This is a genomic window from Deinococcus arboris (assembly GCF_009755355.1).
Taxonomy (GTDB): domain Bacteria; phylum Deinococcota; class Deinococci; order Deinococcales; family Deinococcaceae; genus Deinococcus; species Deinococcus betulae.
In genome coordinates this window covers 55,812-111,751 of the sequence record NZ_WQLB01000013.1, presented here as the reverse complement: position 1 = coordinate 111,751, position 55,940 = coordinate 55,812, and the positions used below count along the sequence as shown (strand labels likewise).

At 66.7% G+C, this 55,940-nt stretch carries 53 protein-coding genes and 2 tRNA genes (1 of these 55 only partly in view); 29 read left to right on the top strand and 26 right to left on the bottom strand.

Going from position 1 to position 55,940, the window contains the following annotated elements:
• Positions 1-90 precede the first annotated feature (90 nt).
• The 4 genes from rplK (at position 91) to rplL (ending at position 2,349) form a co-directional block, all read left to right on the top strand.
• Positions 91-525, top strand: a complete 435-nt coding sequence (gene rplK, locus GO986_RS11400; protein ID WP_088248415.1) for a 50S ribosomal protein L11 — start codon at positions 91-93, stop codon at positions 523-525.
• Positions 518-1,216: a 50S ribosomal protein L1 gene (gene rplA, locus GO986_RS11395; protein ID WP_157459421.1), complete on the top strand. Its 699-nt coding sequence runs from the start codon at positions 518-520 to the stop codon at positions 1,214-1,216. Before rplK ends, rplA begins: the two co-directional genes overlap by 8 nt.
• A gap of 212 nt (positions 1,217-1,428) precedes the next feature.
• Positions 1,429-1,926, top strand: a complete 498-nt coding sequence (gene rplJ, locus GO986_RS11390) for a 50S ribosomal protein L10 (protein WP_369409323.1) — start codon at positions 1,429-1,431, stop codon at positions 1,924-1,926.
• Between the two features lie 60 nt (positions 1,927-1,986).
• On the top strand, positions 1,987-2,349 hold the full coding sequence (gene rplL / locus GO986_RS11385) for a 50S ribosomal protein L7/L12 (RefSeq protein WP_157459420.1): 363 nt from the start codon (positions 1,987-1,989) through the stop codon (positions 2,347-2,349).
• 149 nt (positions 2,350-2,498) lie between these two features.
• Here rplL and GO986_RS11380 read toward each other — a convergent pair whose 3' ends face one another.
• From GO986_RS11380 to GO986_RS11365, 4 genes are all read right to left on the bottom strand, one after another.
• Entirely contained in the window at positions 2,499-3,146 is a 648-nt protein-coding gene (locus GO986_RS11380) for a hypothetical protein (protein ID WP_157459419.1), read from the bottom strand.
• Positions 3,104-3,436, bottom strand: coding sequence for a GIY-YIG nuclease family protein (locus GO986_RS11375; RefSeq protein ID WP_157459418.1), 333 nt, complete (start codon positions 3,434-3,436; stop codon positions 3,104-3,106). The genes GO986_RS11380 and GO986_RS11375 overlap by 43 nt, the downstream gene beginning before the upstream one ends.
• Complete coding sequence (locus tag GO986_RS11370) at positions 3,433-4,008, bottom strand: DUF2239 family protein (RefSeq protein WP_157459417.1); 576 nt, start codon at positions 4,006-4,008, stop codon at positions 3,433-3,435. Before GO986_RS11370 ends, GO986_RS11375 begins: the two co-directional genes overlap by 4 nt.
• 646 nt (positions 4,009-4,654) lie before the next feature.
• Positions 4,655-5,446: a hypothetical protein gene (locus GO986_RS11365; RefSeq protein ID WP_369409322.1), complete on the bottom strand. Its 792-nt coding sequence runs from the start codon at positions 5,444-5,446 to the stop codon at positions 4,655-4,657.
• Between the two features lie 337 nt (positions 5,447-5,783).
• On the opposite strand from GO986_RS11365, the gene rpoB reads away from it, so the two are divergent.
• On the top strand, positions 5,784-9,239 hold the full coding sequence (gene rpoB, locus GO986_RS11360) for a DNA-directed RNA polymerase subunit beta (protein WP_157459416.1): 3,456 nt from the start codon (positions 5,784-5,786) through the stop codon (positions 9,237-9,239).
• 76 nt (positions 9,240-9,315) lie between these two features.
• Positions 9,316-13,935, top strand: a complete 4,620-nt coding sequence (gene rpoC / locus GO986_RS11355; protein WP_369409321.1) for a DNA-directed RNA polymerase subunit beta' — start codon at positions 9,316-9,318, stop codon at positions 13,933-13,935.
• 83 nt (positions 13,936-14,018) lie between these two features.
• On the opposite strand, the gene GO986_RS11350 is transcribed toward rpoC, so the two are convergent.
• On the bottom strand, positions 14,019-15,668 hold the full coding sequence (locus tag GO986_RS11350) for a hypothetical protein (protein WP_157459414.1): 1,650 nt from the start codon (positions 15,666-15,668) through the stop codon (positions 14,019-14,021).
• A gap of 107 nt (positions 15,669-15,775) precedes the next feature.
• Entirely contained in the window at positions 15,776-16,324 is a 549-nt protein-coding gene (locus GO986_RS11345) for a DUF2721 domain-containing protein (protein WP_157459413.1), read from the bottom strand.
• A gap of 272 nt (positions 16,325-16,596) precedes the next feature.
• Between GO986_RS11345 and GO986_RS11340 the strand changes: the two genes are divergently transcribed.
• Both GO986_RS11340 and GO986_RS11335 read left to right on the top strand, forming a co-directional pair.
• The gene (locus tag GO986_RS11340; RefSeq protein WP_157459412.1) at positions 16,597-16,992 is read left to right on the top strand and encodes a hypothetical protein; all 396 of its coding nucleotides are present in this window, start codon (positions 16,597-16,599) and stop codon (positions 16,990-16,992) included.
• A gap of 79 nt (positions 16,993-17,071) precedes the next feature.
• Positions 17,072-18,229 (top strand): aminotransferase class I/II-fold pyridoxal phosphate-dependent enzyme, encoded by a 1,158-nt coding sequence (locus GO986_RS11335; RefSeq protein ID WP_157459411.1) that lies wholly within the window; start codon positions 17,072-17,074, stop codon positions 18,227-18,229.
• A gap of 46 nt (positions 18,230-18,275) precedes the next feature.
• Here the strand turns inward: GO986_RS11335 and GO986_RS11330 are convergent, their stop codons facing one another.
• The gene (locus GO986_RS11330; protein WP_157459410.1) at positions 18,276-18,584 is read right to left on the bottom strand and encodes a hypothetical protein; all 309 of its coding nucleotides are present in this window, start codon (positions 18,582-18,584) and stop codon (positions 18,276-18,278) included.
• A 111-nt stretch (positions 18,585-18,695) separates the two neighbouring features.
• On the opposite strand from GO986_RS11330, the gene GO986_RS11325 reads away from it, so the two are divergent.
• The 5 genes from GO986_RS11325 to GO986_RS11305 all read left to right on the top strand — a co-directional run bounded on the left by GO986_RS11325 (position 18,696) and on the right by GO986_RS11305 (position 29,560).
• Positions 18,696-19,469 carry an exodeoxyribonuclease III gene (locus GO986_RS11325; protein WP_157459409.1) on the top strand — a complete coding sequence of 258 codons (774 nt, stop codon included), beginning with the start codon at positions 18,696-18,698 and terminating at the stop codon, positions 19,467-19,469.
• 239 nt (positions 19,470-19,708) lie between these two features.
• Positions 19,709-23,653, top strand: coding sequence for a ribonuclease R (gene rnr, locus GO986_RS11320; protein WP_198170609.1), 3,945 nt, complete (start codon positions 19,709-19,711; stop codon positions 23,651-23,653).
• 489 nt (positions 23,654-24,142) lie between these two features.
• Positions 24,143-25,963 (top strand): malto-oligosyltrehalose trehalohydrolase, encoded by a 1,821-nt coding sequence (gene treZ / locus GO986_RS11315; RefSeq protein ID WP_157459408.1) that lies wholly within the window; start codon positions 24,143-24,145, stop codon positions 25,961-25,963.
• Positions 25,960-28,773, top strand: a complete 2,814-nt coding sequence (gene treY / locus GO986_RS11310) for a malto-oligosyltrehalose synthase (protein WP_157459407.1) — start codon at positions 25,960-25,962, stop codon at positions 28,771-28,773. Before treZ ends, treY begins: the two co-directional genes overlap by 4 nt.
• A 97-nt stretch (positions 28,774-28,870) precedes the next feature.
• On the top strand, positions 28,871-29,560 hold the full coding sequence (locus GO986_RS11305; protein WP_157459406.1) for a Bax inhibitor-1/YccA family protein: 690 nt from the start codon (positions 28,871-28,873) through the stop codon (positions 29,558-29,560).
• A gap of 191 nt (positions 29,561-29,751) precedes the next feature.
• Here GO986_RS11305 and GO986_RS11300 read toward each other — a convergent pair whose 3' ends face one another.
• Together GO986_RS11300 and GO986_RS11295 are read right to left on the bottom strand one after the other, a co-directional pair.
• Positions 29,752-30,828, bottom strand: a complete 1,077-nt coding sequence (locus GO986_RS11300; RefSeq protein ID WP_232337751.1) for a hypothetical protein — start codon at positions 30,826-30,828, stop codon at positions 29,752-29,754.
• An 18-nt stretch (positions 30,829-30,846) separates the two neighbouring features.
• A complete protein-coding gene (locus GO986_RS11295; RefSeq protein WP_157459405.1) occupies positions 30,847-31,599 on the bottom strand; it encodes a metallophosphoesterase family protein in 753 nt (250 codons plus the stop codon).
• 170 nt (positions 31,600-31,769) lie between these two features.
• On the opposite strand from GO986_RS11295, the gene GO986_RS11290 reads away from it, so the two are divergent.
• The 6 genes from GO986_RS11290 to GO986_RS11265 all read left to right on the top strand — a co-directional run bounded on the left by GO986_RS11290 (position 31,770) and on the right by GO986_RS11265 (position 35,734).
• A complete protein-coding gene (locus GO986_RS11290) occupies positions 31,770-32,276 on the top strand; it encodes a GNAT family N-acetyltransferase (RefSeq protein ID WP_369409320.1) in 507 nt (168 codons plus the stop codon).
• A gap of 74 nt (positions 32,277-32,350) precedes the next feature.
• Positions 32,351-32,575 (top strand): hypothetical protein, encoded by a 225-nt coding sequence (locus tag GO986_RS22585; protein WP_198170607.1) that lies wholly within the window; start codon positions 32,351-32,353, stop codon positions 32,573-32,575.
• Positions 32,576-32,830: 255 nt separating this feature from the next.
• The gene (locus GO986_RS11280) at positions 32,831-33,238 is read left to right on the top strand and encodes a DoxX family protein (RefSeq protein ID WP_157459404.1); all 408 of its coding nucleotides are present in this window, start codon (positions 32,831-32,833) and stop codon (positions 33,236-33,238) included.
• Between the two features lie 9 nt (positions 33,239-33,247).
• On the top strand, positions 33,248-34,417 hold the full coding sequence (locus GO986_RS11275) for an acetyl-CoA C-acetyltransferase (RefSeq protein WP_157459403.1): 1,170 nt from the start codon (positions 33,248-33,250) through the stop codon (positions 34,415-34,417).
• Positions 34,418-34,477: 60 nt separating this feature from the next.
• Complete coding sequence (locus GO986_RS11270; RefSeq protein WP_157459402.1) at positions 34,478-35,152, top strand: ankyrin repeat domain-containing protein; 675 nt, start codon at positions 34,478-34,480, stop codon at positions 35,150-35,152.
• Positions 35,153-35,221: 69 nt separating this feature from the next.
• Positions 35,222-35,734 (top strand): hypothetical protein, encoded by a 513-nt coding sequence (locus GO986_RS11265; protein WP_157459401.1) that lies wholly within the window; start codon positions 35,222-35,224, stop codon positions 35,732-35,734.
• 56 nt (positions 35,735-35,790) lie between these two features.
• Here GO986_RS11265 and fabF read toward each other — a convergent pair whose 3' ends face one another.
• From fabF to GO986_RS11220, 9 genes are all read right to left on the bottom strand, one after another.
• Positions 35,791-37,035 (bottom strand): beta-ketoacyl-ACP synthase II, encoded by a 1,245-nt coding sequence (gene fabF, locus GO986_RS11260; RefSeq protein WP_157459400.1) that lies wholly within the window; start codon positions 37,033-37,035, stop codon positions 35,791-35,793.
• A gap of 102 nt (positions 37,036-37,137) precedes the next feature.
• Positions 37,138-37,368 (bottom strand): acyl carrier protein, encoded by a 231-nt coding sequence (acpP, locus tag GO986_RS11255; RefSeq protein ID WP_157459399.1) that lies wholly within the window; start codon positions 37,366-37,368, stop codon positions 37,138-37,140.
• Between the two features lie 265 nt (positions 37,369-37,633).
• Positions 37,634-38,395: a 3-oxoacyl-[acyl-carrier-protein] reductase gene (gene fabG / locus GO986_RS11250; RefSeq protein ID WP_157459398.1), complete on the bottom strand. Its 762-nt coding sequence runs from the start codon at positions 38,393-38,395 to the stop codon at positions 37,634-37,636.
• Positions 38,392-38,916, bottom strand: a complete 525-nt coding sequence (locus GO986_RS11245; protein WP_157459397.1) for a DinB family protein — start codon at positions 38,914-38,916, stop codon at positions 38,392-38,394. The genes fabG and GO986_RS11245 overlap by 4 nt, the downstream gene beginning before the upstream one ends.
• Positions 38,913-39,830: an ACP S-malonyltransferase gene (gene fabD / locus GO986_RS11240; RefSeq protein WP_157459396.1), complete on the bottom strand. Its 918-nt coding sequence runs from the start codon at positions 39,828-39,830 to the stop codon at positions 38,913-38,915. Before fabD ends, GO986_RS11245 begins: the two co-directional genes overlap by 4 nt.
• The gene (locus GO986_RS11235; RefSeq protein WP_157459395.1) at positions 39,827-40,885 is read right to left on the bottom strand and encodes a beta-ketoacyl-ACP synthase III; all 1,059 of its coding nucleotides are present in this window, start codon (positions 40,883-40,885) and stop codon (positions 39,827-39,829) included. Before GO986_RS11235 ends, fabD begins: the two co-directional genes overlap by 4 nt.
• A 121-nt stretch (positions 40,886-41,006) precedes the next feature.
• The gene (tig, locus tag GO986_RS11230) at positions 41,007-42,359 is read right to left on the bottom strand and encodes a trigger factor (protein WP_157459394.1); all 1,353 of its coding nucleotides are present in this window, start codon (positions 42,357-42,359) and stop codon (positions 41,007-41,009) included.
• Positions 42,360-42,596: 237 nt separating this feature from the next.
• Positions 42,597-42,682, bottom strand: a tRNA-Leu gene (locus tag GO986_RS11225).
• An 80-nt stretch (positions 42,683-42,762) separates the two neighbouring features.
• Positions 42,763-42,839, bottom strand: a tRNA-His gene (locus GO986_RS11220).
• Positions 42,840-42,944: 105 nt separating this feature from the next.
• On the opposite strand from GO986_RS11220, the gene GO986_RS11215 reads away from it, so the two are divergent.
• The gene (locus GO986_RS11215; RefSeq protein WP_157459393.1) at positions 42,945-44,087 is read left to right on the top strand and encodes an acyl-CoA dehydrogenase family protein; all 1,143 of its coding nucleotides are present in this window, start codon (positions 42,945-42,947) and stop codon (positions 44,085-44,087) included.
• Between the two features lie 4 nt (positions 44,088-44,091).
• On the opposite strand, the gene GO986_RS11210 is transcribed toward GO986_RS11215, so the two are convergent.
• A complete protein-coding gene (locus GO986_RS11210) occupies positions 44,092-44,928 on the bottom strand; it encodes a DUF72 domain-containing protein (RefSeq protein WP_157459392.1) in 837 nt (278 codons plus the stop codon).
• Positions 44,929-44,981: 53 nt separating this feature from the next.
• Entirely contained in the window at positions 44,982-45,407 is a 426-nt protein-coding gene (locus tag GO986_RS11205) for a response regulator (RefSeq protein WP_369409319.1), read from the bottom strand.
• A 293-nt stretch (positions 45,408-45,700) separates the two neighbouring features.
• On the opposite strand from GO986_RS11205, the gene hisF reads away from it, so the two are divergent.
• The 6 genes from hisF (at position 45,701) to GO986_RS11175 (ending at position 50,447) form a co-directional block, all read left to right on the top strand.
• Entirely contained in the window at positions 45,701-46,501 is an 801-nt protein-coding gene (gene hisF / locus GO986_RS11200) for an imidazole glycerol phosphate synthase subunit HisF (RefSeq protein WP_157459390.1), read from the top strand.
• A 64-nt stretch (positions 46,502-46,565) separates the two neighbouring features.
• Positions 46,566-47,237: a bifunctional phosphoribosyl-AMP cyclohydrolase/phosphoribosyl-ATP diphosphatase HisIE gene (gene hisIE / locus GO986_RS11195; RefSeq protein ID WP_157459389.1), complete on the top strand. Its 672-nt coding sequence runs from the start codon at positions 46,566-46,568 to the stop codon at positions 47,235-47,237.
• A gap of 135 nt (positions 47,238-47,372) precedes the next feature.
• Positions 47,373-48,248 (top strand): DUF4394 domain-containing protein, encoded by an 876-nt coding sequence (locus GO986_RS11190; protein ID WP_157459388.1) that lies wholly within the window; start codon positions 47,373-47,375, stop codon positions 48,246-48,248.
• Positions 48,249-48,421: 173 nt separating this feature from the next.
• Entirely contained in the window at positions 48,422-49,213 is a 792-nt protein-coding gene (locus tag GO986_RS11185; RefSeq protein ID WP_198170605.1) for a phosphodiesterase, read from the top strand.
• Between the two features lie 8 nt (positions 49,214-49,221).
• Positions 49,222-49,770: a 5-formyltetrahydrofolate cyclo-ligase gene (locus GO986_RS11180; protein ID WP_369409318.1), complete on the top strand. Its 549-nt coding sequence runs from the start codon at positions 49,222-49,224 to the stop codon at positions 49,768-49,770.
• On the top strand, positions 49,767-50,447 hold the full coding sequence (locus tag GO986_RS11175; protein ID WP_157459386.1) for a lysoplasmalogenase family protein: 681 nt from the start codon (positions 49,767-49,769) through the stop codon (positions 50,445-50,447). Before GO986_RS11180 ends, GO986_RS11175 begins: the two co-directional genes overlap by 4 nt.
• Here the strand turns inward: GO986_RS11175 and GO986_RS11170 are convergent.
• From GO986_RS11170 to GO986_RS23570, 6 genes are read right to left on the bottom strand one after another with little or no spacing between them, the layout of a single operon-like run.
• The gene (locus GO986_RS11170; protein WP_157459385.1) at positions 50,444-51,076 is read right to left on the bottom strand and encodes an SDR family NAD(P)-dependent oxidoreductase; all 633 of its coding nucleotides are present in this window, start codon (positions 51,074-51,076) and stop codon (positions 50,444-50,446) included. The genes GO986_RS11175 and GO986_RS11170 overlap by 4 nt on opposite strands.
• Positions 51,077-51,122: 46 nt before the next feature.
• The gene (locus GO986_RS22920) at positions 51,123-51,509 is read right to left on the bottom strand and encodes an NUDIX domain-containing protein (RefSeq protein ID WP_369409317.1); all 387 of its coding nucleotides are present in this window, start codon (positions 51,507-51,509) and stop codon (positions 51,123-51,125) included.
• Positions 51,500-51,745: an NUDIX hydrolase N-terminal domain-containing protein gene (locus GO986_RS22915; RefSeq protein ID WP_232337750.1), complete on the bottom strand. Its 246-nt coding sequence runs from the start codon at positions 51,743-51,745 to the stop codon at positions 51,500-51,502. The genes GO986_RS22920 and GO986_RS22915 overlap by 10 nt, the downstream gene beginning before the upstream one ends.
• 10 nt (positions 51,746-51,755) lie before the next feature.
• A complete protein-coding gene (locus GO986_RS23605; protein ID WP_232337749.1) occupies positions 51,756-52,022 on the bottom strand; it encodes a hypothetical protein in 267 nt (88 codons plus the stop codon).
• 20 nt (positions 52,023-52,042) lie between these two features.
• Positions 52,043-52,291: a 2'-5' RNA ligase family protein gene (locus GO986_RS23600; RefSeq protein ID WP_232337748.1), complete on the bottom strand. Its 249-nt coding sequence runs from the start codon at positions 52,289-52,291 to the stop codon at positions 52,043-52,045.
• On the bottom strand, positions 52,288-52,731 hold the full coding sequence (locus GO986_RS23570) for a DUF6979 family protein (RefSeq protein WP_439648710.1): 444 nt from the start codon (positions 52,729-52,731) through the stop codon (positions 52,288-52,290). The genes GO986_RS23600 and GO986_RS23570 overlap by 4 nt, the downstream gene beginning before the upstream one ends.
• A 70-nt stretch (positions 52,732-52,801) precedes the next feature.
• Between GO986_RS23570 and gcvT the strand changes: the two genes are divergently transcribed.
• The 3 genes from gcvT to gcvP all read left to right on the top strand — a co-directional run.
• Positions 52,802-53,872, top strand: coding sequence for a glycine cleavage system aminomethyltransferase GcvT (gene gcvT / locus GO986_RS11150; RefSeq protein WP_198170603.1), 1,071 nt, complete (start codon positions 52,802-52,804; stop codon positions 53,870-53,872).
• Positions 53,873-53,979: 107 nt separating this feature from the next.
• Entirely contained in the window at positions 53,980-54,342 is a 363-nt protein-coding gene (gcvH, locus tag GO986_RS11145) for a glycine cleavage system protein GcvH (protein WP_157459383.1), read from the top strand.
• A gap of 145 nt (positions 54,343-54,487) precedes the next feature.
• On the top strand, positions 54,488-55,940 hold the 5' portion of the coding sequence (gene gcvP / locus GO986_RS11140) for an aminomethyl-transferring glycine dehydrogenase (protein WP_157459382.1). It continues 1,415 nt past the right edge of the window; 1,453 of the gene's 2,868 nt are visible here — the first part of the coding sequence; it begins with the start codon at positions 54,488-54,490; its stop codon lies off the right edge, out of view.

Genomic DNA, 55,940 nt, shown 5'->3' with positions numbered 1-55,940 from the left:
TTCTGCCCCTAGAGGCGAACGGCACAGAACTTAGCGTCAGCACCCCAGCCCGGCCCAGGCCAGGCGCGGGGGAGCTAAGGAGGAATCTCAATGAAGAAAGTCGCAGGCTTAGTCAAACTGCAACTCCCGGCGGGCAAGGCCACCCCGGCCCCCCCCGTGGGTCCCGCGCTGGGGCAGTACGGCGCGAACATCATGGAGTTCACGAAGGCGTTCAACGCGCAGACGGCCGACAAGGGTGACGCGATCATCCCCGTCGAGATCACCATCTACGCGGACCGCTCGTTTACCTTCATCACCAAAACCCCTCCCATGAGCTACCTGATTCGCAAGGCCGCCGGCCTGCAAAAGGGCAGCGCGACCCCCAACAAGGCCAAGGTCGGCAAGCTCAACTGGGATCAGGTTCTGGAAATCGCCAAGACCAAGATGCCCGACCTGAACGCGGGCAGCGTGGAAGCCGCCGCCAACACCGTGGCCGGCACCGCCCGCTCCATGGGCGTGACCATCGAGGGGGCCCCCAATGCCTAAGCGTGGCAAGCGCTACGAAGCGCTGGCGGCCAAAGTGGACCGCAACAAGCAGTACACCATTGACGAAGCCGCCGCGCTGGTCAAGGACATCGCCACGGCGAAGTTCGACGAGACCGTGGAAGTGCACTTCCGTCTGGGCATTGACCCCCGCAAGAGCGACCAGAACGTGCGCGGCACTGTAGCTCTGCCTCACGGCACCGGCCGCAGCGTGCGCGTGGCCGTGATCACCAAGGGCGACAACGTGCAGGCTGCTGAAGCGGCGGGCGCCGATGTCGTCGGCAGCGAGGACCTCATCGAGCGGATCGCCGGCGGCTTCATGGACTTTGACGCTGTCGTGGCGACCCCCGACATGATGGCCCAGGTGGGTCAGAAGCTCGCCCGTCTGCTCGGGCCGCGCGGCCTGCTGCCCAACCCCAAGAGCGGCACCGTCGGCCCCGACGTGACCGGCATGGTGCGCGGCCTCAAGGCTGGCCGTATCGAATTCCGCAACGACAAGACCGGCGTGGTGCACGCCCCGATTGGCAAGGCCAGCTTCGACCCCAGTAACCTCAGCGCCAACTACAGCGCGCTGATCGGTGCGCTGGAGGCCGCCAAGCCCGGCAGCGCCAAGGGCGTGTTCCTGCGCAGCGCGTTCCTGACCACCACGATGGGCCCCAGCATCGAGCTGACCCTGAGCGGCGGCAGCGCCTAAGCGGCGCGGTGATGGCCGAAGGTTGATAGAAAAACCATCAACTGGCACCCATCACCCTCTTTTTTGGCACCCCGGTGCGCTTTCGCACCTCCCCAATCCGTTTTCATTCCGGCACCAAAGACAGCGGGGACCCTTGCCAGGTTTAAACAGCCCGCCGAGTTGCCAGGGGCGCGACCGTGCACCTGGACTCGTTCCCACCAAGGAGGTACTGCGTGGCGAACGAAAAGAACCAGCAGACCCTTAGCACCCTGACGGGCAGCCTCTCGGGCATCGACTCGTTTTACGTGGTTGATTACCAGGGCCTGACCGCCGGTCAGCTGAGCAAACTGCGCAAAGACATCCGCGAGAAGGGTGGGCAGCTGATTGTTGCCAAGAACACCCTGATTCACCTGGCCCTGCAGGGCAGCGGCCGCGATTTCAGCGACGCCCTGAAGGGTCCCAGCGCCATCGTGGTGGCCCAGGACGACCCCGCCGGGGTAGCCAAGGCCCTCAGCGACGCCGCCAAAGGCAACGACAAGGGCATCCCTGCCGTTAAGGCCGGCTTTGTCGAAGGCAACCGCGTTGACGTGAAAGTCGTCGAGCGTCTGGCCAGCCTGGGCAGCAAGCAGAGCCTGCAAGGCGAACTGGTCGGCGTCCTCAGCGCCCACCTCAGCAACTTCGTGGGCATCCTCGAAGCGTACAAAGAAAAACTCGAAGGCCAGGGCGCTTAACGCACCGGCCTTGCCCCCTGACCGGGGCGCCCCCAACTTCATCCTCCGGAGGAATACATCATGGCTTACGACAAACAAGCGCTTATTGACCAACTCGGCCAGCTCACCATCATGGAACTCGCCGACCTGATTGACGGCCTGAAAGAGACCTGGGGCGTGACCGCCGCTGTGGCCTCTGGCCCCGCTGCTGGCCCCGCCGCCGCTGTGGAAGAGAAGACCGAATTTGACGTGGTGCTGGTGGACGCCGGCGCGAGCAAGATCAACGTCATTAAGGAAATCCGCGCCATCACCGGCCTGGGCCTGAAGGAAGCCAAGGACATGAGCGAGAAGGGCGGCGTGCTGAAAGAAGGCGCGAACAAGGACGACGCCGAGAAGATCAAGGCCCAGCTGGAAGCCGCTGGCGCCAAGGTCGAACTCAAGTAAATCCTGCCCCAACCGGGTGTGCAGCCCCCAGCCCCAGCGGCTGGGGGTTTTTCGTTTTTAGCAGACGGGAAGCCCCTCCCGTTGCTTTCAGGCAGGCAAGTCTGCCCCATTCAAAGGCTCTGCTTGAGCAGCGGCCTCACGGTTCACGGCTACCCCCACGGCAACGCACAGAGAGTAATCAGCCACACCGCCAGCGCGGTCTGCTGGGCACGCGCCAGGACCTGCCTCACAAAGGGCGATGGGTCAGCCGCCAGTTGCCCCGCCACGGGGGCCGGCAGGTTGGCGCGCGAGGCGATGTACATCCGCACCCCGTAGTCGGCGTCGGCGGCCAGATGCTCTATCCAGCGGGCCGACAACTCGGGCCGGGCCGCAATGCGGGCGCGCACCTGCCAGGCGGGATGACGCGCCAGCCACTCGACCTGCCGTTCATTCAGGGCAGGGTGCGCCGCCGCCGCTGCCTGAATTTCTATAGCGGAGGCAATGAGCGCGTGCCGCAACAGCCACGCCGGGGCGTCCAGTTGTGCCAGCAGCCTCAGCAGGACATGCAGGGGCACGTCCAGCAGCAGCCGGGGGTGGGCTAGGCGCAGCAGCGGCAGGGCCGGGTTCCCCAGCACCTCGGCCGGGTGGTCAGCCGCCAGCCGCTCCAGCAGGGCCGGCGGGGTGTTGGGATGGGCGGCAATCAGGGCGCGGGTCGGCTTCTCTGCTGTTTCAGCCAGCTGTTCTAACTGGGCGGCCGTCAGACCTGGGGCCAGGGTCAGTACCGCTGGCCCGCCGGAAGGTTCAATTTCTCTTCCCATAACGCAAGCAACTCCTTGAGGTCGTCTAGTGGCTCGTCGCCGGGGTGCTGGGGCTGAAGGTCATCAAGCACCTCGAAGCGGAACTGTGCCGGGCCATCCGCTGCCCAGTCCCGCTGCATCTGGGCGTGACGGTGCCCTCCCAGTTCCAGCTGAAAGCGAATGCGGTTGAGCAGGCCTTCGACATGCACGCTGCTGCCCAGCAAGGTGCGGCCAGACGGCAGATGGGTAATGCGGTAGACGCCCATGCGGGGCGTGAACCCACGGTAATGGCGTGGGGAGGCTTCTGTCATTGAGCTTGACCGAATGCAGGGGCCGCCAGGTACAGCGCGTGCAGCCGAATGTCTTCGGGCCAGGGGGCCAGCGCCGCCTCAAACGCCCCCCAGTCAGCGGCGTAGAGGGCGCGGCTGGCGTCCTCGGCGCCCGGCAGGTCGCCGGCCATCACCGTGAGAAAGCGGTCGGCCGCCAGACTGGCCACGCGGCGGCGCTCGCCTTCGGGGTCAGCTTTGCGGGCCTCATCAATCAGGCGGCGCAGCGCGGCCGAGGCGCCGTTCGGGTGACTTTCCAGCCAGTCCCAGTGCCGGGGCAGCAGGCTGACCTCCCGCGACACCACGCCCAGCTTCGGGCGACCTGGACCAGTTCTGGACGGCGCTGGCGCATGGCGGGCCAGCACCTCCTCCAGAGTGCCGCGCCAGTCAAAGTCGGCGGGGCGGCCCGTTTCATCGTTAAAGACGATCAGCGGTTGGGTGCGGGGACCAGGCAGGGCATCCAGAGCCGTCTTAACGGCGGTGAGGGTGTCGGACAGTGGCCCGGTGGCCAGGCGACGAGTGCCCAAAAAGGCGCTGTAGGTCGGGGCTTCTGACATAGATGCATATTACCCGGATGAAATATCAGACCGCAATATCTTCCGGGTAATATAATTGGCTTAGACCACATTGGCGCAGGAGGATGCAGAAGAAGCCACCGAACCTTAGGTGGCCCAGAGGGTCTGCGCCCGGATCTCACTAGCAGCTTTCAGCCTCAGTCATTCATCCAACTGGCGAGAACCAGGAGATTGTGGCGACCACAGTGTGGGCAGGAGTGTACAACCCTCCCCCTGTTCTCTCATACAGACTCCGATTGAATCGTTTACAAAAACGATGAAATCCGAGCGGAGCGAGAAAGAGGAAAACGGTTTCCGGACGTGGAGTTGGCAAATCGGCGTTTTCCCGATTTGTTAACGAAACAAACGGAATCCGTATCAGTCCCGCACAAACTGGATGGAGCCAACGCTGGAAGAGACTTTGCACGGTCACCACCAGACCGCGATAACCAAGCCGTGTTCTGCGAACGATTCGCGGGCCGCGAGATCAAATTTCCTAGCCGCCGGACCTCACAGACCGCCGCAGAACTGCACGCCACCCAGCCCCAGGCAACCCCGAACGGCTCTTACCGTCTGATCTAAGGCCACCTGCAAACTTGAGTCAGTTGCTCAGCCCACCGTCAGACCCAGCGAGAAACCCGTATCGCGCTCACTTCAATTCTTTTCTCAGATCACGTCCCTGCTGAAACCACTCCCGCTCTTGACGGCGGTACAGCGCCGTGGCCCGGCGTTCGGTCTTCTCCAGGGCGTCCAGCAGGGCACGGGCCTCATCTCCCCTGCCCCGCCGCAGCAGGTAGGCAGCGTAGCGGGCGCGGGGTTCTTCCGTGGTGGCGGCCGTCATGGCCTCCCGGTAGGTCGCGTCGGCTTCCGAATGCCCCTGGGCGTCCTGCGCCTGGGCCAGCAGAGTTAAAGTACGGGTGCGCGTGGCGGCACTGGCTTTCAGGTCTACCCGCCGGAGTTTTTCCTCGGCGGGCGCAGGCTGGTCCCGCACCAGGTCCAGCTCGGCGCTCGTCAGCAGCACCACCGGGTCGTCGGCGTAGATGCCACTCAGCAGCGGCTGCAAGGTGGCCTGCGCCTCATCGGGCCGCCCTGCGCGGGCTTGCAGCGCGGCCAGGTCAGCGCGCCGCTGCAAGGTGTCGCTCTCGGCCAGGTCAGCCTGGGCTTCGCGGATGCGCAGGTCCAGGGGCTTAAGCGCCTCTACCCCGCGCGCCACGGCCTGACCCGCCACGCGGCTACTCCCCCTGAGCGCCGGAATGAGCACCATGAAGGTGTACACCGCCGCAAACGCCAGCCCAAACAGGCCGCCAAACAGCGCCCCAAACACCAGCATGACGATCCAGTACACCTGCTGCCGCGTCACCACCGCATGAATGAGGCCAATCACTGCCAGGGCGCGCAGGACGTTGTAGATCAGAGGAAGGTAGGGTTGCAGGGCGTCCACCCGCTTATGCTAAAGCGCCGCAGTGGGCTGCCGCCGCAGGTTCGCCCGCTTTTCATGAAGAACCGGACTTGACGGCGGCCCTGCCTGTTCGGCAAACTGCCCGTCACAGCTTCTCCTAGAGGCCGCTTTCGCGCGCCGTTTGACTGCACTGCCCGCACAGGTGTAGACTCTTCTGTGCTGACCATGATGGGTCGGGCAGGAGTTCTTTGCGAGAAGCGGCTCGGCAAAGCTAAGCACAACGAATGGGAACGCGGCTGTCAGAGGCTGCGCGTCCCAGCTGCGCCTTTTCATGCCCCGAGAGAGGCCGCAGTGATCCCAGGGTGCCCCCGAGGTGGATATGAGTTTGAAGAACAAAGGGCCGCGCATTGAGCGGTTTGGTGATATTGCGGACGTGATTCCGCTCCCCAACCTGACCGAGATTCAGGTGAATTCCTTCCGGGCCTTCCTGCAAGAGGACCGGGCGCCCGATGCCCGTGACTACACAGGGTTGCAAAGCGCCTTCAAAGAAGTCTTCCCCATTGACGAGACCGAGAAGGGCCGCTCCACGGGCTTGGTGCTGGACTTCCTGGAGTACCGTCTGGGCGAGCCGCCTTACACGCCTGAAGAGTGCCGTGAAAAGGACGTGACCTACCAGGCGCCCATGTACGCCAAGCTCCAGCTGATTCACAAGGACAGCGGCCTCATCAAGGAAGACCAGGTGTTCCTGGGCGACCTGCCCCTGATGACCGAGGACGGTTCTTTCGTCATCAACGGCGCCGACCGCGTCATTATTTCGCAGATTCACCGCAGCCCCGGCGTGTACTTCACCAGCTCCTACAAGGGCATCAAGAAGATGTACACGGGCGCCATCATCCCCATGCCCAAGCGCGGCCCCTGGATTGAACTGGAGTTTGCGGGCGGCATTCTGGAAATGAAGGTGAACAAGCGCAAGTTCCCCGTGGCGATGCTGCTGCGGGTACTGGGCTACGACGACGCTTCTCTGAAGTCGCTGTTCACGGAATTCGAGCCGGACATGGAACTGCCCGAAGACAAGAGCGCGGGCATGGGCGCCGACGAGGCCCTGCTGCGCCTGTTCACGGTGCTGCGCCCCGGCGACCCACCCAAGCGCGACAAGGCCATTCAGTACCTGTACGGCCTGCTGGCCGACCCCCGCCGCTACGACCTGGGCGAGCCGGGCCGCTTCAAGATGAACACCAAGCTGGGCGTCAACCGCCCCGAGCGCACCCTGCTGACCTTCCAGGACGGCAAGTTCAGTGACGCGGGCCTGGTGGACACCATTCGCTACCTGATGGCGCTGCAGTATGGCCGCGAGACCGTGGGCATGGCTGACGCCGACGGCGTAATCAATGATGTGCCCGTGGGCGAGGACGACATTGACCACCTCGGCAACCGCCGCGTGCGCACCGTGGGCGAGCTGCTGGCCGACCAGTTGCGCGTGGGCATGGGCCGTATGGCGCGCGGCGTGCGCGAACGCATGCTGCTGGGCAACCCCGACGCCGCGACCCCCACCAAACTGGTGAACAACCGCCCCATCGTGGCGGCCATGCGCGAGTTCTTCGGGCGCAGCCAGCTCTCGCAGTTCAAGGACCAGACCAATCCCCTGTCGGACCTGCGCCACAAGCGCCGCATCTCGGCCCTGGGGCCAGGCGGCCTGACCCGCGAGCGCGCCGGCTTCGACGTGCGCGACGTGCACCGCACGCACTACGGGCGCATCTGCCCGATTGAAACGCCCGAAGGCGCCAACATCGGCCTGATCTCCTCGCTGGCCTCGTACGCCAAGGTGAACGACCTGGGCTTTATCGAAGCGCCTTACCGCAAGGTGGCGGGCGGCCAGGTCTCCGACGACGTGGTCTACATGACCGCCGACATTGAAGACCGGTACACCGTGGCGCAGGCGAACAGCCCCCTGAACAGTGACGGCACCTTCAGCGACGAGCGCGTGCTGGCCCGCCGCAAGGGCGATCCCCTCTGGTACACGCCTGAAGAAGTCGATTACATGGACGTGTCGCCCAAGCAGATCGTGTCTATCAACACGTCGCTGATTCCCTTCCTGGAGCACGACGACGCCAACCGCGCGCTGATGGGCTCGAACATGCAGTCGCAGGCCGTGCCGCTCGTGCGCGCTGACAGCCCCGCCGTGGGCACGGGCGTGGAGCGCCGCGTCGTGACCGACAGCGGCACTAGCGTCGTCAGTGATGTGACGGGCCGCGTGACCTACGTGGACGCCCGCGTGATTCAGGTGACCCTGACCGAGGACGCCCCCGCCGCTGGCATGAACCAGGGCAACGTGCGCACCTTTGAACTCGTGCGCTTTACCCGCTCCAACCAGGGCACCAACCTCGACCAGCACCCCATCGTGGACATTGGCGACACCGTGACTGCCGGGCAGGTTATCGCCGACGGTCCCGCCTCTGACCTGGGCCGCCTGGCGCTGGGCCAGAACATCACCATTGCCATCATGCCGTTTGACGGCTTCAACTTCGAAGACGCCATCTGCATCTCCGAAGGCCTGGTGCGCAAGGACTTCTACACCTCGGTCCACATTGAAAAGGACGAGATCGAAGCCCGCGACACCAAGCTGGGGCCAGAAAAGATCACCCGCGACATTCCGGGCCTCAGTGAAGCTGCGCTGCGCGACCTCGACGAAGACGGCATCGTGCGCGTGGGCGCCGAAGTCAAGCCGGGCGACATTCTGGTCGGCAAGACCTCCTTCAAGGGCGAGTCTGAGCCTACCCCCGAAGAGAGATTGCTGCGTTCGATCTTCGGCGAGAAGGCCCGCGAAGTGAAGGACACCTCACTGCGCGTGCAGTCCGGTCAGGGCGGCATCGTGGTGAAGACCGTGCGCTTCCGCCGCGGCGACGAAGGCGTGGACCTGAAGCCCGGCGTGCGCGAGATGGTGCGCGTGTACGTGGCCCAGAAGCGTCAGTTGCAGGTGGGGGACAAGGTCGCCAACCGCCACGGCAACAAGGGCGTGGTCTCCAAGATCATGGCCCCCGAAGACATGCCTTACCTGGAAGACGGCACGCCCGTGGACCTGGTGTTCAACCCGCTGGGCGTGCCCAGCCGCATGAACCTGGGCCAGATTCTGGAAACCCACCTGGGTGAAGTGGCGCGCCTGACCGGCCAGAAATTCGAGACCCCGGTGTTCGACTCGGTGACCGAAGCGACCATCAAGGAAATGCTGGAAGTGGCCGCCGCCGAGCGCATCCAGAAGAACAAGGACGACGGCCTCGAACTCGACAAGCGCGAGCAGGAAGTGCTGGACCGCGCCGCCAAGCTGGGGGTCATCACCGACACCCAGGGCGACTACGAGAAGTCGCAGATGGAACTGAGCCGCACCGGCAAGAGCGTGCTGTACGACGGCCGCACTGGCGAGCCCATCAGTGGCCCCGTGGTGGTCGGCACCATGTACGTCATGAAGCTGTACCACATGGTGGAAGACAAGCTGCACGCGCGCTCCACTGGGCCGTACAGCCTCATCACCCAGCAGCCGCTGGGCGGCAAGGCGCAGTTCGGCGGTCAGCGCTTCGGGGAAATGGAAGTGTGGGCGCTGGAAGCCTACGGCGCCGCGCACACCCTGCAGGAAATGCTGACCATCAAGTCCGACGACATTGATGGCCGTGACGCCGCCTACCAGAGCATCGTCAAGGGCGAGGAAGTTTCGGGCAGCACCATCCCCGAGTCCTTCAAGGTGCTCGTTAAGGAGCTGCACTCGCTGGGCCTGGACGTGGAAGTCCTCGACAACGGCGACCGCGCCGTGGACATCTTCGAAGGGATGATGCCCAAGCGCTGAACCCGGTTTCCTGGGGAGGGCCGCGCCGCTCTCCCTTACCTCACTCCACCTGCAAGCCTCTCTCACAGGAGAAGCCGTGAAAGATTTCAACAAAGTCCGTATCGCCATTGCCAGCCCGGAAAAGATCCGCGAGTGGAGCTTCGGCGAGGTCGAAAAGCCCGAAACCATCAACTACCGCACCCTCAAGCCCGAGCGCGAAGGTCTCTTCGACGAGCGCATCTTTGGGCCCCAGAAGGACTACGAGTGTGCCTGCGGCAAATACAAGCGCCAGCGCTACGAGGGCAAGGTCTGCGAGCGCTGCGGCGTGGAAGTCACCAGCTCCAAGGTGCGCCGCTACCGCATGGGTCACATTGACCTGGCGACCCCGGCCGCCCACATCTGGTACGTCAAGGACACGCCCAGCAAGATCGGTACGCTGCTGGACCTGTCCGCCGGCCAGCTGGAAAAGGTGCTGTACTTCAGCTCCTTCCTGGTCACTGATCCCCGCAACGCCCAGAAAGACGGCCGCCCCCTCAAGCGCGGCGAACTGCTGAGCGACGATGAGTACCGTGAGCTGCGCTTTGGCCGTCAGGAAACCTACTCGCTGACGGGCGGCGTGGAAGCCGAGATCCGCGACGGCGAGTACGTGACGCGCGGGCAGATCCTGGGCGGCAACGTGGTCTCCAAGATGGACGGCCTGGCCCAGTACCGCTTCCCCCGCCGCGCCCTGATTGCCTACGCCGAGGAAGTCGAGGCAACTCTGCCGCTGCCCGCTGAAGCGCTGGTGGAGCAGGACACCTTCCGTGCCGGTGAGATTCTGGCCGAGCTGGAAAGTGACGTGCAGATCACGGCCCCGGTAGACGGCACCATCGTGCTGCACGAACTGGGCGAAGACTCCGTGATGGTCGAGCTGCGTGAAGGCGTGGACGAGGAAGGCACCCCCAGTGGGGAAGTCCTGGCCCGCGTGTACGTGCCCCACGGCCTGAACGTGCAGGTCGTCCACGGCGAGATCGTGGAAGCCGGCGCGGTGCTGGCCGACGCCTCGGCCGGCACCCGCCTGCGTGTGAGCCGCGACAGCCGCCTCTCAGGCGTGACCTTCCCCAAGAAGAAGGGCGACGTGGCCGTCAAGGCCCACTGGACCCGCCGCGCCGAGTACCCCATCAACCCCACCATGCACGTGCTGGTCGGCGACGGCAGCGAGGTCAAGAAGGGCCAGAAGGTTATCGGCGCTATTGACGTTGAGGAGCAGGTCACGGCCGAGGCCGACGGCGTCATCACCCTTCACAACCCCGCCAGCATCATCGTGTCCAAGGCCAAGGTCTACACCTACGAGGATGAGCCCCTGGTCGTGAACGGTGACCGCGTGGAGCCGGGTGACGAGCTGGCCGACAGCGGCGAGCTGCGCAGCGACATCTCGGGCCGCATCGAGATTGACCTGGTGCGCAAGCAGGTGCGCGTCATTGAGTCCTACGACTTCGAGGCCAAGATGGGCGCCGAAGCCGTCAAGGAACTGCTGGACGACCTGGATCTGGACATCCTAGAAGCCGAGCTGAACGAGATGATGAAAGACAGCTCGCGCCACAAGCGCGCCAAGGCCCGCAAGCGCCTGGAAGTGACCCGCGCATTCAAGCGCAGCGGCAACCACCCCAGCTGGATGATTCTGAACACCGTTCCCGTCATGCCGCCTGACCTGCGCCCGATGGTGCAGGTCGACGGGGGCCGCTTTGCGACCTCAGACCTGAACGACCTGTACCGCCGCCTGATCAACCGCAACAACCGCCTCAAGAAGCTGATGGGGCAGGGCGCCCCGGACATGATCATCCGCAACGAGAAGCGCATGCTGCAAGAAGCCGTGGACGCGCTGATCGACAACGGCCGCCGGGGCAGCCCGGTGACCAACCCCGGCTCTGACCGCAGCCTGCGCTCCCTGACCGACCTGCTGGGCGGCAAGCAGGGCCGCTTCCGCCAGAACCTGCTGGGCAAGCGCGTGGACTACTCGGGCCGCTCGGTGATCGTGGTGGGCCCGCAGCTTAAGCTCCACCAGTGCGGGGTGCCCAAGCGCATGGCCCTCGAACTCTTCAAGCCCTTCCTGTTCAAGGTGCTCGAAGAGAAGGGCGAAGTCACCAACATCAAGCAGGCCCGCAAGATGCTGGAGCGTTACCGCGACACCCGCGACAGCGTGTGGGACGCCCTGGAAGAAGTGATTGAAGACAAGGTCGTGCTGCTCAACCGCGCGCCGACCCTGCACCGTCTGGGCATTCAGGCCTTTGAGCCGGTCCTGGTGGAAGGCCAGTCCATCCAGCTGCACCCCCTGGTCTGTGAAGCCTTCAACGCCGACTTTGACGGCGACCAGATGGCGATTCACGTCCCCCTCAGCGCCCAGGCACAGGCCGAAGCGCGCATTCAGATGCTCAGCGCCCATAACCTGCTCTCGCCGGCCAACGGCGAGCCGAACGTGAAGCCCAGCCGCGACATCATCCTCGGGATCTTCACGCTGACCCTGCTGCGCACCGACAACCTGGGCGCCGGTAGCGAGTACGCAGGCCCGCAGGAGGCGCTGGCCGCCTTTGAGGCTGGAAAAATCGCCCTGAACAGCGCCATCAAGGTGGCCGGTCAGGACACCAGCCCCGGCCGCCTCAAGTACGTCTTCTCGACGCCCGACGAGGCCATCATGGCCGTGGAGCGCGGCGAGATCGACCATCAGGACCACGTCCGGATTCGCCTCAACGGCGTGACCTACGACACCAGCGCGGGCCGCGTGATGTTCCGCCGCATTGTTCAGGAAGCCCTGGGGCACCAGGCCAGCCTGGTGGATACCCTCGTGAATCTGGAAACGGCGTACGAGAAAGACCACCTCAAGGACATGGTCATGGCGTGCTTCAAGCACCTCGGGATCGAGGCCACCGCTGGCCTGCTGGACGGCCTGAAGGACGCAGGCTTCAAGCTCTCCACAACCTCGGGCATCACGATCGGCATTGACGACATCGTGATTCCGCCCGCCAAAACCGAGATTCTGGCCGAAGCCGACGCCAAGGTGGCGGAAATCGAGCAGAACTTCGAGTTCGGTTTCATGACCGAAGAAGAGCGCTACAAGCAGGTCGTGCAGCTCTGGAACGACACGAAGGACGAAGTCAAGAACGCCATGTTCGACAACTTTGGCAAGAACTACCCCTTCAACCCGCTGTGGATCATGAGCCTGTCGGGCGCGCGTGGTAACGCCCAGCAGATCACGCAGCTGGCCGGGATGCGCGGCCTCATGGCCCGCCCCGACGGCAGCACGATCGAGGTGCCGATCCGGGCGTCGTTCCGTGAAGGCCTGTCGGTGCTGGAATACTTCATCTCGACCCACGGCGCCCGCAAGGGTGGGGCCGACACCGCGCTCCGCACCGCCGACTCGGGCTACCTGACCCGCAAGCTGGTGGACGTGGCCCACGAAGTCGTCGTGCGCGACGTGGACTGCGGCACCACCGATTACACCTCTATGCCGCTGGGTGCGCAAGATGAGCGCACCGGCGAGTGGCGCACCCGCAAGGCCAGCGAGATCGAAACCAGCATCTATGGCCGCACCCTGGCCGACTCTGTGGAAGTCGAGGGCCGCACCATCGAAGCCGGCGAGATGCTGAGCCTGGAAGACGTGAAGGCGATCACCCGCAGCGCCAAGACCCTGCAAAGCGTCTTCGTGCGCACCCCGCTGAACTGCCGCGTGAAGAGTGGCGTGTGCCAGAAGTGCTACGGCTACGACCTCTCGCAGGCCAAGCCGGTCAGCATGGGTGAAGCCGTGGGCGTGGTGGCCGCCGAATCCATCGGCGAGCCCGGCACACAGCTGACCATGCGCACCTTCCACACCGGGGGCGTGGCCGGCAGCGGCGGCGGTGACATCACGATGGGTCTGCCCCGCGTGATCGAGCTGTTCGAGGCCCGCAAGCCCAAGACCAGCGCGGCTGTGGCGGACCGCGACGGCACCGTGCGGATTGAGGAAGAGGAAGAGCGTTACCTCGTGCGAATTGAGGCCGACGACGACCAGTACAGCTCCAAGACCGCCACCAAGATCAGCAAGAGCCTGCGCATGATCGTGCGCGACGGCGACCGCGTGGAAGCTGGCCAGGCCCTGACGCGCGGCGCCATCAACCCCCACGATCTGCTGCTGTACAAGGACACCGACGCCGCCCAGCGCTACCTGGTGGAAGAAGTGCAGCGGGTGTACCGCAGCCAGGGCGTGAAGGTGCACGACAAGCACATTGAAATCATCGTGCGCCAGATGCTGCGCTGGGTCGAAGTGACCGACGGCGGCAACACCGAACTGCTCGAAGGCCAGACCGTCGAGCGCTGGGAAGTGGACCAGGCCAACGACGCGCTGGGTGAAGACACCACCCCGGCCAGCTGGAAGCCGGTGCTGCTGGGCATCACCAAGAGCAGCCTGACCACCAAGTCGTGGCTGTCGGCGGCGAGCTTCCAGCACACCACCCACGTGTTGACCGAAGCCAGCATGAAGGGTCAGGTCGACGACCTGATCGGCCTGAAGGAAAACGTCATCCTGGGCAAGCTGATTCCCGCCGGCACGGGTCTGATGACCGTCCGCGAGATGCAGGTGGCCGACGACCGCACGCTGGAGAAGTACGGCGAGGGCAGCACCAGCACCGACGCTGTAACGGGCAACCGCTCCTACGACGACACCCGCCCCGGCACCGTGAACGACAACGTGACATACACGAGCTAAGCGCAGATGCCTGATGGCAAAGAGCCATAGGTAAACAGAGAAGCCCCCACCTGAAAACGGGTGGGGGCTTCTCTGTGCTGGTTTTAGGGAGTGACGGTAAGAAGGTAGCTGACCCGGCCCACAACCTGGCCATTCTGAAAGAAAGTTAGGGTCAGAGGGTCGGAAAACCCAGCCAGCCTCGCGTCTGCCGTCAAGGTCAATGAAGTTGTGACGGCCTGGACCCCCAAAGTCTGTCCGGTCAGCGCCGGCAGATTGAGCGTATCTGGCGTGACGGACACGCCAGGGAGGCTGCTGGTCACCGTCACTGGGCCGCTGACGCCGCCGTCCTGGAACAGCTGGAACGGCACAGCCAGCGGCTGACCGGCGCGGAGGTTCAGTTCGCTACCAAACTCGGGCGAGCCGACCCTGACCCATGGGCCAGACTGAACAAAGCGCAGGCGAGTGCGTGCCCCACTGGGCAGAGATTGGTAGCGGATGATAAAGTTCTCCCCCACACGGCGCTGTGTCTCAGTGATCAGATTCCAGCCTGGTTGCAGGGTGAGGTCGTATTCAAAACTTATCTCGGGCAGGCTTTGGCAGGGCGCTGTGCCCTTGACCCGCAGGGGCGCATCAGCATATAGGCGGCGCACTGGCTTGTTGGTTGTGTCCACCTCCCGCACCTGACCCAGTCGGTCGCCCTGCGCGCTGTAGACAGCCAGATAAGGCCAGGCCACATGGAGGTTCGGGGCAGATTGCTCGCCCTGCACAGGGCAGTCAGCATCTAGGAATGGGAACAGTTGGCTGGTTTCCTGACCTTGCAGAGACAGGTCAACGCTCCCTATTGCCGCAACCGGAACGGTGCGCCGCCTGACCCACCCAGACTCAGCCATGTACTCCTCGCTGAGCTCATAGCCTGCGCCCCTCGTCCAGCCCTGTAGGGTGCCGCGCACCACCGCCGGGTCGGCGGGCAGGCCCACCTCACTGCCCGTCACATCCTGTGCGGCGGTGAACATCAGACTGAAGCTGAACGCCTGCCCACGGGTATTGCTGCGGTCTATCGGCAGGTCCACGGCAAAGGTCACCGGCACGGTGGCCCCCGGCGCCAGCGTCTCTGCGGCCAGCCAGCCCTGATTCTGTACCGTCATGCTCAGGCCAGCGGGTGGGGTGGCCCCCAGACTCGCCACGTTCAGGCCCGACAAGAACAGGGTCGCCGCCAGGTTATCGGTGCTCTCGCCCGTCTGCACATTGACCTGCTGTCCCTGCACAGGACGGATAGAGGCGGCCTGACCTGAGGCGTCGCTGCCGTCAAACAGGCGCACGCTGCGAAAGGGTGTCCCCACCACCGTGGGCGCGGTGGCGTTGTTCTCCGGGTCGCCGTCGGTGTCGGTCAAAACAACTGGCAGCAAGGTCAGATTCTGCAGCGCCGAAGCCGTCACATTGGTCGCCGCAAAGGTCGTGCTGATGTGCCGGATATCCGCGCCGTTCTTCCGCGTGGTGAAGGTCTGGGTGGTGATGGCCTGCGCGCCCAGTTGCACCGGGTCGCCAGCAGCGGTGAGTGCCTGGCCGCTCAGCAGGCCGCCGGGGTCCACGTGGCGCAAGCTGGCCTGCCCCACGCCCTGATCGGTCACGCGCAGTTGAAGTTCGTACAGGCCCGCTGGGTGAGGAGCGGCCGGGGTGGGGGCAGCAGGAAGAGGCGCAGGGGCACAGGCCGCGAGCAGCGCCGTCAAGCCGGTCAGCAACATACGTTTGGTCATAGGGGTCCTCAGGAAAGGTGGAGCAGAAAGAAAAACAGACGCCTCCACCCTAGCCCAGCGGCCAGGGCCGGGCACGCCAGTTTGCCAAGCGCCGCCAGTGGGGGTGCCTACGCCCCTCTCCCCTCTTGCCCGATCTGCTCACTGACCTCGCGCAGCAGGCGTTCGTCATACAGACCGGCGTAGTGGCCACCCAGCGTCACCAGAAACTTCATCTCTTCCCGGGTGGTGCGGGCCGAGAGCCGGGTTTCAAAACTCAGCAGCAGGGCGCCGTAGGCCAGAGCGGCGGCTCCGGCAATCGCCAGGACCACCGGCACCGGCCCGGCCTCCTGATGAAGCAGGGCGCTGCCGCCGATCAGGATGCTGGTCAGCACCAGCAGGGCCACCGCGAGATACAGCGCGGTCATCGCCTGCACGATGATGCGGCTGCGGCGGGCCAGGCGCGGCAACTGCTCGACAATCAGGCGCTTTTCCTCGCGGGCCAGCGCCTCCTGCCGCCCCTCTTCAGTCACCAGCACCTTGAAGCGGGCCGTGAGGTGGCGCACGCGGTCAGTCACGCGGCCCAGGCGGCTGCTGGTGCTCATCAGGAGGGTGCCGGCCCCGCTGATCAGAACCGCTGGCGTAATCATGGCGGTCAGAACCGCAGGGGCGTCGGCCATGTCCCCAGGCTACTGGGCCCAGGGACACCACACCGGTCGTCGGCAGCATTGAGCGCGGGACAGCGTTATCAGCCAGTCTTTTTCACCCATCCCTGACGGCCATCCCCCACTCTGCGGCGCCTTGCACCTCCACCCGGTCCAGGGACCACTCCTCAGAGAGGCTTCGAGAAATCTGCATATACCCTGCAAAGCCTCTACACAGCCGGGCCGCATCCTCTGGGCAGGAAAGGGCAGCGGCCACAGCGCCGCACCCCGGAACAAAGGAGAACCCCATGAAAAAGCTGCTGCTGACCGCCATCACCCTGCTGAGCTTCACCGTTTCGACCGCCTCGGCCACCCGCGCCTACGCCACGGACGGCAACGGCATGCAGTACGAAGGGCTGTACACCGAATCGAGCTGGCTGGCCATCGAAGTGCCGCTGACCGCCATGAACGGCACACTGCCAGACGACCTGACGATTGCCGTGAGTGGTCTGCGTGACGGCACCACCATCACGCTGGACAGCGTGGAGCGCCAGGGCGACACGGCCCTGCTGTACGTGACGGTGGCCCGCGACGACACCAGCGTCCTGGTCAACGAGGTGGCCAGCATTGCGGTCAAGTCCGGCGAGCAGGTGCTGACCACCGTGAATATTCCGGTGTACGGCGGCGTGGACATGGGCAATTAAAGACAGCACCGACGCGCAGCGCCCCAGCCTTCTGGCCTGGGGCGCTGATTCGTGCGGGCCATGCTCTACCCTGAGCAGCATGTGGGCTTCACAGCGGGCAGGAGCGGTGCCGGGCAGCGTCTTCGCACTCATGGACGCGGCCAAAGCGCGGGCGCGGGCAGCAGGCCGGGCCATCATTGACCTGAGTATCGGCAGCAGCGACCTGCGGCCCCCGGCCCCGGTGCTGGACGCGCTGCGCGAGGCCACACACGACCCGCTGAACGACCGTTATCCCCTCTTCAGCGATACGGCCCCGCTGAGGCAGGCGGCGGCGGCTTACCTGGCCCGGCGCTTTGGGGTGACGGTCAACCCCGACACCGAGGTGCTCCCGCTGATTGGCGCGCAGGAAGGGCTGGCCCACCTGCTGCTGGCCGTCACCGACCCCGGCGACACGCTGCTGCTGCCCGACCCTGGTTACCCCCCCTATCTGGGCGCGGCGGCCGTCGCCGGCCTGAAGGTGGTGCCGCTGCCGCTCCATGCCGGGAACAGCTTTTTACCTGACCTGAACGCCGTGCCCGCCAGCGTGCGCCCCCGCGCCCTGCTGCTGAATTACCCCAACAACCCGACTTCAGCGGTGGTGGACCCGGCCTTTTTTCCGGCCGTGGCCGCGTGGTGCCGTGAGCGCGGTACGCTGCTAATTCATGACCACCCCTACGCCGAGCTGACCTTTGGTGCTTACCGTGCGCCCAGCGCCCTGCAAGCCGGGCTGACCGGCGTCGTTGAGCTGCATTCCCTGAGCAAGACGCACCACATGGGCGGCTTCCGGGTGGGCTTTGCGGCCGGGGACGCGGGCGCCATCGCCGCCCTGGCCCGCGTGAAGGGCAGCGTGGATTTTCACCCGTACCTGGGCATTCAGCGCGCGGCGGCCTGCGCCCTGACCTTGCCGGACGAGGTGGGCCGCGCGGGCGCCGCCGTGTTCGAGGCCCGGCGCGACGCACTGGTGCCGGCCCTGCGTGACCTGGGCTGGGCAGTGGCCAGGCCCCAGGCGAGCATGTACGCCTGGGCGCGCGTGCCCGGCCTGACCGACAGCGTGACGTTTGCCGTGCGCGCCGCTGAAGACACCGGCGTGGCCGTCAGTCCCGGCGCCGCCTTTGGCCGTCAGGGCGAGGGCTTCGTGCGGTTTGCCCTGGTGCAGCCGCCCGAGGTGCTGATTGAGGCAGCGGGGCGCTTAAGGGAAGTGGGCAGTGGGCAGTGGTAAGTGGAGGAAAAGCCCTGCCCACTCACCACTGCCCACGCTCCACTCCCTATTTATCGAACTTCCCGTACCCCGCCGCACTCCGGCGCTGGGCGCCGCGGGCGTAGTCCATCTGCATCTCGACGGTGTCGTGCTTGCCCTCGGTAAAGGTGCTGTCGTGAATCCAGTAGTTCAGGCGGTCGTCGCCCAGCTGCACCCAGAGCTTGTGGGCGTCTTCGGCGTCACGCCAGAAGACCACATGCTCGAAGGCGTTGAGCTGCGCCCAGGCCTGAATGTCGCTCAGGACGCGGGCCGCCTTGGGATGGGTCATCTCGAATTCCTGACCGTCACTCTCGTTGCGGAACTTGATCTCGACCATAGTGGCCGCAGCGTAACAGACCCCCCAGGCGCCGCATCTCTATGTTTCCTGAAGACATCCTCAGGAGGAGGTGAAGGTCCGGCGCACCCTGCTCTATGCTGCTCCCCTGCCATGACACAGGCCGCGACACTCAAGGTCACCACCCTAAATCTCAATGGGCTGCGCAGCGCGCTGCGCCGGGGCCTGCGCGACTGGCTGACCCAGGAAGCGCCGGACGTGCTGCTCCTTCAGGAGGTGCGCGCCGACCCCATGCCGGACGCCCTGGCGGACCTGGGCTACAGCGGGGCGTGGTTTCCGGCGCAGAAGGCCGGTTACAGCGGCGTGGCAATCCTGGCTCGTCAGCCGCTCAGTGACGTGCGTGTGGGGCTGCCCCACGCCGAACTGGACGCCGAGGGCCGCGTGCTGAGTGCGGTGGTGAGGGGCGTGCGCTTTGCCAGCGTCTACCTGCCCAGCGGCAGCAGCCGCCCTGAGCGGCAGGGCTTCAAGGAGCGCATTCTGGAGGACTACCAGGCCTGGACGGCCGCCCTGCTGGCCGAGGGGCGGCCTCTCATTCTTGGCGGCGACTATAACATTGCCCACCAGAACCTCGACCTCAAGAACTGGCGCAGCAACGGCAAAAGCAGCGGCTTTCTGCCGCAGGAACGGGAGTGGATGACCCGTCACCTGGCCTGCGGCCTGACCGACACCCACCGCGCCTGCCTGGGCGAGGCAGCCGCATATACCTGGTGGAGCAACCGCGCAGGCGCTTACGCCAACGATGTCGGCTGGCGCATTGATTACCTGCTGGGCGCGGGCGTAGAGGTCAGCGGCGTTCAGGCGCACCGGGACGCCCGCCTGAGTGACCACGCGCCGCTGAGCGGCTGGGTCCACCTGCCTGAAGCGTAAACTTCACGTCAGACCTGCCCAGGGCACTCATGTTATGCTGAGCGGGCTGCCGGGTTCAGGACAGCGCCCCCAGACAACACGCGCGCAGACAGCGCCTGTTGCCGGGCCGGGCGCCACCCGAGGAAGCGAAAACACCAGTCCCCGTGGGCGGATGGCGCGCGCCAGATGCCGGGTAAAGGCCCAGCAGGCCGCGCAAAGGTCACCCTCACGGGCACGTCTCTGAAGTACCAGGAACGTTCATGCCGAAACCGAAAAAAGCGGAAACGGTGCCGGGCACCGCGAATACCGGCACCGAGCAGAGTCAAACCACCCAGAAGCGGCGCAAGGCCGCGTCCTCCGCAGCAGATGCTGCCCCCACCCCGGCCAAGCGCCGGAAAACACCGGTCCAGCCGGCCGAAGTCGAGCAGACGGCCCCAACCCGCACCCCCCGCGCGCCGCGCCGGACCACGAAACAGCCTGAGCCGGAGGCCGAAGGCCTTGCAGCAGCGCCGGCCGAGACGCCCCCTATGGTGACCGAGCCGGCCCCGACCCCACGGGTCAGCCCGCGCCGCGCCAAGCAAAAGACCGCTGTGGCCGAAGTGCAGCAGGTTGAACCTGTCGCCGAAGCCCAGCCTGAACCCCAGGCCGTGCTGCCCACGCCGGAATCCACTGAGCCGGAGCCGACCTCAACCCCTACCCCCCGCAAAACTCGGGGGCGGAAAGCAGCCCAGGCGGCTTCTGAGCCAGTGACGTTGATAGATACGGAACCGGCCGTGCTGACTGAGCCAGACCCAGCGCCGCCAGTAGCTCTGCCTTTGACCCCACCAGCGCGCCGGGGCCGCCGCAAGGCCGCCGACCTGGTGGCCGCCGCGCCAGCGGCGGAGACCCACCCAGACGCGGCCGAGCCTCCCCAGGCCGAGGCCCCCAGCATCACCGAGGCGCTGGAGCCGCCGCCCGTGCCTGACCCCGTCATTCTGGCGGTGCCCAAGCGGCGCGGTGGGCGCAGGCCCAAGGCGGCCCTGCCCGACGCCCCGCTGGACGAGGTGCTCAGCGGCGTCGAAGCCGTCACTCCTGAGGCCGAGGCCCGCACAGAACCCGTCGTGGACACGGTCGCCGTAACGCCCCCAGACCCCGAGCCCGTCATCACGCTGCCCACCAAGCCGCGCCGGGGCCGCCGCAAGGCTGCTGAGGCGGCCCCAGACGTGGCCGAAGTCCCCGCCCTGCCGACCGTCGAATCAGCGCCTCCCGAACCGCAGACCGACGAGCCTGCTAGCGCCGCCGAGGCCTCGGACGAGACCACCGCCAACCCCGAGCGCGACATCGTAGTGGCGCAGCTGCGCAAACTGGGACGACCAGTACACGTGCGCGACCTGGAACGCACCTTTACTCGCCAGACCATTCAGCGCCTGGGCAATTGGCGCGACCTGACCGACTTGCTGGAAAGCCTAGTGGACAGCGGCGAGGTCATCCGCACTCGCAAGAAGACTTACGGGCTCCCCGAGGCCATGAGCCTGGTGCGCGGGCGCTTTCAGTCGTCGGCGGCGGGCTTTGGCTTCGTGGTGCCGGACAGCGGCGGCGAGGACTTTTATATTCCCGCTGAGCAAACGCTGGAAGCCTGGAACGGCGACATCGTGCTGGTCCGCATGGAAGGGCGCGGCGACAGCCGGGATGACCGGGGCCGAGGCAGTTCCCGCCGGGGCCAGCGCGGTGACGGTAACCCGCGCGCCAGCGTGGTGCGCATCGTGCAGCGCGCCTACAAACAGCTGGTGGGTACCCTGGAGTACCACCACGGCCACCCTATCCTGAAACCCGACGACCACCGCGCCCGCCACCGCATTCTGGTGCTGCCCGAGGGCCTGGACGGCCTGGACGCTGGCGCCCGCGTGGTCACCGAGCTGTTCTGGCCGGAGAACACTGGCGAGGACGAGGTCTTTGGCCAGGTCACGCGCGTACTGGGCGAGCAGGACGACCCGGTCACCGAAACCGAGGCCGTGATCGTGAAGTTTGGCCTGCGCGGCGACTTCCCGGATGAAGTCGTGGAGCAAGCAGGCGCCATCCCCACCCAGATTCCCGAAGAAGCCCTAGTGGGCCGCCTGGACCTGCGCGGGTTCAACATCTTCACAGTGGACGGTCGCGACGCCAAGGACTTTGACGACGCCATTCATATTCAGCCCACGCCCGAAGGCACCTTTGTGGTCGGCGTGCATATCGCGGATGTCAGCCATTACGTGCAGGAAGGCACGCCGCTGGACGCCGAGGCCTATGCCCGCGCCACCAGCGTCTATCTGCCGGGCCGCGTGCTGCCCATGCTGCCCGAACACCTGAGCAACGGCGTGTGCAGCCTGGTGCCCTACGAGGACCGCCTGACCATGACCGCCATGGTCGAGCTGTCCGCCGAGGGCGAGATTCTGAAGGTGCAGCTGGCCCCCAGCGTCATCAATTCCAAGGCGCGGCTGACCTACGACGAGGTGCAGGCCTACAGCGAGGCCACCGCCACGCTGCCCGACCACGCCCGCCACCTTGAAGGCGACCTGCACCTGCTGCTGAAAATCACTACCAAGCTGCGCCAGAAGCGGCTGCGCGAAGGCGCGCTGGACTTCAAGCTGCGGGAAGTCAAGGTAGACGTGGGCCCAGACGGCCGCATGGAGCTTATTCCCATCCGCGAGGAAACGGCGCGCGGCATGATTGAGGACCTGATGCTGCTGGCCAACAAGGTCGTGGCCCACGAACTCCTCCAGCGCGAGATTCCGGCGCTGTTCCGCATCCACGAAGAGCCCACCCTGCAACGCTTTCAGGAAGTCAGCGGCGCCATCGGCCGGCTGGGCCTGGCCTTTCCGGGCGGCGAACCGACCCCGCAGGCCTACCAGGCAGTGCTCAAGCAGGTGCGCGGCACCCCCCGCGAGAGCGTGGTGAACACGCTGCTGCTGCGCTCGATGCAGCAGGCGAAGTACGCCGGAGAGAACCTGGGGCACTTCGGGCTGGCGTTTGAGGAGTACCTGCACTTCACCTCGCCCATTCGCCGTTATCCCGACTTGCTGGTTCACCGTGTCCTGAAAGGGATGCTGGGCGGCGAACTGAAAGCGGGAGGCCGCGAAGTCGCGCAGCTTCAGGCCCGCCTGCCCGGCATGGGCGACCACACCAGTGAGCGCGAGCGCGCCGCCAGCGAAGCCGAGCGCGACCTGACCAAGTACTACCAGGCCAAGTGGGCGCAGGAACACCTGGGCGAGTCGTTCTTCGGCAACGTGTCGGGTGTGGTCGCCAGCGGCCTGTTCGTAGCTCTGGACAACGGCGTTGAAGGCAAGCTGCACATTTCCCATCTGGACGACGATTACTACGTGTACCTGGAAGACGCGCAGATTCTGCGTGGGCGCAGCCGGGGCCGCAGTTACCGTCTGGGCGACCCGGTTCACGTCACCATTCACGCCGTCAACCCCCTGGCCCGGCAAACCGACTTCACCCTGGCCGACCCCGAGAGCCCGGACTTCCGCCCCGGCGACATTCATCAGGAGACCGATATGGATTCACCCGTTAAGCCGCGCGCCCGCCGCCGCGAGGACCGCGAGCAGGAAAAGCGCGAGAAGTTGCAGAGCGTGCCCGTCAGCGAGCCCAAGAAATTCACGCTGGACGACCCCTCACCCCGGCCCACCCTGTCGCCCTCAGCTGGCGGCACGCGGCCCAGCCGGGGCCGCACCCAGGGGCAAGGGCAGGGCGGCGCCGGCCAGGGTCAGGGGGGCCGCCCACAGGGCCGCACCTTCGGCGGGGTCGGCATGGGCGGAGGCCGGGGGCCCAGGCGCGTGATTACCCTGGAGCGCCCACGCAACGAACACCTGCGTCCAGTGAACATCACTGTGCAGCGCATGTACTTTGGGGACTGGACTCTGGAGAACATGCCGCCCGAGGAAGGTCAGGGCGGCGGAGGCTACAGCCGCAGTGGGGGCCGGCCCCTGAGCAGCCGCCCCGAACGCGGTGGCCGGGGCTACACGCGTGGCGGCAGTGACCGGGGCGCCGCAGGCCGGGTGAACGGGCGCACCCCGAACAGTGGAGGCCGGCCCCAGCAGGCCAACCGTGAGGAAGTGCGTGACGAGGGCCGCGCCCCCGTGCGCGAAGCCGCCGCCCCGCAGGACAGCGCCGCCCAGGCCAGCAGCGAGGACGCCAAGCGCCGCCGCCGCCGCCGGGGCCGCCGGGGCAACACCAGCCAGGGCTAAAGAGATGGTGTGGGCGCCCACTCCCAGTTGGGGGTGGGCGTTTTTGTGATTTAGCCTGGTGAGGAGTGGCCCGGCGCTCTGTCCAGAAGTTTGCTAGATGCGACTTCATCTGAACTGGCCGCCTGAAGCGAAACCTGGTGGAAGCCGAACCCTCCAGAGCAAACTTGGTCAGGCCCCCACCTCTACCACGTTGCCGAACGAACCTCCCGTCTCGGCTGTCGGCAGGCACTGCGCCACAACAGGCGGTTCCCTCGCGTTTCGGCGGAGCCCTCTGCGCCTGAATGGCCGTTCTCTAGGTACTTTTCCGCTGCCAGACGAGGCGTCTTTGCATGTGCAGCACGGAACGGCTTCGCCTGAGCTGAACTGTCCATATCTCTCAGCGCTGTGGCCTCCCTATCTTGAGGCTGTTCTCACAGGGAAACCGGGCCTGTTCCTTACCCTGACAGGGTTGCTGTGCCGACAGGTGCAGCGGTTCAAGAAGGGGGCTTCATGACGACCTCAGAGGTGCCGAACACGGCGAGGCAACGCTCCCGGTTGGGCGCACAGTTACTGCCAGATAAACACAGCACGCGCTTTCGGGTGTGGAGTACAAGGGCCAAGGACGTGCAGGTGCGCGTCGGCGGCCAGGATCATCCTCTACAGGCGCTGCCGGACCACATGTTCGAGGCCGTTCTGCCCGTGGGGGCCGGTACCCGCTACCTCTTTGTGCTGGACGGCCTGGCCCTGCCCGACCCCTACGCCCGCTTTCTGCCGGACGGGGTTCACGGCGAGGCCGAGGTGGTGGACCTGGATGCCTACGCCTGGCAGCACCCCAACTGGACCGGCCCGGAACTGGGCGACTGCGTGTTCTACGAACTGCATGTGGGCACCTTTACCCCGCAGGGCACCCTCCGGGCGGCGCAGGACCGCCTGCCCTATCTGCGTGACCTGGGCATAACGGCGGTGCAGGTGATGCCGGTCGCCGCCTTTCCAGGCGGGCGCGGCTGGGGCTACGACGGCGTGGCCATGTATGCGCCCTACGCGCCTTACGGCCGCCCGGAAGACCTGATGGCCTTTGTGGACGCCGCGCACGGCCTGGGGCTGGCAGTGTTTTTAGACGTGGTGTACAACCACTTTGGCCCGGACGGCAATTACCTGAGCGCCTACAGCCCTTCATATTTTACCGACCGCTTTCACACGGCCTGGGGCCAGGGCCTGGACTACGCCGAGGCCCACATGCGCCGCTACATCACCGGCAACGCGCGGATGTGGCTTCAGGATTACCGCTTTGACGGCCTGCGGCTGGACGCCACCGCCAGCATGCAGGACGACAGCCCCGAGCACATCCTCTCGGAACTGGCCCGCGAGGTGCATGCGCTGGGCGGCCACCACCTGATGCTGGCCGAGGACCACCGCAACCTCCCTGGGCTGGTGACCGACTCTGGCCTGGACGGCATCTGGGTGGACGACTTTCACCATGAAGTGCGCGTGACCCTGACCGGCGAACATGAGGGGTACTACGGCGGCTACCGGGGCGGCGCGGCCGAACTGGCCCAGCTGCTCAACCGGGGCTGGCTGTACGAGGGCCAGTTCTGGAACGTCACGGGTGAGGAACACGACCGGGGCCGCCCGGCTGACGGACTGGAAGCCCCCAGCTTCGTGTACTGCATTCAGAACCACGACCAGATTGGCAACCGCGCCCTGGGCGACCGCCTGCAAGACCACGAGGGCGTCACCGTAGCCGAGGTGCGCGGGGCCAGCACGCTGCTGCTGTCGCTGCCCATGACGCCGCTGCTGTTTCAGGGCCAGGAATGGATGGCGGGCACCCCCTTTCCCTTTTTCAGCGACCACCACGGCGAACTGGGCCACATGGTCTCGGAGGGCCGCCGCAAGGAGTTCGCGTATTTCTCGGGGTTCAGCACCCTGGACGTGCCCGACCCGCAGCAGGAGGCCACCTTTGTCAGCGCCAAGCTGAACTGGGCCGAGCGGGAGGAAGGTGACCACGCCCGCACCCTGGCGCTCTACCGCACGCTGCTGCGGCTGCGGCGCGAGGACCCGGTGCTGGCCTGGCGCTCGCGGCGGGGCCTGTCGGCCGGCACCTTTGGCGTCAGCGGCGCCGAGGCGCAGGGCCTGTGGGTGCGCTGGCAGACCCCGCAGGGCGAGCGGGTCCTGGCCTGGAACCTCACGCCTCAGGCCGTCCCCGCCCACCTGCTGGCGCTGCCGTTTGACCTGCCGGCCGGGGTGCTGCTGCACTCGGAAGGCGACCCGGCCAGGCCCACGCCCCTGAGTGACCTGACGCTGCAGCCCGGTGAGGCGGCGCTGTTCGCATGACCAGCCCTGCACCGCACATCCCGCAGGCCACCTACCGCCTGCAACTGCATGCCGGGTTTGACTTCGCGGCGGCGCGCCGGGTTCTGCCGTACCTGAGGCGCCTGGGCATCACGGACATCTACCTCTCGCCCATCTGGACCAGCACGCCGGGGAGTCCCCACGGCTACGACGTCACCGACCACTCGCAAATTAACCCCGAGCTGGGCGGGCTGGCCGGGCTGCGGCGCCTGTCTGCGCGGGCGCGCGAGCTGGGCCTGGGCCTGATTGTGGACTTCGTGCCCAACCACATGGGCATTCAGGGCGGGCACAATCCCTACTGGGAAGACGTGCTGCGCCACGGGCAGGCCAGCCGTTACGCGCATTTCTTCGATATCTCCTGGCACCCCCTTAAGCGGGCGCTGGACGGCAAGGTGCTGCTGCCGGTGCTGGGCGACCAGTACGGCCGGATTCTGGAGCGCGGCGAATTGACACTGGAGCGGTCCGGCGGCATCTTCTCTCTGCGCTACTGGGAGCGGCGGCTTCCACTGTCACCGCGCAGTGTGGCGCTGCTGCTGGCCTGGGTGCAGGCGGCGCTGGACCCCAGTGTGGAGACCGCCACGCTGGGCGAACTTGCCAGTATTCGCCGCTCGGTGGACAACCTGCCGCGCAGCACCGAGCCGGGCCTGACCGACACCGACCGCGCCATCCGCGCCCAGGAGGTCGAGGTGATGACCCGGCGTGTGGACGCGCTGCTGGCCAGCAGCCCCGCAGTGCGCGCCGCCGCCGACCGAATGATGGAGGGCGTGAACAGCGACCAGACGCGGCTGGACGCCCTGGTCAGCGAGCAGAACTACCGCCTGGCCTCGTGGAAGGTGGCCGCCGAAGAGATCAATTACCGGCGCTTTTTCGACATCAATGACCTCGCCGCGCTGCGGGTGGAAGACCCGCGCGTCTTTGCCTGGGCGCACGCTACCCTGTTTGACCTGCTGCGCCAGGGCCTCGTGCAGGGGGTGCGGCTGGACCACACCGACGGCCTGTACGACCCCGCCGGTTACTTCCGGGCGCTTCAGGCGGGGGCGGCGCACGCGCTGGGCGTGGACCCCGCCGTGACCCTCACGGGCGAGCGGCCCCTGTACGTGGTGGCCGAGAAGATTCTGGAGCCCGGCGAGACACTGCCCGCCAGCTGGGCCGTTCACGGCACCACCGGCTACGACTTTCTGGCGCAGCTGGGCGGCACCTTTGTGGACCAGAACAGCGAGGAAGACTTGAGCGCCATCTACCGCCGCTTTACCGGCGACCGCACCAGTTACGGCGAGCACCTGTACCGGGGCAAGCACCTGATTCAGCGCGTCAGCCTGCCCGGCGAAGTCAACGTGCTGGCCGAACACCTGGAGCGCCTTTCGGAAGCCGACCTGCGTGCCCGCGACTTCACCCTCAGCACGCTGCGGGCGGCCATTCGCGAGGTCATCGCCAGCTTTCCGGTGTACCGCACCTACCTGCGGCCCGACGGCAGCCGTGAAAGCGGGGACAACGCCAAGATTGAGCACGCCATCCGCGACGCCGCCGCCCACAACCGCCAGGAGGGCGCCGCGCTGGACCCCAGCGTCTTTGAGTATCTGCAAGCCGTGCTGACCCTGGACGCCCCCGATGAGGCCACCCGCGCCGCCTACGCCGAGTTTGCCCTGAAGTTTCAGCAGCTGACTGGCCCTGTGACGGCCAAAGGCGCCGAGGACACGGCCTTTTACCGCTACAGCCGCCTGGTCGCACTGAACGAGGTGGGCGGCGACCCCGCGCTGTACGGCACGCCGCTGCCCACCTTTCACCAGGCCGCCCAGGCCCGTGCCCGCCACTGGCCACACGCCATGCTGGGCGGCAGCACCCACGACACCAAGCGCGGCGAGGACACCCGCGCCCGGATTTGCGTGCTGTCCGAGATGCCCCAGACCTGGGCGGCCTACCTGAGCCGCTGGTCGCCCCTGATTCGCAGCCTGGAAACCGACCTGGACCTGGGCCGGGCACCCACCTCTCTGGACACCTACACGCTGCTGCAAAACGCCCTGGGCGCGTACCCGCTGCGTGGTGACCTGGGGGGCTTTGCCGACCGCCTGAGCGCCTACATGCTCAAAGCGGCCCGCGAAGCCAAGCTGCGCACCAGCTGGGCCGCCCCGGACAGCGAGTACGAGGCCGCGCTGGAACAGCTGGTGCAGGGCCTACTGGAACACAGTGACTTTCTGGCCTCGCTGCGCGAACTTCATGACCGCATCAGCCCATATGGCGCGCACAATGGCCTCTCGGCGGCGCTGGTACGCCTCACCGCCCCCGGCGTGCCCGACACCTATCAGGGCAGTGAAGGCTGGAACCAGAGCCTGGTGGACCCCGACAACCGCCGCCCCGTGGACTACCCGGCCCTGAGCCGCACCCTGGGCCGACTGGAACGCGGCGCCGCCCCGGCGCGGTTGCTGGCCGCCTACCCAACCGGCGACGTGAAGGTCATGGTGACGCGCGCCGCCCTGCACGCCCGCGCCGAGCAGCCCGAGCTGTTCCGGCACGGTAGTTACGCGCCGCTGGGCGGAGGCCGGCACATGCTGGGCTTCGTGCGCGAACACGCGGGCCAGCGGGCCATCACGGTCGCTCCTCGCCTGACCCTGACCCTGACCCGCGAGCGGGTGCCCTGGGCGGTGGGCGACGTGTGGGGCAACCGGCAACTGAGCCTGCCAGCCGGCACCTACCGCAACGCCCTGACCGGACAGCGCCTGCGTGTGCGCGGCGACAAGACCCCGCTGGCCAAGATTCTGGAGGATTTTCCACTGGCTCTGCTGCTGAGCGAGTAGTCCCGAGTTCTCCGCCCCCGACACGGCGCCCCAGGACTTCAGAATCTTGAGCAAATTTGGGGAACGCGCTGTCGTCTCACCCCGTATTCTGAGGTGTATGCAAACGTACCCCACCACTGCCCATACGACGGACATCGTCCGGACGTTCATGGCCCGCACCTATTCGTGGATGGCGGCCGGCCTGGCGCTGACGGCCGGCGTCGCCTTCCTGACGGCGCAGAACGACGCCCTGGCCTATCAGGTTTACCAGCTGCGGATGCCACTGTTTCTGGCCCAGCTGGCACTGGTATTTGTGCTGAGCCTGTTTTCCGCCCGGCTGAACAGCGCGGTGGCCGGCGCCCTGTTTATCGGGTACGCCGCACTAACTGGCCTGACCTTCTCGGGTCTGCTGCTGGCCTACGACGCCAGTGCGGTCACGGCGGCGTTTGCCACCACAGCCGGCACCTTCGGCCTGATGAGCGTGGCCGGCTTTGTGATCAAGAAGGACCTGAGTGCGATGGGCCGCTTTTTCATGTTCGCGGTGCTGGGCCTGTTCGTGGCCATGATCGTCAATCTGTTTGTGGCCAGCACGGGCCTGACGCTGATCATCAGCATCGTGGGCGTCCTGCTGTTCGCTGGCCTGACCGCCTACGACACCCAGATGCTGCGCAACATGGCCCTCAGCGGCATTCAGGGCGAGATGGCCGAGCGCGCCGCGATTAACGGCGCCCTGGCGCTGTACCTGGACTTCATCAATATGTTCCTGTTCATCCTGCGCCTGTTCGGGATCGGCAGCAGCCGCGACTGAGCGGTTACCCATAGCCCGCCCCGTGAGCCCAGCGCTCGCGGGGTTCTTTCTTTGCCGTGGCTGGCTCCCGTCTGTCACCCCAACACAGCGGAACAGGACTGGAGGACACCCTCTACGCCCGTCAGCCCGCTGTCTCTTCCCTTCGCTTCGTTGGAAGCAAACCGCTGCCCCCAGGTGATTGAACCCGAGTCTTATCTGGCGTACAGACTCTGGGCATAGACCGACGCCATGTTGGCCTCGGCGCGCAGGGTGGCGTAGGGCAGGGTGGCCGTCTCAGCGCACGCCGCCACCACATGCGGCAGGCCCGAGGGGGTCAGGGCCAGGCCAGTCGCGGTCAGGTGGGCCGTGAAGGATGGGCCGGCACCTTGCAGCACCTCCAGACATTCAGGGTCCAGGCGACTGTTCAGGGCCTTCAGGTGCAGCACCTTTTGCCGGGCCGGGGTCAACTTGGGCCAGATGGCGCTGACAGGCACCGGCTGTCCAGTGGCGCGGTCCAGAATCAGCCCTTCGGTGTAGGCATCAGGATAGGCGCCGCCACAGTAGTACGACACCGACTCCTGCACGCTGACCAGCCGCGCGCCCTGTAGCGTCACGGCCGCCCCAAAGTCATAGCCCTCGGTGATTTGCAGGTCTTCGGGCAAGGCGGCGCGGCAGGCCAGGGCCGCCGCCGCGTGCTTTAACTGCCGGTCTTGCAGGGCGGCATTCAGCCCCGCGCTGGCGCCGGGCAGGCGCGGGTAGGTCAGGCGGCTCAGGGGCTCACGGACGCTGCGGCCATCCGCTGATTTCACCCACGCGCGGTTCAGCTTCAAGAACGCCAGCGGGTCCTCGGCGCGCAGGGCCAGCAATCCAGGCGAGCTGGGCAGGTTGAGGGGCACCTTGCTCAGGTCTGCGCGCGTCAGCCTGACGAGAAGGGCCGCCTTGCCCGGCGCGCGCCAGGTGCCCTGCAAACCGCCAGCTGTGGGGGTCAGGGCAAAGCAGCCCGTGACCACGGCCGGCTCGGCCAGGGCCCGGCGCACCGTTTCTTCCAGTATCAGGGTGGCGCCGCTGCGGCGCACCTCCAGCCACAGGTCGAGGTTTCGGCGCTCGTAGAAATACCCACTCTCGCCTGCTGGATTCAGGTGCAGCGCCACGGGCAGACCGCCCACCGTGCCCCGGAAGACGCCTGGCTTGACGCCACTAGGCAGGCCCTCTGTTCCGCCGCAGGTCTGCGCCCCGGCCCACCCCAGGGCCATGACCGTTGCCACCGCCGCCCACTGCCGCATTCGCATGGTCCCAGCGTAGCGCGCTTAGCCCGCAGCCTCACCGTCCCCGCGCCCGTCCATCGTGCCGGTGCGCAGCAACTTCGCCTCGCCCTCGCCAAAGGGGGTGTGGGCGCAGGACCAGGCCACCGCCGCTTCAATGTCATAGGCCACCGCGTGAAAACTGATCTGCCAGGCGCCGCCCACCTGGTCCAGCCGGGTCCAGCGGGCGCGGGGGTCGCCGTCCACCTGATCGCTGACGGCGCCCGCATTGACGACCAGGGTGTCGCCGACCCGTGTCGCCCCGGCGCGGTGGGTGTGCCCGCACAGCACGACCTCAGCACCTAGAGGCTCAACCAGTGCGCGCAGGTCTCGCGGTTCGCGGGCGCGGTAGAAGCCAGCCGGGTCCCAGACCCACAGCAGGCTTTCCCAGGCACTGTGCGGCGTGCCGTGACAGGCGTAGACAGCGCCGTCCAGGGCGCGGGCTTCTAACGGCAGGCCCGCGATACGGGTCAGGGCTCCGGGCGGCGTCTGAGCAGCCAGCCACGCCCCGTAAGCCAGAGAAAGCGGCGAGCGCCGCCCGCCCGGCCACAGTTTCTCCTCGTTGTTGCCGCGGACCTCTAGGGCGCCCCCGGCCGCCAGCTCGGCCTGCAGAGCCAGGGCGCGGGCAGGGTCGGCGCTGCCCTCGGCCTGGTCGCCCAGATTGACGGTCAGGTCGGGCGCATGGCGCTGAATGTCAGCCAGCACTGCTGCCAGGGCAAAAGCGTTGCCATGCACGTCTCCCAGAATCGCCAGCCGCATCAACGAGCAGCGTAGCGCACCCCCGCAAACCTCGGAGAGAACCTAAGGGTCAATGGCCCTGACCTGGCACCAGTCACCCCAGTTCTCACCACAGCCACTTTGCATCGGGGCCGCCTGCTGGACTCTGAAACCCCCCAGCCCCAGGAGAACAGAGGGGCTAGAGTGGCCGGGTGGTCTCCTCTGCCCTGACCCTGCGCCCCCGGCAAGACAGTGACCTGCCTGCACTCGTGGCGGCCCTGCGCGCCGTACACGAAGCCCAGAGCTACCCCTCCCTGTGGCCAGATGACCCGCAGACCTTTGTGGCCGGGCGCGGCGACGGCTGGGTGGCGTGCCTGGGCGGGCAAAGCGTGGGGCAGGTGGTGCTTTCTCCTCTGAGCAGTCCGGCCCCCGACTGGCTGGCGGCCGTCACCGTGCCGGGGCCGTATCTGGAGGTCAAGCGGCTGTTCGTCACGCCAGCCGCTCAGGGGCTGGGGGTGGCCCGCGCGCTGCTGGGGCACGCGGCGGCGCAGGCCCGGCAGGCCGGCGCCCAGGCCATCTTGCAGGTCAACGAGCGCAGCGCCCCAGCCATTGCCCTGTACCGGCGCGGGGGCTGGAGGCAGCTGGGCAGCGCCCAGGGCGGCTGGCGGGAAGCAGACGGCACCTCGCCGCGCGTGCTGGTGTTCGCCGCGCCCGCTTGAGGCTCGCTTCATCTCTGAACGGCTGTTTACGTCCTTCCGGGGTTTCTGTGTGGCCCGCCTGTCAGCCTGAAGCCATGCCAGACAAAGACGACAAGAACAAGGGCCACACCAGCCAGCCCCAGGACTATGACCGCAACAAGAAGGAAGTCCACGAGATCGAGCACGACAACCAGCCTTCGTTCAAAAGCGCCAACGACCGCGAGGCAATGGCCCCCCGCAACAATGACGACGGCCTGAGCGACAAGGAACTGCGCGACCGCGAAGAAGCGCGCCAGGTTCCAGCCACCAAGCAGGGCTAACCTGAGCAGAAAGGAGAAGGAGCCGGTGCGCTCCTTCTTTTTTGGTCTAGCAGAGGGATTCGGTCCAGGCCACGCCGTCTCAAGCGCTTGCTCGTTGCCTCTCTGGGCTCCTCTCCGTTGGTGCGCCTCTCCACGAGTTCAGCGGACCTGAAGACCACCTAGAAGAGCAGTAGAGGCTCGCCAGAGCCCGCGTTGGCCAGCAATCTCCCGCCTGGGTCACGGAACCGAGGCCCCTCGTGTGACAGGTTGAGCGGCATGAACGCCCGCCAAGTCCCCCCTGCGGTGCTGCTGCTGGCCACCGTTTTTATCGTGGCTGGAACGCTGCACTTTCTGGCCCCAAAGCCCTTTGACCGGATCGTGCCGCCGTGGGTGCCCCTCGGGCCACGCGCCGCCACGCTGCTGAGCGGCGCGGCCGAGATTCTGGGCGGGCTGGGGCTGCTGCACCCGGCGACCCGGCCAGCGGCCCGATGGTGGCTGCTGGCCCTGCTGGTCGCGGTGTTTCCGGCCAACGTCTACATGGCGCAGCACAGCGACCGGTTTCAGGTCAGCCCGGCGGTGGCCTGGGGCCGCCTGCCCCTGCAACCGCTGCTGATGTGGGCTGTCTGGCGGGCGGGCCGGCGGTCACCAGGCCAGTACACCCCGCTCGTGCCTAACGCCCGTTAGACTCCGGGCATGAGCAAACTGGTGATTGTGGCGGCGCGGCGCACGCCGATTGGCAACTTTATGGGCAGTCTGAAGGACGTGTCGGCCGCTGACCTGGGCGTCACAGCAGCTAGGGCGGTGCTGGAGGGCGTGGACGGCGCAGACATTGCCGACGTGATTGTGGGCAACGTCCTTCAGGCGGGGCAGGGCATGAACGTGGCCCGCCAGATTGGCATTGGCGCGGGTCTGCCCCACGACGTGCCGGGCCTGACGGTCAACCGGGTGTGTGGCAGCGGCCTGCAAGCCGTGGTCAGCGCGGCGCAGGGCATCCGGGCCGGAGACGGGCAGCTGTATCTGGCCGGCGGCACCGAATCCATGAGCCGCGCGCCGTACCTGCTGCCCCGCGCCCGCGAGGGCTACCGTCTGGGCCACGCCCAGGCCCTGGATTCCATCATCAGTGACGGCCTGACCGATGTGTTCGGCGGCTACCACATGGGCATCACTGCCGAGACCATCGCCGCGCAGTGGCAGCTGAGCCGCGAGGACCAAGACGCTTTCGCCCTGGAGAGTCAGACCCGCGCCGCCGCCGCCCTGGCCGGCAACTTCTTTGCCGATGAACTGGTCAGCGTGGAAGTGCCGGGCAAGAAAGGCCCCACGACTTTTGCCAGCGACGAGTACCCCCGCGCCACCTCGGCCGAAGCGCTGGCAAAGCTGAAACCCGCCTTTAAAAAAGACGGCACCGTGACGGCCGGCAATGCCAGCGGCATCAACGACGGCGCGGCCATGCTGCTGATTGCCAGCGAGGCCTACGCCCAGGCCCACGGCCTGCCGGTGCTGGCTGAGGTCGCCAGTTACGCCGCCATCGGCGTGGACCCCGCCGTCATGGGCATTGGACCCGCTAAGGCGGTGCCGATTGCCCTGGACCGCGCCGGCCTGAGCGTCAGCGACGTGGACCTGTTCGAGCTGAACGAGGCCTTCGCCGCCCAGTCGCTGGCCGTGGTGCGCGACCTGGGGGCCGACCCCGCGCGGGTGAACGTGACGGGCGGCGCCGTGGCGCTGGGGCACCCCATCGGTGCCAGCGGGGCGCGCGTGCTGGTCACCCTGATTCACCAGCTGCGGCGCCTGGGCAAAGAAACCGGCGTGGCCAGCCTGTGCATCGGCGGCGGCATGGGCATTGCCGTGGTGGTGCGCGCCCAGTAACCCTGTATGGCCAGGGCGGCCCCGCTTGGTCTTGACCGGGCGGGCCGTTAGCCTTGGTCCATGACTGACCACGCCCCCACCGACCAGGAAGCGGCCCTGTTTCTGGCCATCAAGACGCAGGACGCCGCGCTGCTGCGCGAGCTGGTGCGCGCTGACCCGGCGCTGCTGACAGCCCCCAGCCCCATGGGCGTCTCGCCGGTCCTGTTCGCCACCTATTACGGCCGCCACGAGATGGCGCTGGTGCTGCTGGATGAAGGCGCCCCGCTGACGGTGTTCGAGGCGGCGGCGGTGGGCAACGTCCCGGCGCTGCAAAACGCCCTGGACGTCGACCCCGAGGCCGCCCACCGGGTCAGTCCCGACGGCTTTTCGCCGCTGGGGCTGGCCGCGTTTTTTGGCCGCGCCGAGGCCGCCGAACTGCTGCTGATGCGCGGCGCTGACATAAACGCTGTCAGTCAGAACGCCATGCGGGTCCAGCCGCTGCATTCGGCGGTGGCGGGACGCCACGCCGCCCTGGCCCGCGCGCTCGTCATGGCCGGGGCCGACGTGAACGCCGCGCAGCAGGACGACTTCACGCCCCTGATGGCCGCTGCCCAGAACGGGGACAGTGAGCTGGTGGCCTTCTTGCAGTCACACGGGGCCGACGCTGGGGTCACCACCGCCGATGGCCGCCGGGCCGCCGATTTTGCGCGCGAGGAAGGGCACGCGGCCCTGGCCGGGCGCCTGGCAGATTCCTGAAGATTCCTGCCGGAGTGCCTCAAGAAAGCCCGAAGGCAGGGGCAAGCGCCACAGGCGCACACTGAACGCATGAGCAACGACCGCCACGATCCCCCAAGCGAGCTGGCTGTCACGAACGTGCAGACCGGCTTCGAGACCCCCGACCCCAAGGACCATGCCCAGACGGTCTACACCACCACGCCGGCTGACGACCATGTCAGTAGCGCAGACGAGGGCAAGTACGTGCCCGTGGAGGTGCCCAGCGCGCGTGAAGTCACGGGGCAATTTGACCACCTCGCCACGCGCGACGTAGTGGCTATGGAACACGAACCCCAGGACGCCGAATTTGCCGGCGCCCAGACGGTTGCAGGCCTCGGCGGCGAGCATCTGGACGCCCTGGTGCCTTCCTCTGGCCTGGGCATCAACGCTTCGACCGCCACGGCCACCGAAGCCCGCCTGAGCAGCATTGACCCCAACCCTGGCTACACGCCCCCCAGCGAGAAAGGCCCGCCCCACGTCAGCCAGCGCCCCGGCGACCTGCCCTCCGGCGAGACCAGCGAATTACAGCATCAGGTGCACGGCGACGGTGACCGGAGCTTCTGAAGCTAAAACAGGACAGCCGCGCCCAGCTCGATCACTGGACGCGGCTTTCTTGGTCCTTACACCCGCTTGAACAGCAGGGCCGCGTTCTGGCCGCCAAAGGCAAACGAGTTGCTTAGGGCGTACTCCACCTGGGCCTCGCGGGCCCCCTCGGGGATGTAATCCAGGTCCAACGCGGGGTCTGGGTCGGTCAGGTTAATGGTGGGCGGCAGAATGCCTTCCTTGAGTGCCTGCGCCACCGCAATCGCCTCAATGGCTCCTGCCGCGCCCAGCAGGTGCCCGGTCATGCTCTTGGTAGAGCTGATGGCCAGCTTGGCCGCCTGGTCGCCAAACACCGCCTTGATGCCCTGGGTTTCGTGCAGGTCGTTAAAGTACGTGCTGGTGCCGTGCGCGTTGATGTAACCCACCTGATCAGGGTTTACGCCAGCGGTGGCCAGGGCCATGCGCATGGCGACCTGGGCCCCCCGGCCTTCGGGCGCCGGCATGGTGATGTGATGGGCGTCCGCGCTGGTGCCGTAGCCCACCACCTCGGCGTAGATGGTCGCGCCGCGCGCCTTGGCCTTCTCGTACTCTTCAAGGATCACCACGCCCGCACCTTCGCCCAGCACGAAACCGTCGCGGGTGGCAGAAAAGGGCCGGCTGGCAAGTTCGGGTTCGTCGTTACGGGTGGACAGGGCCTTCATGTTGGAAAAGCCGCCGATGGCAATCGGCGTGATGGCCGCCTCGCTGCCGCCCGCAATCATGGTGTCGGCCAGGCCCAGCTGGATGTAGCGCGCCGCGTCGCCAATCGCGCCCGTGCCCGTGGCGCAGGCCGTCACCACCGTGCTGCTGGGGCCAGTGGCGCCGTACTGCATCGCCACATGCCCGGTCGCCATGTTGGCAATCTGCATGGGGATGAACATCGGGCTGATGCGCCCCGCGCCACGCGAATGCAGAATCCCGGCCTGGTCTTCAAAGGTCTTGACGCCGCCAATACCGCTGCCCAGCAGGGTACCGGTGCGTTCACCGCGCAGTTCTTCTTCACTGAGCCCACTGTCCTGCACTGCCAGCGCCGCGCCGGCCAGAGCGAGCTGCACGTAGCGGTCAAGCTTACGGGCCTCGCGGGGGTCGACATAGGCCGCCAGGTCACCCTTGACCTCTCCGGCAATCTTGCTGGCCACGTCGGCCGGGTCAAAGCGCGTGATGGTCGCAATGCCGCTTTGGCCCGCGCGCTGGGCCTCTGCAAAGGCGCCTGCCCCCACCCCAATGGGCGTGACCGGTCCCAGCCCTGTAATCACCACCCGCTTGAGTCCTGAAACGCCCATCTGTGTGCCTCCTGATGAATCGGAGGCGGGAAACGGCACCCAAGCGCCGCGTCCCGCCTCACGTCCTCGCTGCTTGTCCCTGTTCAGGGAAAACAGGCGGGTTTACTGCTTGCTTTCGATGTACTCGACGGCTTTTTGCACCGTACGGATGCCCTCGGCGTCCTCGTCACTGATCGTGATCCCGAACTTGTCTTCCAGGCCCATGATCAGTTCCACGGTTTCCAGGCTGTCGGCGCCCAGGTCTTCCACAAAGCGCGCCTCGGGGCTCACCTTGTCGGCGTCCACACCCAGCTTGTCCACAATCACGTCTTTCACATCGTCAAAAGTCGCCATAAATTCATACCTCCTGCGTGCTGAAGTCTGCGCCAGTCTACACGCGGCGCGCCAAAAGGGGCCGGGGCTTTGAACGGAGTTCAAGGGAAGAGGGGTCAACAGGAAGAGGCGGTGGCTGGTCCTGCCCGGCCCTGACGGCCAATCCCGGTACACCAGAGGGCTTTCTGGGCGTCCTCGACGTAGTTTTGAGCTGTTAGGACGGCAAAGGTTATCTTTGAAGCCGTCCTCTGGCCCTTCTCCATCAATCCTTCACTGTTCAGACTGCTCAGTGAGGATTCAGGCCACCGTCTACCCCGATCGTCTGCCCCGTGATGTACGCGGCGCCGTCACTGGCCAGAAAGGCCACCAGAGACGCGACCTCTTCAGGCTGACCAAAGCGGGACAGGGGAATACTGCCCAGGTACGCCTGCTGCACGTTGTCTGGCAGTTGCGCCGTCATGTCGCTCTGGATAAAGCCAGGGGCGATGGCGTTCACAGTAATGCCGCGCCCGCCGTACTCCTTGGCGAGTGCCTTGGTCAGGCCAATCAGGCCCGCCTTGCTGGCCACGTAGTTGGCCTGTCCCGGATTGCCCGTCAGGCCCACCACCGACGCCACGTTGATAATCCGCCCGGCCCGTGCCCGCATCATGTGTTTAATGGCGGCGCGGCAGGCCACAAAGGCGCTGGAGAGGTTGGTCTGCAGCACCACGTCCCAGTCCTCGTCTTTCATGCGAATGGCCAGCGTATCGCGGGTGATGCCGGCGTTGTTGACCAGCACGTCCAGTCGGCCCATCTCCTTGATCACCGTTTCTACCAGTGTTCCGGCGTTGGCGGGGACGGTCAGGTCGGCGCCGTAGACCTCGGCGCGGGCGCCACTCTGACGGGCCTCGGCGGCCACCGCCTCGGCCTCGGCGGCATTGCGGCCGTAATGCACGGCCACGTCAAAGCCGGCGCGGGCCAGGCCCAGGGCCATAGCGCGGCCAAGCCCCCGGCTGCTGCCCGTGACCAGGGCGACTTTGCGGGAAGGCGGGGTAGACAGGTCGGTCATAGGGGCTCCTGTGCGGTCAGGCCGCGAAGATGATGTTCGTTGTGGTACAGCGTAAAGAGGAGCAGCTCACGCACACTCAGCTCTCCCAGGACCGGGTGGGGCAGGGTGGCCGTGTCCAGTTCAGCCTCGTTCACATAGGCCATAAGGTGATGAGTCAGCAAGTCGACGGACTGGCGGTACTGGTCTAGCTGCTCATGCGGCGCGCCATGCGGCTCCGGCACAAAGCGGCCTGTGGCCTTGACGCCCTGCTCACGCAAGCGCCGCAGATACTCGTTTCTGAGGGCGTCGTAGGCTTGCCCTGGCGTTCCTACCGGGCGGGTCCCCCACCCAAAACGGTCCCGCGGCATGGACAGCGCCATCGCCAGCACTTTGTGCGACCGGGTCAGGTGGTCCAGGTGATGAGCGGGCGACCACTGCTCAGCGCTCCCACGGGAGAAAGCCTCCGTCTCCAGGGCTTCAACAACCGCGGCCACTTCCTCGGTGCGCGCCGCCAGAGCCTGCCGCAGCTCGTCGCGGCTCACAGAGAAAAGCTCTGGACCTGCTCCACTGTGCCCACGTTGAGGGTGCGGGCGCCCGGCAGGATGCGCCCCACCAGACCAGTCAGCACCTTACCCGGGCCAAACTCGATAAAGACCTCGGCACCGGTCGCCGCCAGCGCCTCAATCGTCTCGACCCAGCGCACGGCACCCGTGATTTGCCGGGTCAGCAGGTCCGGCAGCGGGGCCGCGTCGGTGGTGGGCTGAGCGGTCACGTTGGCGTACACCGGAAAAGCCGGCGGCGCGTACCGGACGGTGTGCAGGGCGGGCGCCAGGCCCTGCGCTGCCGGGTCCATCAGGGCGCAGTGAAAGGGCGCGCTGACCTTGAGCGGAATGGCCTTCAGGCCGCGCGCCTTCAGCTCGGCGCCGGCCGCCTCGACCGCCGCCCGAGTTCCCGAAATCACGGTCTGGGTGGGGGCATTGAAGTTGGCAGGCTGCACCCCAGCGTGTGCGGCGCAGACCTCCTGCACCACAGCCGGGTCGCCCATCACGGCGCTCATGGCGCCCTCGCCCACGGGCACCGCCGCCTGCATCAGCTCGCCTCGCTGACGGGTCAGGCGCAGGGCGTCTCCCAGGCTCAGGGCGTCGGCTGCCACCAGCGCGGAGTATTCACCCAGCGAGTGCCCCGCCGCGAAGGCGGGGGTCAGGCCGGTGTGGGCCCGCCACGCCCGGTAGGCCGCCACCGACGCCGCCACCAGGGCCGGCTGCTGGTTGGCGGTCAGGGTCAGGTCGTCCAGCGGCCCGGTTTCTATCAGGGCGCGCAGGCCGGGCAGCACCGCGTCAGCCTGGGCGTAGACCTCGGCCGCCTCGGGGAAGGTGGCCGCCAGGTCAGCCCCCATACCCACGGCGTGCGACCCCTGGCCTGGAAAGAGGGCGGCGATTTTTACGTCTGGCGTCATGCCCAGGCCCCCACTTCTTCAGGGGTGCGGGAATGCAGGCTGGGCGCCCCTGCCCACCACTTCATAGTGCCGGCCACCCACGACAGGCCGCCGCCAAAGGCAATCAGCAGCAGCTGCTGGCCATCCTGAATGCGGCCGTCGTCAATGGCCTCACGCATCACCAGCGGCACCGTGGCCGAACTGGTGTTGCCGTAGCGGTCCAGGTTCACGGTGGCCTTGCTCATGGGCAGGCCAAAACGCTCCATCGCGGCCTCGATAATGCGCACGTTGGCCTGATGAGGAATCACCCAGTCCACGTCGGCACTCGTCAGGCCGCTCTTGGCCAGCGCCTGGGTGCCGCTTTCACCCAGCACCCGCACGGCGAACTTGAACACCTCACGGCCATTCATGCCGACCGACTGGGACATCTCAAAGCCGCCTGGCAGGCGCGGCGCCACGCAGCGCAGGTACAGGCTGGCGCCCCCATTGCCGTCGGCGCCCAGCACAAATTCCTGAAAGCCGTAGCCGTCGGGCACCGGCCCGACCACCGCCGCGCCCGCGCCGTCCCCAAACAGAATGGCGGTGTTGCGGTCGTTCGGGTCCACGATTTTACTCAGGGCCTCGGCGCCCACCACCAGGACGCGCCGGGCGCTGCCCGCCAGGATCAGGCCCTGGGCCACGCTCAGGCCGTACACAAAGCCGCTGCACGCAGTGCTCAGGTCAAAGGCCGCCGCACCCACCAGGCCCACCTGCATGGCAATGAGGGCGGCCGTAGAGGGCATCAGGGCGTCGGGGCTGACGGTGGCGCAGATCACGGCGTCCACCTCGCGCAGGGCGTCCGGGTCGCGCCGCAGCAGGTCGCGCACGGCCAGCACACCCAGGTCGCTGGTGTACTGGTCGGGCCCAGCAAAGCGACGCTCGCGGATGCCGGTGCGCGACTCGATCCACTCGGCCGTCGTGTCCATGCGGGTTTCAAATTCACTGTTGGGCACCACGCGTTCGGGGGCGTAGGTGCCCAGCGCCGTGACGCCCAGGCTGGGCCGGGCCGTCAGGGCCGCGACAGAAGGATCACTCATGTCACCCACCGTAACATTCTTTGAACGCCCGTTCAATGAATCGAGTCCAGAGTTTGTGGCAAGGACCAAAAGAAACCGGGGAAGCGCCACCTGCACGCTTCCCCGGTCCGGCCACAGCCGCTTAGCTTTCGGTGATGTCCGCCTGCTCGGTCGCCTCGGTGCCGGCCGATTCAGGTGCGGCTGGCTCCGCACTCGCTTCAGCCGTGTTGGCTTCGGCGGTGCTGGCCTGCTCGCTCTGGCCACCGGCCAGCTGCGTCATGGCCTGCTGAAGGCCCTTCTCGCGGGTCAGGCTGATGTAGTACGAGTTGATGCCGTTCGGCCCCAGCTGCTTGCTCAGCTCGGCGGCGCTCAGGCCGTTGGCCTGAGCCAGCGCGTTCATGGTCTGGTTGAACTCGGCGTCGCTGACCTGCACTTTCAGGTCCTCGGCCAGGCGCTCCAGCACCAGGTCGCGCTTCACGCGGGTCTCGGCGTTCTTGCTCAGGTCAGCCAGGAAGTCGTCCAGCTTGCCCTGCTCCTGCATGAAGCTCTCGTACTCGTCCCACTTGACGCCCTGGCGGCCCAGGTCGTCCTTGATTTCTTCCATCATGGACTCGCGGCGGCGGTCCAGCAGCGCCTGGGGAATATCGGCTTCCATGCCGTCCACCAGCGCCGTGATGAACTCTTCGCGGCGGCCGGCGTCGCCTTCCTGCTGCGCGCGGCGCTCCAGTTCGGCTTTCAGGTCGGTGCGCAGACGCTCCAGCGAATCAAAGTTCAGGCTGCTGGCGAACTCGTCGTTCAGCTCCTGCAGCTGCTTGGTCTTCACGTCCACCACCGTGACCGTGACGGTGTGCTCGGGGTGTTCATGGTCGCCGTGGCTGTGCGCGGGCACCGTGATGGTCACGGTGTCGCCCTTGGTCTTGCCCAGCAGGGCGTCACGCACATGGGCCTCGGCCACGTCGAGGTAGACGGGGTAGCTGCCGCCGTCCTCGCCCTCTTCTTCGATGGTGACCTGATCGCTGGCCTCGATGGGGCGCTCGGCGCTCTCGAAGGTGGCGTTGCGCTCGCGCAGGTCGCTGAGGGTGCGCTCCAGCACCTCGTCCGTGATTTCGGGTGCGGCGGCGCTGAGCTGCAGCCCGCTCCAGTCGGCCAGTTTGACTTCAGGGTAGGTTTCGCCCTTGACCATGAATTCAAAGGACTGCCCACTTTGCAGGGTCTGGGGGTCAATGGTGGCGTCCACCAGGCTCAGCTTCAGTTCGCGGGCGGCCTGGGTGTAGTGGGTCTGCAGCAGGCGGTCACGCACTTCCTGCTCGACGTAGCCCTTGCCCACACGGCCTTCGATGACCTTGCGCGGCGCCTTGCCGGGGCGGAAGCCAGGCACGCGCACGTCGCGCGCCAGGCCGGCCCACACCTGGTCATATGCACGGTTCACTTCGGCGGCGGGCACCGTGACCTTGAATTCCACCTTGTTGCCTTCTCTGCTCATCAGCTCTGCCATTGGGTCTCCCGTCTGCGCCGCGTTCCGGCTGCCCAGACCCTCCTCCAGCTCGACGGAGGGCACCAGGCAGGGCCGGCAGGCGCATTACCTCTTGATTCTTCTGCCGTGCCGCGGCCGTGCCCAGGGGAGGGACAGGCGCGCGGCATGCCGCCGAGCATCATAGTGCATTTGCAGCGGCAGGCGCAGACAGAGGCGCGGCCCTGAACAAAGGAGTTCAGGGCCGCCTCTTTTGCTGTGTGGTGCGAGGAAAGGGACTTGAACCCTCACTCCCTACGGGAACCAGATCCTAAGTCTGGTGCGTCTACCAATTCCGCCATCCCCGCACACGGTTGCCTGCCTGACACTTGTGGGTGCCTGCTGAAGAAAGCGCCGGCCCCAGGCGCGAAACCTGGGGCCGGGCGGCTGGGGTGGATTATGGGATTTGAACCCACGACCTCCGCTTCCACAGAGCGGCGCTCTAACCGACTGAGCTAAACCCACCGCGCGCCCACGTCTTGCAGGCCCACACAGCTTAATGGGGAGGGCGCAGGGTGTCAATGGCTGCCGGCCTGCGGCGCCGGCCAGCAGGTCTACACTGGGCCGCACATGGACTTCGAGCTGCCCAGCGACCTGCGCGAGTTGCAGGCGACCATCCGCGACTTCATGCTGCGCCGGGTCGAGGCCCGCGCCCACGAGATTGAGGCCGACAACCGCGTGCCGCAGGATCTGCTGCGCGAGGCCGCCGCACTGGGCCTGTTTGGCCTGAGCATTCCAGAAGAGTACGGAGGAGCCGGCCTGAACACCCTGGGCCGCTGCGCCGCCTACGAGGCGCTGGGCCAGGGCCACATGGGCTTTGGTGGGGTTATTAGCGCGCATGCCAGCATCGGCACGGGCGGGCTGGTACGGCTGGGGACGCCAGAGCAAAAAGCGCGGTTTTTGCCCCGCATGGCCAGTGGCGAGTGCCTTGCCGGCTTTGCCCTCACAGAGCCCAGCAGCGGCTCGGACGCCGCCAGCATCCGCACCCGCGCCCAGAAGCGGGGCGACACCTACGTCCTGAACGGCACCAAGCACTACATCAGCAACGCGCCTATTGCGGGTCTGCTGACCGTTATCGCCGTCACAGACCCCGACCAGGGCACACGCGGCATGAGTGCCTTCCTGGTCGAGCCGCACGCCACGCCGGGGGTCAGCATCGGCAAAATTGACGAGAAGATGGGCCAGAAAGGCGCCCTGAGCGCCGAGGTCATCTTTCAGGACGCTGAGGTCCCGGCCGCCAACCTGCTGGGCCCCGAACACCAGGGCTACCGTGAGGCACTGGGCATCCTGACCGCTGGCCGGGTGGGCATTGCCGCGCGCGCCACCGGAGCCATGGCGCGCCTGCTCGACCTCTCGGTGGCCCATGCCCAGACCCGCGAACAGTTTGGCCAGCCGATTGCCAACTTTCAGGCGGTGCAGTTCATGCTGGCCGAGATGGACATCGCCGTGCAGACCAGCCGCGTGCTGTGGCAGAAGGTGGCCTGGCTGGCCGACCAGGGCCAGGACGTGCGCCGCATGGCGAGCGTGGCCAAGTACCACGCCACCGAGGCCCTGTCGAAGGTGGCCGATCAGGCGGTGCAGGTGGCCGGCGGCATGGGCTACATGAAGGACTCGCCCATAGAGCGCTTTTACCGCGACCAGCGCCTGCTGCGCATCTACGAGGGCACCAGCGAGATTCAGAAGCTGATTATCGCCCGCGACCTGCTGGCGTGAGGCCTTAAAGCAGCCGGTCCTCGCCTGAGCGCTGTGCCGGGTCAGGGGTTGCCACCGGCACGCCGTGGGCGTTTAGGGCCTCACGCAATGTGGGGATGTTCTTCAGGGCGTGGCCTTTGGTGGTGTTCTCGAAAAAGATGTACAGCTCCGAGAGGTCCTCGGCCACCAGGGCAATCTTTTGCGCCCACTCGTCCAGTTCAGCGCGGCTGTAGCGGTAGTCGTGGCGCTCAGCGGCGCTTTGCCCTTCCCACCAGCTGCCGGCGTTGCGGCCGTGCAGGCGCAAGTAGCCCACGTCGCCCGTGGCATGCAGCTGCGGCTCGGGCAGGCCGCCCGCTGGCGGGTAATCGGGGCTGACCCACAGCAGGCCGTGTTCGGCCATGCCTTCACGCACCTCAGGTTTGTCCCATTCGGTGTGCCGGAACTCGACGGCCAGTTCGTGCCCGGCAAAGCGCTCGGCCAGGCCCAGCAGATATTTACGGTTGGCGGCCGTGCGGTGAAAGGAATACGGAAACTGGGCCAGATACGGCCCCATAAGCCCGGCCTCGCGCAGCGGCTCGGGGCTTTGCAGCATCCGGTCAAAGTCGGCGTCGGTGGGGGCGCGGTCGTGGGTAAAGACCTTGTTCAACTTTACGGCAAAGCGGGTGTGACCGCCACTTTTGCGCGCCATGCCCTCAAAGGCCTTCAGGCCCGGAATGGCGTAAAAAGGACTGTTCAGCTCCACGGCGTCAAAGTGCGCGGCGTAGGTCGCCAGATAGTCGTCCTTGCGCACGCCCTCGTACAGCAGGCCAGGCGCGGCCCAGTCCTCGTTGCTGTATCCTCCACAGCCGATATACACACGCATAGGGTCAGGGTACGGGGTGGCGCCGGCAGACTGCCGGAAGTCTGAATGTTTGGTCAGGAGGGCCGGGGCACGCGGTTGAGCGTGGTCCAGAACGCCTGAATGGTGCGCAGGGCCTCCCGAAACTGCGTGAAGTCCAGCGGCTTGACCACGTAACCGCTGGCGCCGTGGGCATACGACTCGCGGATGTCGCGGCCCTCGCCGCTGGTCGTGAGCATCACCACAGGCAGCGTTTCCAGGCCCGGTTCAGCGCGGATGGCGTCAAGCACCGCCAGGCCGTCCATCTGGGGCATCTTCAGGTCCAGCAGCACGAGGTCGGGCAGGGCGCCCTCGGTGCGGGCTCTGCGCAGCAGGCTCAGGGCTTCCTGGCCCCCCAGGGCCACACTCACCTGTGCGGGCGCCGTCTCCGTGTCCCCCAGGGCCGTCAGGGCCAGCTCGACATCGTTGGCGTTGTCGTCAATCAGCAGAATATGGCGGCTCACAAAACCCCCCAAACAACAGCTTTGAGTTGGAGCGGAATGCGCCGCCGACCAGGCAGAAGACGAGCGCAGTATCCACCGCAGAGAAGAAGAAAAGGAAAATGGTGGTGGCGTGAACAGCGGCAGGTCCACAAGGGAAGGCGGCCTGTGACCCAGAGTCTAGCAAAGACCATGAGGAAGCGTTAAAGATTGTTTAAGAAAGAGTGGTCCAGCGCTGGTGGATTCACACTGGACGAAGGGGCGTCCTCTTGACAGGCCCGGTCCGGGGCGCCGCCGCGCCGCGTAGACTGGCCCGCATGCTGACCAAGCGCATTATCCCCTGCCTGGACGTGCAAAACGGGCGGGTGGTCAAGAATGTCCGTTTTTTTGAGAACCACCGCGACGCCGGGGACCCCCTGGCGCTGGCTCAGGCCTACGAGGCGCAGCAGGCCGACGAACTGGTCTTCTACGACATCACCGCCACCCATGAGGGCCGCAGCCTGATGCTGGACGTGGCCGCGCGGGTCGCCGAGCAGGTCATGATGCCGCTGACGGTGGGCGGCGGCGTGAACCACCTCTCGGACTTCCGGCAGTTGCTCCTGGCCGGGGCCGACAAAATCAGCGTGAACAGCGGGGCCATCACCCGCCCCGACCTCATTCGGGAAGCCAGCGACCACCACGGCGCGCAGTGCGTGATGCTGAGTATTGACGCTAAGCGGCGTCCCGGCGGCGGCTGGAACGTCTACCGCGCGGGCGGACGGGTGGATACGGGGCTGGACCTGCTGGAGTGGGCCGCGCGTGGGCAGGCGCTGGGCGCGGGCGAGCTGTGCCTGAACATCATGGACGCCGACGGCACCCGCGCCGGCTTTGACCTGGAGGCCACCCGCGCCGTGGCCCGCGCCGTAGACATTCCTGTGATTGCCTCGGGCGGGGCAGGCCGCCTGGAGGACTTCCGGGATGTGCTGAGCGGCGGCCTAGCGGGCGGCCACGCCGACGCCGCCCTGGCCGCCAGCGTCTTTCATTTCGGCGAGCTGACAGTGCCGCAGGTCAAGACGTACCTGAAGGGCGAGGGGCTGGCTGTACGCCCGGAATGGCGAGAACGGAGTGGTCAATGGTGAGTGGGCGGAGGCTGTTGGCTTTCCCTCACTGCTCACTCTTTACTCCCTGCCCGGAGGGCACCCCATGACTGCTGAACTCCTTTCGCCTGACACCCTGACCTTTGACCCTCAGAGCGGCCTGATTCCGGTCGTGACCCAAGACGCCCACAGCGGCGCCGTGCTGATGCAGGCCTGGGCTGACCGCGCTGCCGTGGAACGCACACTGGCGACCCGCGAAGCCACCTACTACTCCCGCTCGCGCCAGGAACAGTGGGTCAAGGGCGCGACCAGCGGGCACACCCAGCAGGTCGTGTCCGTGCAAACCGACTGCGACGGCGACAGTCTGCTCTACCGCGTGCAGCAAAGCGGCCCCGCCTGCCACACCGGGGCGTACTCCTGCTTTCACCGGCCGCTGCTGGAGGGCCGCACCCCGGACACTGGCCTGGACGGCACCCTGGAGCGCATCTACGCCACCATCACCGAGCGCCTGGCCACTCTGCCCAAACAGAGCTACGTGACCCGGCTGCACGCCGGCGGCCTAGACCGCGTGCTGAAAAAAATCAGCGAGGAGGCGGGCGAGGTGCTGCTGGCCGCCAAGAATGGGGACCGCGCCGAGCTGGCGACCGAGGCCGCCGACCTGCTGTTTCACACGCTGTTTGCCCTGGCTGAAGTGGGAGTCACGCCTGCTGATGTGGCGGCGGTCCTGCAGGCCCGCGAAGGCAAAACCGGCCTTAAAGGCCCCAAAGAAGTGGGGTAGGGTCCGCCAACCATGAAGAAGAAATGAACAGGAGCCGCAATCTAATGAGCTCCGGCCAGCTTAACTGTCTGCAGAGGAGCGCTCCGGTCGTCTGAGAAAAGGCTTGAGCATCCACCATCCCAGGAGGATTGAAAAATGAAAAAAACTGCTCTGTTGGCCCTGGTTTCGGCCCTCGCTCTGGCATCCTGCACGCGCACCCCTACTCCTGTTGCGCCCGTCGCCCCTATCGGTCAATTGGTCTACGGCCTCACCGCAAGCGGCCAGCTGGTCACCTTCGGCCTGGACAACGCCAACGCCAGTCTGACCACTGTGAGTGTGTCGGGGATAGGCAACGGCGAAACACTGGTCGATCTGGACGTTCGCAATACTGACAACCGACTGTACGGCTTCAGCAACACGGGTACGGTGTACAGGTTCAACGTCACCGCTGGTACGACCACCGTGACCGGCACGGCCGTCGACGACAGCACCGTCGCTCTGAGCGGCGCCACCGTGGTCGCCGCCGACTTCAACCCCGTGGCCAACCGCCTGCGCGTGGTGGGGACCAGCGATCTGAACTTCCGTCATACGGTGTCCAGCGCGCCTGTGAATGCGACTGGCGGCACCACGGCGGACGGCACCTTCGCTTTCGTGGACACCAACGCAGCCAAGAATCCCAACATTGCGGCGGCGGCCTACACCAACTCGTTTAACAACAGTGCCAACCAGGCGGTCAATGCCGGCACCACGACTGACCTCTACACGGTCGACGCCGACCTGGACGTGCTGGTCAAGCACAGCGTTGGCCCGCAGTTCAACGCCATGACGTCTGTGGGTGCCCTGGGCCAGGATGTTTCGGTCGGCTCAACCGGCTTTGACATCGCCGGCGCCAGTGCCGCCTATCTGAGCTCCAACGCAGGTAGCAACACCACTTTCTACACGGTCAACCTGACCACTGGCGCCGCCACCCTGAAGACCACCGTCAGCGGCGTGAGCCTCAAGAGCTTTGCCCTGGGCCTGGCCACTCAGTAATCTTCCCTTTCTTAAATCGCGCGCTCTGGCTGTCATGGCCGGGCGCGCGATTTTCTGGAGACGGCTCGCACCGGGCCTTCTGGGCTGGCACAATGCAGCTACGTTCCTGCCGACTCGTGGCCTGCCCTGTAGGCCCATCTCCCCCGTTTCGCCCCTGTCCGAGGTGTTCCGCCATGCTTCTTGCCCAGCTCAGTGACCCCCATGTGGACCGTACCCGGCCGCACAAGGCCGCCGCCCTGCGCCGCGCGGTGGCGTTCGTGGCGACTTTGCCTCAGCCTCCCGACGCCGTGCTGATCACGGGCGACTGCACAGACCACGGCCACCCCGACGAGTACGACGAATTCGAGGCGGCATTAGAGCCGCTCCCCATGCCAGTCTTCGTGGTGCCGGGCAACCATGATGACCGCGCTGAATTGCTGTCGCGCCGACCCCCACCCGGCGAAGCCTGCGAGAGCTTTATGCAGTACGTCGTCGAGAACTTTCCGCTGCGTCTGATCGGCCTGGATACCCAGTGGCCCGGTCACGGCGGCGGCGAGCTATGCGCCCAGCGCCTGGCCTGGTTGGACGAGGTGCTGTCCCAGGCACCGGCGCGCCCCACGCTGCTGTTCATGCACCACCCACCGGTTCAGACGGGTCTGCAGGTGCTGGACGACATCGGGCTGCGGGGGCACGCCGAGTTCTGCGCGGTGGTGGCGCACCATCCCCAGGTGGTGCGGGTGGTGGCCGGCCACGTTCATCTGCCACTGACCGCCAGTTTTGCCCACACCACCGTGATGACCTGCCCCGGCACCGACGCCACCTTTCAGCCGGCCTGGGCACAACCAGACAAGCTGGTGATTCAGTACCAGCCGCCGCTGGCGCTGCTGCACCGCTGGACCGCAGAGGGCGGCCTGACCTCCTTCACGGCCGTGCCGGAGGCAGCCCCCTGGGTCACGCTGCATGACGGGCAGAGGTGGGCCGACTGAGCGCTTCAGTGGTCCCTATCACCAAAGCCGAGTGGCGGGCCTGGGCCAGGCAGGTCCGCGCGGCGCAGCCAGACGTGTCGGCCACTATCACGGGTCACCTCCGCACTTTTCTGCACGCCCACGGGGCCCGGCGGGTGCTGGCCTACCGTGCCCTAAGCGGCGAGCCGGATGTGGCGGGGCTGGCCGACGACTTTGACCTGCTCACCACCCGCGCCCGCTTTCGGCCGCAGCCACACCTGACCCTGCACCCCTGGGACACCGCCACCGAACTCAGCCGCTTTGGCGCCTGGCAACCGCCGGCCGACGCGCCGCAGGTGCCATTGGCCAGCGTGGACGCGGTGCTGCTGCCCGCCCTGGCTTATGACCGGCGCGGCGTGCGCCTGGGCTACGGCGGCGGGTTCTACGACCGCCTGCTGCCCAACTTTGCTGGTCTGAAGGTGGGGGTTATTCCCACTGCGCTGCTGGTGCCCACACTGCCGGCCGAGCCACATGACCGCCCAGCCACGTGGCTGGCCACCGAGCACGGCGTGCAGGCAGCTCAGGGACTCTCCCCATGACCAGCTGGCCCTTTCGCCTCAGTGCGGCCGCCACCGTGGCGGCGGGTGCACTCGACAACCCGCGCGCCCATCAGGCGGCCGAGGTCAGCCTGATCTTGACTCTGGCCGCCGAGGTGCTGGCCCGTGCCCCTGAGCGACACCCCCGCGACACCGCCCTGCTGCTAGGCGCCCTGGGGGCGTCGGGGCTGGGCGGGTTCCAGATCGCCACGGCCACCCATCTGCCGGACCCGCAGGGCCACCCAGCCGGTTTCCAGCGCGGCGCGGCGTGGTACGCGCTGGCCCAGGCCCTGTATATCGGTCTGCTGTGGGGGCGCGGCGCCCGGCCACACACAGGGCACTGGCCCCTGCGAGGAGCAGCAGCGGGGGTCGGTCTGGCCCTCCTGTGGCGCCATGACCGCGCCAGCCTGCCGGTTCTTAGCGGCTACGGCGCCCTGCTCTCACTGATGGCGCTGCTGGCCGCTGACCCGCGCCTTCCTCCAGAGGCGAGCCGCCACCTGCGCGCGGGCGGCTGGATGTTTGTGGCCTCGGACCTGCTGATTCTGGTGCGGCGCTACCTGCGGAGAGGCAGCCTGAGTCGCGCCCTGACCGAGGCGCTGATGCTGTCCCTCTACGCCGCCGCCCAGCGCCGTCTGGTGGACGGCCTGCTGACTCTGACGCGCCAGGAACAGACCGCTTAGGCGTCCACCCGCAGTTCAGTCTGGGGCGGCCCCACGCGGTCGGCCACGATGGCCTGGGCCACGGCGGCCGGGGCCAGTGCTCCTTTAGGCACGCGGCCCACCTGCGCCCACAACTCCGTGTCCACCGCTGAGGGCAGCACCAGCGTGAAGCCCAGGCTACGGTGTTCCAGCCGCGACACATCGGCGGCGCGGGCCAGGGCCGCCTTGCTGGCGGCGTACTGGGCAAAGCCGCGCGCCGTGATCAGTTCGGGGCGGGCGCCCAGAAGGTACACGCGCCCGCCAGTGTTCAGATGCCGCAGCCCATGCTTGAGCACCCACAGCGCTCCAAAGTAATTGGCATTCCAGACGGCGCGCACCTGGGCAGGGTCAGCCTCGGCCAGCGGGCCGGGCCGGGCGGCGCCCGCCGCGTAGACCAGCGTGTCCAGCGGGGCGGGTAACCCTTCAAATAGAGCGCGCACGTGGCTTTCGTAGCTCAGGTCGGCGGCCCTGGCCTGCGCCCCCAGCTCGCGGCCGAGGGCCAGCAGGCGCGCTTCATTCCGCCCTGAGAGAAAGAGGGTGTCCCCCGCCGCAAACGCGCGGGCGGTTGCCGCGCCGATTCCACCCGTTGCCCCCAGCACCATGACCGTCATGCGGTCAGTCAAGACCAGACTGGCCTGAGAAACGGTACGCCTGCGCTCAGTCCACGTCCACCCCCAGCGCCGGATTCTGGGCCAGCGTGACGGCGCGGCGCACTTGCTCCGGCAGGTTGCGGCTCAGGCTCAGAGGCGGCAGGGCGTCCAGCGGAAAAAACCCGCTGTCGGTGGTTTCAAGGTTGGCCTGATGCACGCCGGCCCCGGCGCCCACCAGCTCGCAGTGCAGGAACAATTTGTACACAGCCCACTGGTCCGGCGGGTGCGGATGCTTGGCCTTGTCCACGACAGACAGCAGCCGCAGAGCCTGGACCTCGCGGCCCGTTTCCTCGCGGACCTCGCGCACCGCTATTTCACGGGGACTCTCGCCGGGGTCGGCCCAGCCGCCCGGTAAACTCCAGCGCCCGTCCGAAGCCTCACGGGTCAGCAGCACCTCGCCTCGTTCGTTGAGTACGACGGCCCGAACATCCACCTGGGTGTGAGATACCCCTCCTCAACCTCCAGCAGGCCCGCCACCGTCGCTGGAGATTGCCCCGTCTGCTCGGCCAGCAAGTCAGCGGTCAGGTCGCGCAGGCGCGCAAAGCGTTCGCGGTCGTAGGGATCGCGGGTGTAGGTCAGCCCCGCCTGGGCGATGCTCTGGAATTCTCTCAGCTGGGCCAGGGTGGGCATAGACGCGACTTTACCCGCCGCCCAGCGGCCACGCCTCCACCTGAAGATAGACGGCGCCCAGCCCAGCCTTACGCAGCCAGACCAACTCAGAGGCGGTCCAGGTCAGTGGCGCCGCCGCCAGATCGGCAAACTCGCGCTGAGCAGCCATGAACAGCGAATTGAGGTCCACGCCCCGCCGGCCCAGTGCCAGCGTCAGGTGGGGCGTCATGCCTGTGCCCTCTGAACTGAATTGCTGCTCGGGCTTCAAGGCGGCCAGCAGCGCCAGGTGTAAGGCCAAGGCACTGGGACTCTGCACTGTCAGATACAACGCGCGTTCACCCCGAACAGCTTCGGTCCGCCGAAGGTTAGGGACACCGGCGCGGTCTCGGCGGCCACGGCACGCGCCAGACCCAGCCAACTTGGAGGATCGTCCAACCCGCTACGGGCCTTGACCGTCACGTGCGGCACCGCCGCTGCGTCCTGAATCCCCTGTGCGGCGCGGAATGTCTTCACCCGCCCGGCTAGTTCGGTCGGGGGCAGCAGCGCCAGGAGGTGTGAGGCTGTCACGGGTGAGACTGAAGAGCGCCCAGCACAATCAGGGCGCGCACCACATCCAGCACGCCGTTGTGATTGGCGCGGGTGATGCCCCTCTCTGCTTGCACTGCGGCCCACCAGCCCCTCTTGTCGTTCAGCAGGTCTGGATGGGCCTCTTGCGTCTGTACCGCAGCCAGGGCGTGCCGACCATTCAGGCGCATGGCGTTAGGCGGACGTTGCGGAGTTACACCCGCCACATGCCCGCCCTGCACCAAGGATATGAAGGCAGCCCGTGGGCACCCCTTCGTCAGCGTGGATGGCCGGCCCGCAACCTGGGCTTGCGCCTGCGCCCAGGCCTCCTGCGGCGTAAGCCCCGCGCGCAGACCAGCCACAGCCCATTCCGTCAGCCGTTCGTACACCGTGCCCAGAACCACAGATTGCCGCGCTGAGACGTCATCTAGAGCAGATTGCATAGGCCAGCTTACTCTACTGTACGTCCAGACCGCCCGGACGCCCAACCACCTCTTCCGGTACGATTTTCCCATGACCGACACCCCCCAAGAGCCGCTGAAGCGGACGCCTCTGCACGCCGCGCACCTGCGCGCCGGGGCCCGCATGGTGCCCTTTGGCGGCTGGGATATGCCGGTGCAGTACAGCGGCCTGAAAGCCGAACATGACGCCGTCCGGACCGGCGCGGGCGTCTTTGACGTGTCCCACATGGGCGAGTTCCGCGTTACCGGCGAAGGCGCCCTGGCCTTCTTGCAGAGCGTGACCACCAACGACGTCAGCAAACTGAAAGCTGGCCGCGCCCAGTACAACTGGCTGCCAGGCGTACAGGGCGGCCTGGTGGACGACATCTACATCTACATGGTGCGGGACGGCGAGTACCTGATGGTGGTCAATGCGGGCAACATTGCCAAGGACTGGGCGCACCTAAACGCCCACACCCAGGGCTTTGACGTCACCCTGACCGATGAAAGCGACCGCTGGGGCCTGCTGGCGGTGCAGGGACCGAAGACCGCTGAACTGCTGCAACCCCACACCGACACCGACCTGGGCGCCAAAAAGAAGAATGCCTTCTTTCAGACCAAGCTGTTTGGCTTTGACGTCTGGCTGGCTCGCACCGGCTACACCGGCGAGGACGGCTTTGAGGTCTTTGCCGACGCGAGCGAGGCCGAAACCGTCTGGGACAAGCTGCTGGCCATCGGTCTGACCCCGGCTGGCCTGGGCGCACGCGACACCCTGCGTCTGGAAGCGGGCTTTCCGCTGTACGGCCACGAGTTCAGTGACACCATTCATCCCCTGTCGAGTACCTACGCCTGGGTGGTCAAGGATAAGGCCCATGTGGGCCGGGATCACATCAGTCTGGCGCCGGCGCAGAAGCTAGTCGGGTTGAAACTGGAGCGCGTGCCAGTGCGCGAAGGCTACCCCGTCAAGGTGGCGGGGCAGGTCGTGGGCCACGTGACCAGCGGCACCAGCAGCCCCACCCTGGGCCACCCGATTGCCATGGCGCTGGTCGAAGCCGCCTACGCCACCGCCGAGACCTTTGAAGTCGAGGTGCGCGGCAAGGACCACTCGGCGACGCGCATGGAATTGCCGTTTTATAAGGCGTAGTGGAGTGCGGGAGGCGGTCCGCGCTCAACACTCTGCGTCCCGCCTCTCCGATTCCTGCGCGCCCTTTCCCACACATTTCCCCTCCCAAACCCCGGAGAATACACACCATGACGAACACCCCCTCTGACCTGAAATACGCCGCCTCGCACGAATGGCTCTCTGCAGACGGCACCGTGGGCATCACCGACTTCGCGCAGGAACAGCTGGGCGACGTGGTGTATGTCGAGCTGCCCGAAGTTGGCCGCGTCATTGAAGCCGGCGAGACCATTGCGGTTGTGGAGAGCGTGAAGACGGCCAGCGATATCTATGCCCCCGCCAGCGGCACCGTGGTCGCCGTGAACGAGGACCTGAGCGGCACCCCCGAACTGGTCAACAGCGCGCCCTACGAAGGCGGCTGGCTGTTCAAGCTGGACGTAACGGGCGAAGGCGACCTGATGGACGCTGACGCCTACACCAGCGCGAATAACTGAACGCCTGGGGGAGGCGCGCCGGCCGCGCGCTGGCCACCCTTTCCCTCAGCCTGGCCCTCCCCTTTAGAGCTCTTCGCCCCGTGGGAGGGCACATTCTCCTATTGCCCGCCGGGTCTCTGGTGGGCCACCCACCCCAGGAGTCCCCATGACCCCCAATCTTCAGAGAACCAGCCTGACCGACCTGCTGCAAACCGCCGACTTTACGGACCGCCACATTGGCCCCACCGACGCCGAACAGGCCGAGATGCTTCAGGGGCTGGGGGTGGCCAGCCTGGATGAACTGAGCGACTCCACCCTGCCCGAAAGCATCCGCTTTGACGGCGAGCTGCAGGTGGGCGGCCCCGTCACCGAAGCCCAGGCGCTGGCCGACCTGAAGGCTGTGGCGCAGAAGAATAAGGTGTTCCGCAGCTATATCGGCATGGGCTACCACGGCACGCACACGCCGGGCGTCGTGCTGCGCAACCTGCTGGAAAACCCCGGCTGGTACACCGCCTACACCCCCTATCAGGCCGAGATTTCGCAGGGCCGCCTGGAAATGCTGCTGAACTTCCAGCAGGCCATCATGGACCTGACGGCCATGCCGGTGTGCAATGCCAGCCTGCTGGACGAGGCCACCGCCGCCGCCGAGGCCATGACCCTGGCCAAGCGCGCGGGCAAGAGCAAGGGCAACACGCTGTACGTGGCGCAGGACGTGCACCCACAGACGCTGGATGTCATCAAGACCCGCGCTGAATACTTTGGCTACGACATCGTGACCGGCCCCGCCGACGCTGAGCTGCCCGAGGGCACCTTCGCCGCGCTGGTGCAGACCCCCGGTACTTACGGCGACCTGCACGACCTCTTCCCCATTGCCGAGCGGGTGCATGCGGCGGGCGGCCTGCTGATTGCCGCCACCGACCTGCTGGCGAGCGCAGCGGTCAAGCCCGTGGGCGAGATGGGCGCCGACATCGTGATTGGCAGCGCCCAGCGCTTCGGCGTGCCTATGGGCTTTGGTGGGCCACACGCGGCATTCCTGGCCTGCCAGAAGAGCTTTGAGCGCTCTATGCCTGGCCGCGTGATCGGCGTGAGCAAGGACGCGCGCGGCCATACCGCCTACCGCATGGCGATGCAGACCCGCGAGCAGCATATCCGCCGCGAGAAGGCCACCAGCAACATCTGCACTGCGCAGGCCCTGCTGGCCAACATGGCTGCCGCCTACGCCGTGTATCACGGGCCGAAGGGCATCGGGACGATTGCCGAGCGCGTCAGCCGCCTGACCGGCATTCTGGCCAAGGCACTGACCGACGCGGGCCTGACGGTGAACGCCGCCTTCTTCGACACCCTGAGCTTTGAAGGCGACGCGGCCAGCATCCGCGAGCGTGCTGCGGCCAAGGGCCTGAATCTGCGCTACGAGGACGGCCGCATCTCGGTCAGCCTGGACGAGACCGTGACAGTGGCCGACCTGAGCGACCTGATCGAAGCTATTACCGGGCAGCAAGCTGACGTGCTGGCGCTGGACGCGCAGGCAGTGGACGGCATTCCTGGGGACCTCAAGCGCACCACGGACTACCTCACCCACCCCGTCTTCAACACCCACCACAGCGAACACGGGATGCTGC

What these genes read in the sequence shown, in the direction of transcription:
- rplK (WP_088248415.1), top strand. Translation starts at nt 91, where the DNA reads ATGAAGAAAGTCGCAGGCTTAGTCAAACTGCAACTCCCGGCGGGCAAG.
- rplA (WP_157459421.1), top strand. Translation starts at nt 518, where the DNA reads ATGCCTAAGCGTGGCAAGCGCTACGAAGCGCTGGCGGCCAAAGTGGAC.
- rplL (WP_157459420.1), top strand. Translation starts at nt 1,987, where the DNA reads ATGGCTTACGACAAACAAGCGCTTATTGACCAACTCGGCCAGCTCACC.
- GO986_RS11380 (WP_157459419.1), bottom strand. Translation starts at nt 3,146, where the DNA reads ATGGGAAGAGAAATTGAACCTTCCGGCGGGCCAGCGGTACTGACCCTG.
- GO986_RS11375 (WP_157459418.1), bottom strand. Translation starts at nt 3,436, where the DNA reads ATGACAGAAGCCTCCCCACGCCATTACCGTGGGTTCACGCCCCGCATG.
- GO986_RS11370 (WP_157459417.1), bottom strand. Translation starts at nt 4,008, where the DNA reads ATGTCAGAAGCCCCGACCTACAGCGCCTTTTTGGGCACTCGTCGCCTG.
- rpoB (WP_157459416.1), top strand. Translation starts at nt 5,784, where the DNA reads ATGAGTTTGAAGAACAAAGGGCCGCGCATTGAGCGGTTTGGTGATATT.
- GO986_RS11350 (WP_157459414.1), bottom strand. Translation starts at nt 15,668, where the DNA reads ATGACCAAACGTATGTTGCTGACCGGCTTGACGGCGCTGCTCGCGGCC.
- GO986_RS11345 (WP_157459413.1), bottom strand. Translation starts at nt 16,324, where the DNA reads ATGGCCGACGCCCCTGCGGTTCTGACCGCCATGATTACGCCAGCGGTT.
- GO986_RS11340 (WP_157459412.1), top strand. Translation starts at nt 16,597, where the DNA reads ATGAAAAAGCTGCTGCTGACCGCCATCACCCTGCTGAGCTTCACCGTT.
- GO986_RS11335 (WP_157459411.1), top strand. Translation starts at nt 17,072, where the DNA reads ATGTGGGCTTCACAGCGGGCAGGAGCGGTGCCGGGCAGCGTCTTCGCA.
- GO986_RS11330 (WP_157459410.1), bottom strand. Translation starts at nt 18,584, where the DNA reads ATGGTCGAGATCAAGTTCCGCAACGAGAGTGACGGTCAGGAATTCGAG.
- GO986_RS11325 (WP_157459409.1), top strand. Translation starts at nt 18,696, where the DNA reads ATGACACAGGCCGCGACACTCAAGGTCACCACCCTAAATCTCAATGGG.
- rnr (WP_198170609.1), top strand. Translation starts at nt 19,709, where the DNA reads ATGCCGAAACCGAAAAAAGCGGAAACGGTGCCGGGCACCGCGAATACC.
- treZ (WP_157459408.1), top strand. Translation starts at nt 24,143, where the DNA reads ATGACGACCTCAGAGGTGCCGAACACGGCGAGGCAACGCTCCCGGTTG.
- treY (WP_157459407.1), top strand. Translation starts at nt 25,960, where the DNA reads ATGACCAGCCCTGCACCGCACATCCCGCAGGCCACCTACCGCCTGCAA.
- GO986_RS11305 (WP_157459406.1), top strand. Translation starts at nt 28,871, where the DNA reads ATGCAAACGTACCCCACCACTGCCCATACGACGGACATCGTCCGGACG.
- GO986_RS11300 (WP_232337751.1), bottom strand. Translation starts at nt 30,828, where the DNA reads ATGCGAATGCGGCAGTGGGCGGCGGTGGCAACGGTCATGGCCCTGGGG.
- GO986_RS11295 (WP_157459405.1), bottom strand. Translation starts at nt 31,599, where the DNA reads ATGCGGCTGGCGATTCTGGGAGACGTGCATGGCAACGCTTTTGCCCTG.
- GO986_RS22585 (WP_198170607.1), top strand. Translation starts at nt 32,351, where the DNA reads ATGCCAGACAAAGACGACAAGAACAAGGGCCACACCAGCCAGCCCCAG.
- GO986_RS11280 (WP_157459404.1), top strand. Translation starts at nt 32,831, where the DNA reads ATGAACGCCCGCCAAGTCCCCCCTGCGGTGCTGCTGCTGGCCACCGTT.
- GO986_RS11275 (WP_157459403.1), top strand. Translation starts at nt 33,248, where the DNA reads ATGAGCAAACTGGTGATTGTGGCGGCGCGGCGCACGCCGATTGGCAAC.
- GO986_RS11270 (WP_157459402.1), top strand. Translation starts at nt 34,478, where the DNA reads ATGACTGACCACGCCCCCACCGACCAGGAAGCGGCCCTGTTTCTGGCC.
- GO986_RS11265 (WP_157459401.1), top strand. Translation starts at nt 35,222, where the DNA reads ATGAGCAACGACCGCCACGATCCCCCAAGCGAGCTGGCTGTCACGAAC.
- fabF (WP_157459400.1), bottom strand. Translation starts at nt 37,035, where the DNA reads ATGGGCGTTTCAGGACTCAAGCGGGTGGTGATTACAGGGCTGGGACCG.
- acpP (WP_157459399.1), bottom strand. Translation starts at nt 37,368, where the DNA reads ATGGCGACTTTTGACGATGTGAAAGACGTGATTGTGGACAAGCTGGGT.
- fabG (WP_157459398.1), bottom strand. Translation starts at nt 38,395, where the DNA reads ATGACCGACCTGTCTACCCCGCCTTCCCGCAAAGTCGCCCTGGTCACG.
- fabD (WP_157459396.1), bottom strand. Translation starts at nt 39,830, where the DNA reads ATGACGCCAGACGTAAAAATCGCCGCCCTCTTTCCAGGCCAGGGGTCG.
- GO986_RS11235 (WP_157459395.1), bottom strand. Translation starts at nt 40,885, where the DNA reads ATGAGTGATCCTTCTGTCGCGGCCCTGACGGCCCGGCCCAGCCTGGGC.
- tig (WP_157459394.1), bottom strand. Translation starts at nt 42,359, where the DNA reads ATGGCAGAGCTGATGAGCAGAGAAGGCAACAAGGTGGAATTCAAGGTC.
- GO986_RS11215 (WP_157459393.1), top strand. Translation starts at nt 42,945, where the DNA reads ATGGACTTCGAGCTGCCCAGCGACCTGCGCGAGTTGCAGGCGACCATC.
- GO986_RS11210 (WP_157459392.1), bottom strand. Translation starts at nt 44,928, where the DNA reads ATGCGTGTGTATATCGGCTGTGGAGGATACAGCAACGAGGACTGGGCC.
- hisF (WP_157459390.1), top strand. Translation starts at nt 45,701, where the DNA reads ATGCTGACCAAGCGCATTATCCCCTGCCTGGACGTGCAAAACGGGCGG.
- hisIE (WP_157459389.1), top strand. Translation starts at nt 46,566, where the DNA reads ATGACTGCTGAACTCCTTTCGCCTGACACCCTGACCTTTGACCCTCAG.
- GO986_RS11190 (WP_157459388.1), top strand. Translation starts at nt 47,373, where the DNA reads ATGAAAAAAACTGCTCTGTTGGCCCTGGTTTCGGCCCTCGCTCTGGCA.
- GO986_RS11185 (WP_198170605.1), top strand. Translation starts at nt 48,422, where the DNA reads ATGCTTCTTGCCCAGCTCAGTGACCCCCATGTGGACCGTACCCGGCCG.
- GO986_RS11175 (WP_157459386.1), top strand. Translation starts at nt 49,767, where the DNA reads ATGACCAGCTGGCCCTTTCGCCTCAGTGCGGCCGCCACCGTGGCGGCG.
- GO986_RS11170 (WP_157459385.1), bottom strand. Translation starts at nt 51,076, where the DNA reads ATGACGGTCATGGTGCTGGGGGCAACGGGTGGAATCGGCGCGGCAACC.
- GO986_RS22915 (WP_232337750.1), bottom strand. Translation starts at nt 51,745, where the DNA reads ATGCCCACCCTGGCCCAGCTGAGAGAATTCCAGAGCATCGCCCAGGCG.
- GO986_RS23570 (WP_439648710.1), bottom strand. Translation starts at nt 52,731, where the DNA reads ATGCAATCTGCTCTAGATGACGTCTCAGCGCGGCAATCTGTGGTTCTG.
- gcvT (WP_198170603.1), top strand. Translation starts at nt 52,802, where the DNA reads ATGACCGACACCCCCCAAGAGCCGCTGAAGCGGACGCCTCTGCACGCC.
- gcvH (WP_157459383.1), top strand. Translation starts at nt 53,980, where the DNA reads ATGACGAACACCCCCTCTGACCTGAAATACGCCGCCTCGCACGAATGG.